Source organism: Pedococcus sp. P2_D9 (assembly GCF_056404275.1).
On the sequence record NZ_JBFUEI010000015.1, the window covers coordinates 1 to 57,671 of the forward strand.

The following is a 57,671-nucleotide window of genomic DNA, read 5'->3' on the forward strand; positions in this document are numbered from 1 at the left end:
CGGCGGAGGCGACCCCGCGGCGCAGCACCTCCAACAGGGCGTCCATCCGCCGCTGCCCCGACGGGCGCCGGTCCGGCTCACCCTGCGCCGGCCGGGGCGCCGACAGTCCCTGCACGGCGGCCTCGATGACCGCCTTCGCCTCGGCGTCGACCGCCATCGCGCACTCGAACAGCCCGGTGCCGTCCGCGGACGGCTGCGACAACGACCGCTGCTCATGGGCGCGGTCCTGCTCACCCTGGAACTCACCCTCGGCCCCGTACTCCGCCACCAGGCGCTCCCGCAGCCCGCGCACGTCCCTGGGACGCCCCCACGACGCCACCTCGACCAGCCCGGCCAGCACCGGCCCGTCAGCCCCGGCGGCCAGGCGAGGCGCGAGCCGCTCGAACTCCTCCACCACCACCACCGCCGTCACCAGCGGCACCCGCGCCTCACGCACGGCGGCGGTCAACCCGGCATACCGGTCGTCGTGGGCGGCCTCGGCCACCCGCACCACCCGCGCCGACCCACCCGCCCGCAGGGACGGCGACCGCTCCAGGAGCCAGGCGTGCGCCCCGGTCCGGCCCGACCCGGCCTCACCCCGGTCGACCGCCTCGGCCAGCACCTCCACCCGGGCCGCGTCGGCCCGCACCCCCAGCTGGTCGAGCAGCGACGCGAACCCACCCAGCTCGACCCCGCCCGCCGCCCACAGCTCACCCTCGACCCCGGTCAGGGCACGGCACGCCAGCTCCACCGCCGCGCGCCGCTCCTCGAACGACATCCCCCCACCCATGAAACCAACCTAACAACCAGGTCCGACAGTCCAACGATCACGAAAACCGTTGCAACGCAACCAGATACGGCACCAGATACGGCGCCGATACGGCACCCGTCGTCCACAGCCGAAGCCCCAAGGCAACCAGGCGTGCCGGGTCAGGTGAGTTCGCGGAGCAGGTCAGCGAGGCGCTGGGCCAGAGGGGACGCCGCCGCCCCGCCCGACTCGCACGCGTCGTAGACCAGGACGGTCAGCTGGTCCATGACCACCGCTGGTCCGAGGTCCGGAACCGGGCCAGCGGCGCCGGCGAGGTCGGCGAGCAGCAGCCGCACCCGCGGCATACCCGACAACGCGCGGTCCAGCGGCAGCTGCTGCCACCGCCGGACCACGCGTTGAAGTTGTGCCGAAACCTCCTGCGGGACAGGTGATTTCGGGGCCACGCTAGTTGCTGCGCAGACGCCCGAGCAGGCGCAGGATCTCGAGGTAGAGCCACACGATCGTGACGATGAGGCCGTGCGCCAGCAGCCACGAGTACTTCTCGGGAGCTCCAGCGGCAATGGCCCGGTCGATCGAGTCGAAGTCGACCGCGAGCATCGCCGCGGCCAGCCCGATGGCGAACAGCGAGATGCCGATGCCCAACGCGCCGGTGCCACCGATCCCGAAGGCGTGGTTGCCGATCCAGGCGTAGGCGAGGTTGATCAGCGAGAAGATCGCATAGCCGATCACGGCCATGGTGACGATGCGGCGGAACTTCGCGGTGACCTTGATGAGCCCCGTCTTGTAGGCCAGCAGGGTGCCGGCGAAGACGGACAGGGTCGCGATGACCGCCTGGGCCACGATTCCGCGGAAGATGTCTGTCTGCTCGGGCGGGTCGAAGGCCAGGCTGTAGTAGTTGCTGATCGCACCGACGAACAGGCCCTCGACCACGGCGTAGGTGACGATGAGCGGCACGCTGATCGTCTTCTTGAACGCGATGACCAGACCGAGGACGAGCGTCACGGCGATGCCGCCCAGCATGAGGCCGATGCCGTAGCGGGGGGTCAGCTGCCAGCCGACGACAGCCATGACGAGCACGATCGCGAACAGGCCGGTCGTCTTCATGACGACGTCGTCGATGGTGAGGCGCTTGGTCTGGACGGGGCCGGCGGCGGGCTGGTTGTAGAGGTCCTGCAGCTGCTGGCTCGTCATGCCGTCCGTCGCGGCCATGCCGGCCGGAGCCTGCTGGGCGGGTGCTCCACCGCGGCCGAACCCGGCGTAGCCCTGACGGGATTCCTTCTCGATCCGGTCGAACACCGGGTTGCTGGCCATGCGTGTCTCCTTGGAGGCGTAGGGCGGTCCTGCGGTCGGCCGCTCACCCCAGAGTACGTGCGGGGACACCCTGGAAGTTCCCATCCACAGGGTCGAGGCCAGCGCCGTGGTCCCATTTCCGCCATTTGGGTGACCTGTCCACCATTTGGGTGACGTGCCCTGATCCTTCTGAGGGACGTGGTGTGGCCGGGAGAGTGCAAATACTGGATCGTCCCCCTTTGAGAGCAGGTGAGAGCCATGTCCTTCGACGACGAGCCGGCACCGTACACCCCGGGCCGAGTCATCCTCCTGGTCCTCGCCTGCGTTCTCGCGCTGGTCCTGCCCTTGATCGCGATGCGCCAGGTCTTCGGCGGCGACGACGGAGCCAGCCCTCGCCCCCCGGCTCCCACCACGGGGTATGCCGCGCCCCTCGGGGCCACCACCCCCGCCACCTCCAGCCCGTCGCCTGCCACGCCCAGCCAGACGCCGGCGGCCGTGTCGACCGCAGCGGTGGGGCTGGCGGCGGCCGCTGAGACGTGCCGGCTGGCCAACCTGCGCCAACAGGCTCCGCTGAGCGCGGCAGAGGTGTCCCTGGCCCAGTTCGACAAGCACATCGACGCCATGAACCTGCTGGTCGCGGGCAAGATCTCCCTCTCGGTGGCGACGACCTTCTGGGACGAGACCCGCGTCAAGGCGACCCAGAACGCCAAGGCCTTCCGCCAAGCCGACAAGGAGCTCGCAGCGAACGCGGCCGTCTGTCCCGCGCTCGATCCGACCGTTGCCAACGCCGCGCCCTACGGGGAGGTCGTCGCGATCAAGAGCTGCGGCAGTGCCATCACGGCCCGCAGCAAGGCACTCGCCAAGGCGCGCTCCGCCGTGTCCACGTGGGAACACCACGTGCACGACATGGAGATGTTGCGCATGGGTCACCTCACCCCTGCCCAGGCGACAGCCGCGTGGCGCAAGAACTGGAAGACCGGCGAGAAGCAGCTCGCCGCCTTTGACAAGGCCGCGGCGCAGGCCACCAGGATCCCGTGCTCCCTGGACTGACGGGTCTGGACTGACGGGACCGACGGGGTTGGGCTGACGGGCGCGAGCCGCCGACGGTGCCCCCGACGGGGATCGAACCCGCACCTGTGGCGATTTTAAGTCGCCTGCCTCTGCCAGTTGGGCCACGGGGGCGGGCCAAGTATGCCGCGCGCGCGCCGCCGTCGTTCCATGGTTCATCCGTGCCACGCTGGGGCCCCGACCAGAAGGGGGCGGCCGTGTTTCCGACACTCGGGGACCTGCTCGGGTTCGAGCTCGACGTCGACACGCACGCTGTCTTCGTCGCGCTCGGGGTGCTCACGGCCATGGGCATCTTCGCGCTCGAGGCGCGACGGCGTGGCGCGACGGACGAGCGGCTTCTCGTGGTGGTCACCGGCGGGCTGGTCGGCGGTGCCGTCTTCATGCGCCTCGGCACCTGGCTGCAGCACGTCGACCTGCGAGAGAACGCCTCGCTGGCCGAGCAGTGGGCCTACGGCAACCGCAGCATCCTGGGCGGCCTGGTCGGCGCCTGGGCCGGCGTCCACGTCGCCAAGCGCCTGTGCGGCTACCAGCCGCGCACCGGTGACCTGTTCGCCCCCGCCGTGGCCCTGGGCATGGCCGTGGGACGGATCGGCTGCCTGCTCACGGAGCTGCCCGGGACTCCGACCGGCACGTCCTGGGGGATCACCCTCGACCAGGCCGCGGCGGCGCGCACGGGCGGGCCGGCCGGCATACCCCTGCACCCGTCCTTCGTCTACGAGATCGTCTTCCACGCCGCCGCGTTCGCAGCGATCTGGTGGTGGCTGCGCCACCGGCCGGTGCCGAGCGGCGAGCTGCTGGTCTGGTACCTCGCCGCCTATGGCATCGCCCGCTTCCTGCTCGAGTACGTCCGGGGCAACGAGGTCGTCTGGCTCGGGCTGACCCGACCCCAGCTGTTCCTGGCGGTGACGGTGCCGTTGGTGCTCGCCCGCATCGTGGTGCAGGCGCGTCGTGGCGCCTTCCGGGGCCTGCGGCACGAGACAGTGGTCGCGTGAGCACCCGCACCGGTCCCGGTATGCCGTTGCGTGGCGACCGCATCCACCGTTACGTCAACGCCTTCTGCCCGCTGTGCCACGAGGAGCGACCAGACCGTCCGCTGGCCGAGGTGGTCCGGCTGTCGGGGTGGCTCGTGGAACGGGACGGCCGGATCTGGCTGGAACGCGGCTGCGCCTCGCACGGCCTGGTGCGCACTCTGTACGACGAGTCACCGGAGATCCTGACCTACCTGGAGCAGTGGACCGCGCCGACCAAGGTGCACACGCCGGATGTCGTGGGCAACTTCGCGCCGGTGCCTGCGGCCTATGCCGACGGTTTGCCGGAGATGCAGACCCAACACACCTGCATCCTGCTCGAGGACCTGCTCGACCACTGCAACCTCAAGTGCCCGACCTGCTTCGCCGCGTCGGCGCCAGCCCTGGCCTCGGTGGTGCCGCTGGCCCAGGTGCTGGCCTCGATCGACGCGCGCCTCTCCCGTGAGAACGGTCGAATCGACGTCCTCATGCTCAGCGGGGGCGAACCGACGCTGTACCCCTGGCTGGCCGAGCTGCTCGACGCCGTCGCGGCCCGACCGATCGTGCGAGTGCTGGTCAACACCAACGGCCTGACCATCGCCAGGGACGACGCCATGCTCGACCTGCTGCGGCGCCACCGCGAGCGGGTCGAGGTCTACCTGCAGTACGACGGCGAGTCGGCCCAGGCGTCCACCCACCACCGGGGCGCGGACCTGCGCCGGTTCAAGGAACAGGCGATCGACCGCCTCTCCGGCGCTGGCGTCTTCACCACCCTGACGATGACCGCGGCGCTGGGGGTGAACGACGACGAGATCGGGTTCGTGGTCAAGCGTGCCCTCGACACGCCGCACGTCGGCGGGGTGACGATCCAGCCGGTCTTCGGCTCCGGGCGCAGTGCCGGAATCGACGCGCACGACCGGCTCACGCACACCGGGGTGCTGGCCCGGCTGGAAGGACAGACCGCGGGCGTGGTGACCTGGCGCGACCTGACCGCGCTGCCCTGCTCACACCCGCACTGCTGCTCGGTGGGCTACCTGTTGCGCGACGACTCGGGCACGTGGCGCTCGCTCGTCTCCCTCGTCGGTCACGAACGCCTCAAGCAGTGGCTCGACCTCGAGCCCGACGTGCTCGCCAACCGGATCGCCGACGACGCGCTGCCGGTCTCCTTGCGGACGGCGGTGAAGCAGTCCCTGCTCGACCTGCTCTCGGAGCAGTCATCGCTGTCCCACCCGTCGATGGCTGACATCTGGCGCGACGTCTGCAGCGGCTGTGACCTCGGGATCGGCACCCTCGCGACGCTGGCCGCGGGACGGCTCCCGGGCCAGCGCGAGAAGCTCCGGGCGCTGCTCGGCGAACGCGTTCTCCGCATCACGGTGAAGCCGTTCATGGACATGAACACGATGATCGAGGAGCGGCTCACCCAGTGCTGCGTCCACGTCGCGACGGTGAGTGACGAGGGCGGGCACCAGTGCGCGCCGTTCTGCGCCGTCCAGGCGTGGCGTCCCCTGTCGCAGCAACGGATCTCGACGGCGGCGGGGCTGCCGATGGCTCAGGGGGCCAGGTCATGACCAGCGGACCTGACCCGCGCCAGGTCTCGCCACCCCACGCCGACCAGTCGGCCGCCGAGCCCGCGCCGCCGTACGACCCGTTGCGGCTGTGTGTCTTCGCGACGGTCGCGCTGCTCGGCTGGGTGCTGGGGCCCGTGGCGCTGCTCGGCTTCGCGGTGCTGGCCATCGTCGGCTATGCCCGCGCCCGGCGCGACGGGCTGCTGCGCTCCAAGTGCAAGCTCGGCGACACCCGCCTCGTCCTGGCCTACCTGGTCTTGCTGGCTGTAGCCGCCTGCACCGGCGTCTACCTGTGGATCGTGTGAGAGGGACCGGTCATGTCAGAGCAACCACCAGAGAACCCGTACGGACAGCAACCTCCGGCCAACCCGTACGGCCGGCCGCGTGGGGGTGCTCCCGGCGGCCAGCCCGCGGGCCTGCCGCCGGGCCTGCCGCCGGGGCAACCGCCCGCCCACCCTCCGGGTGGGGCGTGGAAGCCACCGCGCCGCGGCCGGTCCAACGTCTTCAAGTTCTGGATGGGCGTGCTCCTGTGCCTGCCCGTGCTGTTCGTCGCCGGCGCGCTCCAGGCGGTCCCGCGCGCCGTCGGCGATGCCCTGTCGCTGCCCCCGGAGGTGGGTCAGTTCTCCACGCTCGGGCTCGACCTCGGGCTGTTCGCGGCGTTCATCGCGGGCCTGGTGGTGGAGAAGACCCGCTTCATCGTGCTGGGAGTTGTCGCTGGGATCGCGGTGCTGTTCGTGCTCGCCGCCGGGGCCTGCGTCCTGCTGCTCGTCGGTCTCTCGAACGGCAACTGACGCACCTGCACCGGCCAGCCGCGCGCACCCTGCGGCCCGCCGCGTGCGCGTGCCGCGCCGAGCTCCTGCAGGCTGACGTCAGGCGCGCGACGCAGCCCTGTCCGCGGACCGTTCGACCAGCCTCCGGGCGCCGCCTGCCTGTGCCTGGATGAGCGCCCGGGTCAGCCCTGGCACGTAGCGCAGCCCTCGCCAGGTCACGTGGGCCATCGCCCCCACGGGGATGACCGCCTTGTTAGCCGCAAGCCCGTCGACGGCTCGGGTCGCCGTGCCCTCGGCGGTCAGGAACCTGGGCTGGAGCAGGCGGACCCGCGAGCGCACGCTGCTGCCGCCAAAGCTGGCGGGCGCCTCGTAGAGGTCGTCGAGCATCGGGGTGTCGACGAAGCCGGGGCACAGCACGCTCACCCGCACGCCCTGGCTCGCGGCCTCCGCGCGCAGGGCCGTCGACAGGCCGACGACGGCGTGCTTCGTGGTCGTGTAGGGCAGCATCGCCGGCGCCGGGATGAGCCCTGCCAGTGACGCGGTGTTGAGGATGTGTCCGCTCCCCTGCGCACGCATGACCTCGTATGCCGCCGTGACCCCGTTGATCACGCCTCGCAGGTTGACGTCCAGCGCCTTGGTCCAGTGCCGTTCGTCGAGCTCCTCGAGGAGCCCACCGATGGCGACTCCGGCGTTGTTGACCATCACGTCGAGCCGTCCGTGGTCCGTGACCACCTGCTGCACGAGTGCCCTGACGGCCGCCCCGTCGACGACGTCGAGCGTGGCAGCACTGGCCCGGGCGCCGAGCTCGGTCGCGGTGCGGGCGGCTGCCTCGCCGTTGACGTCGGCGATCACCACGTGACTGCCCCTGGCGATCAGCTCGGCCGCGATGGCCCGGCCGATCCCCGAGGCCCCACCCGTGACGATGGAGACCTTCGGCGCGAAGGTGTGGCGCTCAGATCGCTTGTGCATCAACGGAATCCCTTGACTGTTGGGCGGGTGGCTGCTCGGAGGGCGGCTGTTCGACGGGCGGCTCGTCGGAGCGCGGCGGCGTGGGGGGACGGTCGCCGACTCGGGCGAAGTGAGAACCATCGACGGAGCGGGTGCGCCACCAGTAGCCGACGGTGGTCCCCGGCCACAGGCTGGTGTTGTTGCCGAACCGGTCGAGGTACCAGCTGCGGCACCCTGTCGCCCACACCGTGTGCCGGGACCGGGACAGCATCTCGCGGGTGAAGGCATCCTGCGCCTGTTGGGTCGTGACGCGCGCACCACGACGCCCCTGCTCGATCGCCTTCAGGACGTAGCCGGTCGCGAACTCGATCATCGTCACGACGCTGTTGTGGCCCAACCCGGTGTTGGGCCCGAGCAGGAGGTAGAGCTCGGGGAAACCGGCGACGGTGATGCCGAGGTGGGTGTGCATCCCCCCGCTCCACGCCTCGCTCAGCGTGCGACCGTCCAGCCCCCGGATGTCGATGCGGTCCGTGCTGCCGCTCACGTCGAAGCCAGTGCCCAGGACCAGGACATCCACCTCGTGACGACCCTCGGAGGTGACCACGGCACGCGGCTCGACGCGCGTGATCGCCTCGGTGACGAGGCTGACGTCGTCGCGGGCGAAGGTCGGCCAGTAGTCGTTGGACAGCAGGATCCGTTTGCAGCCGATCGTGTAGTCGGGGGTCAGCCGCGCCCGGGTCGCCGGGTCAGGCACTGCACGGGCGAGCTCGCGCAGCGCAAGGCGCTGGACGAGCCTGGCCAGGCCCGGCAGCCGCACGAACATCGGCGCCCGCGCCTCCAGCGCCCAGTAGGTGCGCCAGCGCACCAGTCGCTGCACCGCGGGCCAGCGGGCGAACAACCGCTGGCGTCGAGGGCTCCACTCCTGGTCGTGCTTGGTCAGCGTCCAGGCGGCCGTGCGCTGGAAGACGGTGGTGTGTGCGGCGCGCGGCGCCACCTCGGGGATCAGCTGCACGGCGCTCGCACCGGTGCCGACGACAGCCACCCGCTTGCCATCGAGCTCGGCCTGCGCCGGCCACTGCGCCGTGTGCATGACCTCGCCCTCGAAGGCGTCGAGCCCCTCGATGTCGGGCAGCTTGGGCTCATGCAGGGCACCGACCCCGAGGACCAGCGCGTCGCACGTCCACTGCCTTCCGTCGGCAGCGGTGAGCGTCCACCGCCTCGCGTCCTCGTCGAACTCGGCCGCCCGCAGGTCGGCACCGAACTCGATCCGGTCGCGGACGGCATACCGATCGGCGACGTCGCGCAGGTAGCCCCAGATCTCCGGCGCGGTCGCGAAGTCCCTGGACCACGAAGGGAACTGGGCGAACGAGAAGGAGTAGAGCCGCGAGGGGACGTCGCAGGCACACCCGGGATAGCGGTTGTCGCGCCAGGTGCCGCCGACGTCGTCCGCCTTCTCGAGGACGACGTAGTCGTGGTCGGCGCGCTGAGCCAGCCGGATCGCCATACCGAGCCCGGAGAAGCCGGTCCCTATGATGGCCACTCGGTGGTGAGGGGTCGCCATGCGGCCAACTTACCATCAGTAAGTTTGAGCCCTCCCGGGGTACAGTTCGCGAGTGATGAAGACCTCGGCCGCCCCCCGGGCACCGCGCGTGCGGATGCCCCGCGCCCAGCGCGAGGAGCAGATCCTTCGGGTCGCCGAGGAGGTCTTCGCCGAGCGCGGTTTCCAGGCAACCACCATGGAGGACATCGCGGAGCGCGTCGGCGTCACCAAGCCGCTGATCTACGAGTACTTCGGCTCCAAGGAGGGCCTGCTCTCGGCGTGCATCACCAATGCCAGGACCCAGCTGCGGGTGGCCACCGAGGCGGCCTGGCTGGGGGTCGGTGACGAGGCGCCCCTCGAGGTGGTGTTGCGGGCGGGAGTCGCCGCCTTCTTCGCGTTCATCGACGAGCACGCCACGGCCTTCGTCCTCATCCAGCAGGAGGGCGTGGTGGCCACGCAGGCCAGCCCGCTCATCGAGAGCATCCGCGAACAGCAGTCGGCCGCGACCATGGCCACCTTCCGCGCCGCACCCGCCCTGGCCGGCGTCCCCGACCACCTGCTCGAGGGCTACGTCGAGGTGATCATCGGTGCGTGCGAACGGGTGGCCGTGTGGCGCATCCGCCGCCCCGACGTGTCCGCGCAGGACGCCACCGAGATCGTCGTGTCGACGGTCTGGAGCGGCCTCTCCGACTTGTTGCCGGCAGGTCGTCAAAAGAGGCCCGAAACCCCCGCCCGGTGACCACGAGGACGCAACAAGTCGAGGTTCACTCTGCGACGGAGAGGGCGATCCCGTCGAGGATGTCGTGCTCGGAGGTGATGACACGATCCAGGCCGAGGCCGGCCAACCTGCCCACCACCTCGTGCCAGATCAGCGCCCCGGCACCGATGACGTCGACCCGTCCGGGGTGCATGAAGCCCAGGGCCGCCCGCTCCGCGCGCGTCATGTGCAGGAGCGACTCGCAGGCGGCGAGGACCTCGGTGGACGTCAGCTCGCTGAGGTGGATCCGCTCGGGGTCGTAGGTCTCGAGTCCCAGGGCATGGGCCGTGATGGTGGTGACGGTCCCGGCCAGACCGACCAGCGCGCTCACCCCGCTGAACTCGACACGCTCGGCTGCCAGGTCGATCGCGGCGTTGATGTCGCTGACGGCTGCGGCGATCTCGGCATCCGTGGGTGGGTCGGACCGCAGGTGCCGCTCGGTCATCCGGACGCACCCGATGTTGACCGAGCGCGCGGCCTCGACAGCGTCCTCGCCGCGGACGAACTCGGTGGAGCCACCTCCGAGGTCCACCACGAGATAGGGACCGGGTATGCCGTGTGCCTTCAGCTCGCCCGTCGATCCCCCGAACGACAGGGCGGCCTCCTCGTCACCGGAGATGACCTCGGGCGCGATTCCGTAGTGGGAGAAGGACTCTCGGACACCGGCAACGAACTCGTCGGCGTTGGACGCGTCCCGGGACGCGGACGTGGCCACGAAGCGAACCCGCTCCGCGCCAAGCTCGCGGCACTGAGCGGCATACTCGCCGGCCATCGCCAGGGTCCGCTCCATGGCGACCGGGTCGATGCGCCCGGTGCGGTCCACGCCATAGCCGAGGCGCACCACCTCCATGCGGCGCAGGACGTCGACGAGGGTCCTCGTGACCGGGTCGACATCGGCGACGAGCAGCCTGATCGAGTTCGTGCCGCAGTCGATCGCCGCGACCCTCGTCACCGCACTCACGCCCCGTCCGCAGGCAGCCCCGCGCGGACCGCGGCAAGCTCCTCGTCGGGCACGCACGAGCCAGACGCCCACCAGTGGTCGAGCATGGCGAGGGCTTCGTCGCCGAGCGGGTTCACGCCCGGCCCGACCGCGAGGGAGTGCGCGATGAGGACGTGCAGGCACTTGACCCTGGTCGGCATGCCGCCCGCCGAGATCCCCTCGATCTCGGCGACCTGTCCGAGCTCGGAGCGCCGCGCGAGGTAGTCGTCGTGGGCTGCGGCATAGGCGGCGGCCAGGTCGGCGTCCTCGGCGAGCCGGTCGGTCATCTCCTTCATGACCCCGACGGACTCGAGGGTCGAGATGGCTCCGGTCAGCTTGGGGCAGGTGGCGTAGAAGGTCGTCGGGAACGGGGTGCCATCCGGCAGGCGCGGCTCGGTCTTGAGGACGTCGGGTGCGCCGCAGGGACAGCGATGTGCGACGGCGGCGACGCCTCGAGGCACCCTGCCGAGCTGGGCCTGCACGGCGTCCAGGTCAGCCAGGGTCGGCTGGTCGCTCACTTGGCCGAGCTGGTCGAGCTGGTCGTGCCGTTCGCGCCTGCGCCCGACGACGCTCCGGGCCCGGCGGTGCCGTTCGCGGCCGGCCCGGCGTCGGCTACCTGGACGGACTCCCACAGCCGGCCGTACCAGGGGTTGTCGTTCGAAGCGGCCGAGGCCTTCGCGACCCCCGGCAGCGCCTTGGTCGAGGGCTTGCCGTCGATCACGGTGTAGGACTTCTCACCGACCTTGACGAACTTCAGCCGCTCCCGCGCCTGCTGCATGACGTACTCGTCGTCGTTCCAGCGGGCCTGTTCCTTCTGCAGGTCGCTGACCCCCTGGCGCTGCTCGGTGACCTGTCCGCGAAGGGCGTCGATCTCGCCCTGCTGCCGAAGGTAGGAGCGCAGCGTCGGGACGAGGGTGACCGCGAGGAGGACGAAGATCGACGCGAGCACGACCACTCGCAGGACGCCCCGCGAGCTGCGTCGCTCGGGAGACACCGGGCTCCCTGCCACCTTGCGCGCGGCCCCCGAGGCGGTCGCCCGTGACCGGCCCGGTCCGGCGCCCGGTCGGGCCGAGGTGGACCGTGGCGCACCCTGACGGGCGGCCCGGGGCGACCCCGCGCGCGCCGGGGCAGGCCGGCGGACGGGCTTGCCCTTCCCGCTCGTGCCGTGTCCCGAGTCAGCCATCGTGAGTTCCCCTGGTGTCGTGCCTGGTGTCTTGCCGGGTGTTTTGCCTGGTGTGCCTGGCCGCCGGCCGTCAGGCCTGGGCCACGAACCTCGGGAAGGCGCCGGCACCGGCATACACAGCGGCGTCGTCGAGCTCCTCCTCGATGCGCAGCAGCTGGTTGTACTTGGCGACCCGCTCGGACCGTGCCGGCGCGCCGGTCTTGATCTGGCCACAGTTGGTGGCAACCGCGAGGTCGGCGATGGTGACGTCCTCGGTCTCGCCGGAGCGGTGGCTCATCATGCAGCGATAGCCGTTGCGGTGGGCCAGGTCGACGGCGTCGAGGGTCTCGGTGAGCGAGCCGATCTGGTTGACCTTGACCAGCAGGGCGTTGGCCGTGCCCGACTCGATGCCACGCTGCAGGCGCACCGGGTTGGTCACGAACAGGTCGTCGCCGACGAGCTGGACGCGGTCGCCGAGGCGGTCGGTCATGGCCTTCCAGCCGTCCCAGTCGTCCTCGTCGAGCGGGTCCTCGATGGACACCAGGGGGTAGGAGTCGACCAGGCCGGCGTAGTAGTCGACCATCTCGGCAGAAGACTTCGCGGCACCCTCGAACTGGTAGGTGCCGTCCTCGTTGTGGAACTCGCTCGCCGCGACGTCGAGGGCGAGGGCGATCTGGGTGCCCGCCTCGTAGCCCGCCTTCTCGATCGCCTCGAGGATGAGGTCGAGGGCGGCCCTGTTGGAGTCGAGGTTGGGCGCGAAGCCACCCTCGTCGCCCAGGCCCGTGGCCAGGCCGCGCTCCTTGAGCACGCCCTTGAGCGAGTGGTAGACCTCTGCACCCCAGCGCAGCGCCTCACGGAACGACTCGGCGCCGATCGGGGCGATCATGAACTCCTGGACGTCGACGTTGGAGTCGGCATGGCTGCCACCGTTGAGGATGTTCATCATCGGGACGGGCAGGACGTGCGCGTTCGGGCCACCGAGGTAGCGGAACAGCGGGAGCCCGGCGGACTCGGCGGCGGCCTTGGCCACGGCGAGCGACACCCCGAGAATGGCGTTGGCGCCGAGCTTGCCCTTGTTGTCGGTGCCGTCGAGACCGAGCATGACGCCGTCGATGAGCCGCTGCTCGCTGGCCTCGTAGCCGACGAGCTTGGGGTTGATGTCGTCGAGGACGGCATCGACGGCCTTCTGGACCCCCTTGCCCAGGTAGCGGTTCTTGTCGCCGTCACGACGCTCGACGGCCTCGAACGCGCCGGTCGAGGCGCCCGACGGAACAGCCGCGCGTGCGAGGGTGCCGTCGTCGAGGGCCACCTCGACCTCGACCGTGGGGTTGCCGCGCGAGTCGAGGATCTCGCGGGCGCCTACTGCGTCAATCGTGGCCACAGACTTCTCCATCGTGGTGCCGGATGAGTACCCGATGAGGCTACCCGCCCCCGGCCCACCCATCGACGACCGACCCGCACCGTGGACGCACGCCGTGGAGCCGGCCCCACGGCATACCTCCGGCTTGTCCCGCCTTTATCGGGTTTAGGGACTTGGGTCGGCTTCACCCGGGAACGGTTAGCGGGTGAAGCCGGCGTTTGTCCCTAGACCCGATAAAGGTGGGAGGAGTGGTTCAGGTCAGGCGAGGCGCTGGTATGCCGCCGCGAGCGCGGCTCCCAGCCGGGCGTTGTTCCGCACCAGCGCGATGTTGGTCTCCAGGCTGGCGCCACCCGACAGCTCGACGATGCGGCCGAGGAGGAACGGGGTGATGTCCTTGCCGTGGATGCCGCGCTCGTCGCACTCCGCGAGCGCCTGGTCGATGAGCACACCGATCTCGGCAGCCGGGATCTCGTCCTCGGCGGGGACCGGGTTGGTGACGGCGATTCCTCCGGCGAGGCCCAGCGACCACTTGGCCTGCATCATCGCCGCGAGGTCCTGCGCCGAGTCGACCCGCATCGGGGCAGGGTGGCCGCTCTCGCGCGAGTAGAAGGAGGGGAACTCGTCGGAGCCGACGACGACGACCGGCACACCGAGGGTCTCGAGCGACTCGAGGGTCAGGCCGATGTCGAGGATCGACTTCACGCCCGCGCTGACCACCGCGACGTCGGTCTGGCCGAGCTCCGTGAGGTCGGCCGAGATGTCGAAGCTCGTCGCGGCTCCGCGGTGCACTCCCCCGAGGCCGCCTGTCACGAAGACGCGGATGCCCGCGAGGGCGGCAAGCCGCATCGTGCTGGCCACCGTGGTGGCGCCGTGGGCCTTGCGGGCCACGACATAGGGAAGGTCGCGGATGCTCACCTTGGCGACATCGGGGTGGGTGGCGAGGGTCTCGAGCTCGTCGCGCGTCAGGCCGATGCGCGGTATGCCGTCGAGGACCGCGATCGTCGCAGGCACCGCTCCGCCGTCGCGGATGATCTGCTCGACCTCGAGGGCCATCTCCACGTTGCGGGGGTAGGGCATGCCGTGGCTGATGATCGTGCTCTCGAGCGCGACGACCGGCCGGCCGTTCGCGAGGGCCTCGGCCACCTCGGTGGTGAGCTGGAGCGAGGGGTGGGGGGCGTTCATCGGTTCTCCTTGGACTTGCGGCGCAGCGCCTTTCTGAGCTCTGCGTCGATGAGGCGGGCGGTGAGGTCGGGACGGACGGTCTCGGGGCTGGCAACGGTGAGCGCGGCCGCCATCTGCCCGAACCGGGCCGCGTCGGCTGGCGCGTCACCGCGCATCAGGGCGTGCACGAAGGCCGCTGTCATCGAGTCGCCCGCGCCGGTGACATCCACGGGCTTCACGGGCGGCGCGGGAAGGGTGACGACGGTCGCGCGCCCGGTGTCACCCAGGCTGCTGAGCAGGCTGCCGCGCACGCCGCGGCGCACCCAGACGTTGGTGACGCCGACGTCGTGCAGCCGTCGTGCAGCACGCGTGATGTCGGCGCGGGTCTGCGGCACGGCCTCCCCCACGATGGCGGACAGCTCGTCGAGGTTGGGCGTGAGCGCCAACAGGGGGCGCTGCGGTGACAGCAGGTGCGCCAGCGGCCGGGCCTTGGCCACGCTGACGGGGTCCATCACCACCGGGACCTTCACCGCCGCAGCGAAGTCGAGCAGCCAGGCGGCGGGCGCCTCCGGGATGTTGCCGTCCAGCACCAGGAGGTCGGCATGGCTGAGCAGGTCGCGAGAGCGCATCAGCTGACGGACGGTCAACCGGTCGGTGGCCCTCATGTTCGACACCGCGACCACCAGCTCGCCAGAGGCGTCGAGCACGGCGAGGTAGCTGCCGGTGGGGTCGTCCGAGGCGATCATGTGGTCGACCACCACGCCGGCGGCACGGGTGGCCGCGACGATCTCGTCGCCGAAGGCGTCGTGGCCGACCGGGGCCACGAGGTGCGTCGGGCTGCCCAGCCGGGCGAGGTTCTCCGCGATGTTGCGCCCCACGCCCCCGGGGGTGCTGATGGCCGCTCCGGGGTTGGAGGTGCGCAGCTCGATGGCGTGGCTGGAGTGGGCCTTGATGTCCATGTTGGCGCCGCCCACCACCACCACGGAGTGTGCCTCCGGGCGAACCACGTAACCCCGCCCGAGGATGGCTCCCTTGCGGGTGAGGTTGGACAGGTGCACGGAGACGGCTGCCTTCGTCGAACCCGTCCGCTCCGCGATGGCTGCCGCGTCCAGGAGGGGCTCAGCCCGCAGCAGGTCGACGATGTCCCGCTCGCGTTCGGTAAGGGTCATGCTTGGAATGTTAAAGGATCCTTGGTTCTCCAAGCAAATGTCTTCCAGCGCCTGGTCGGAGAGCAGACCCCTCGAGAGAGCACGTGGTCCACCACCAGGTGGGCCGACACGCAGGTGGCCCGGCATCTCAAGGATGCCGGGCCACAGGGACCTGTGGTGGCGACTCAGGCGGGGTGTGCCAGGTGACCGTGGCTGCGGCGCGAGAACGCGGCAGCACCGGCACCGGCCAGGGCAAGACCGGCAAGCAGGCCGGCGCCCAGCTGCAGGTACTCGACGGTGCCGCCGTCGCCTCGGGTCGGCCCGGAGCTGGTGTCCACGAGGGTGGTACCCCCCTCGTAGCAGGAGGTGGAGCAGTACTGCTCTGTCGGATCGCCGTTTCCGGGGACCTCGCGGGCGCTGGCCGGACCGGCCATCGAGAGGGCGATGAGTCCGGTGGCTCCGAGGATGGAGGCCGACCGGCGAATGCTGGTGGTGTGCGACATGGTCCTGATCCTTTGCTTGAGCTGGTGCTTCGTTGCCGGACGGGTTGTCCACGACCTTTGTCGCACCGACCGGTACCGGGGCAGCGCCGACCGGGTATCAGCCGGGTATCAGGACCGTTGACTGGGTACCAGCGGAGGGTCACATTCGACGTGTGCGCATCGCGGTGCTCGGCCCCCTCGAGGTCGACGGAGGACGGATCCTGCTGGCCCCCCGGGACCAGGTGGTCCTCGAGGCCCTGGCCGCCCGCCCCGGTGAGACCGTGCGGGCCGAAGCCCTTGCGGAGGCCCTGTGGGGCGAACACCTCCCGCCCTCGTGGCCCAAGGTGGTCCAGGGATGCGTCTCCCGCCTGCGCAAGGCGCTAGGGCCCCCGGCGATCACGACGTCCGGCGCGGGCTACCGGCTGGTCCTGCACCGGGACGACTTCGACCACCTCTGCTTCGAGGACCTGCTGCTGCGTGCCGGCCAGCTGCTCGCCACCGGCGAGCCGGAGCGTGCCCGGTACGCCAGCGGGCAGGCGCTCGGCCTGTGGCGAGGGGACCCGCTGGAACGGCTCACCGAGTGGGAGTCGGGCCGGATCGAGTCGGAGCGGCTCGGCGAGCGCCGCCGCGACGGGGAGGACCTCTATGCCGAGTCCGCGATCCGGGCTGGGCGCCACCAGGAGGTGCTCGCAGAGCTGCACCGCATGGTCGCCCAGCAGCCCACCCGCGAACGGCGGTGGGGGCTGCTCGCCCTCGCGCAGTACCAGGCTGGCCGACAGGCGGAGGCCCTCGGCACCCTGCAACGCGCCCGCGCCACCCTCGTCAACGAGTTCGGCCTCGACCCCGGACCACAGCTCGCCGAGCTCGAGAAGGCGATCCTGCGTCAGGACCCGGCGCTCGTTGCAGCCGATGCCGTACCAGCGACAGCCGCGGTCTGTCCCTACCTCGGACTGGTCGCCTACGACGTCGGTGACGCCCCGGCATACTTCGGCCGCGAAGCGGATGTGGTGGCCTGTCTGCAACGGCTCGACGAGGTGGGCGTCCTGGCCGTGGTGGGGCCGTCCGGATGTGGCAAGTCGTCCCTGATCCGGGCCGGCGTGGCCTCGGCCCTGGTACGCGACGGCCACGCCCTCACGATCGTCACGCCCGGAGCCCACCCGGAGGAGGTCCTGGCCCTGGCACCGCCCGGGGCAGGCGCCGTGTTCGTCGTCGACCAGTGCGAGGAGGCGCTGGCCCTGGACGAGACGGCCGCCGAGCGGGAGGCCTTCTTCGCCGGGCTGGTCGCCTTCTCCGGACGGGGGCGACTCGTCATCTCCCTGCGCGCCGACCGTCTCGGCGAGCTCGCCGCCCACCCCGAGTTCGCCCACCTCGCGGAGAAGGGCCTGTACCTGCTCGGTGGCATGGGCCCGGCCGCGCTGCGGAGCGCCATCGAGGGCCCCGCGGCGCAGGCCGGGCTCCGGCTCGAGCCGGGGCTGGTCGACCTGCTGGTGCGCGAGGCCGAGGGGTCGCCCGGGGCCCTGCCGCTGCTCTCGCACGTACTGCGCCAGACGTGGCGGCGCCGCGAGGGCGACACCCTGACCGTGCAGGGGTATGCCGCGACCGGAGGCGTGCGCGAAGCCGTCGCCCAGTCCGCCGAGCGGCTCTACCGCGACCTGACCCCGACCCAGCAGGGCATGCTCCGCGACCTGATGGTGCGGTTGGTCTCGTCGGACGACGCCGGCGAACCGGTCCGCACCAGAGTTTCCCGACGGATCGCTGCCTCGGACGACGAGCACACGGCCGTGGTCGAGGCGCTGGTAGGAGCTCGGCTGCTGAGCAGCGACGGCGACACGGTGGAGATCGCGCACGAGTCGCTGGCGGTGGCGTGGCCGCGGCTGCGGTCGTGGCTGGACGACGACGTCGACGGACTACGGATCATGCGACACCTCACCGTCGCCGCCGAGAGCTGGGACGAGCTCGGGCGACCCGACAGCGAGCTCTACCGCGGGGTCCGGCAGGCGCGGGCCGCCGAGTGGCGACGCGGCCACGACCCGGAGCTGACTCCCGCGGAGCGAGCCTTCCTCGACGCCTCGGCCGAGCTGGCCGAGACCGAACAGCGCGCCACGGAGGAACAGGTCCGCCGGGAACGCCGCTCCAACCAGCGGCTTCGCGCCGGCCTCGCAGCGGTCGCCGTGCTGCTCGCGGTGGCGATCGTCGCGGGCGCGCTGGCGAAGACCGCCGCAGACAAGGCCGACCAGGAGAGTGTGCGAGCCGAGCAGCAGTCGCGGGTGGCAGACGCGCGGCGCCTGGGCTCCGAGGCGTTGCGAAACTCCGCACCAGACCTCGCTCTGCTGCTCGCGGTGGCCGGGGCCCGACTCCATGACTCCCCCGACACACGGAGCAACCTCGCCGCCGTCCTCGAGCGCGCGCCCGAGCTGATCGGCGTCAGCAAGGTTCTCCACCCGATTGCCCTGACGGTGCGACCCGACGGACGAGCCGTGGCCGTCACGGGCTGGGACATCGGAGTGACCCTCGTGAGCACCGAGACCCGCAAGGAGGTGGCACGCAACCACGACATTCCCCTCTATGGCGTGCGTTTCAACCCGAACGGCACCCAGCTCGCCGCCGCGGTCAACGTGAGCATGCCGAGTGGTGAACGCCGAGTCGACCCCCTACCCCTCCGGATGCTCGACCCCCGGACCGCGGCCCTGGCCCCCACGCAGCTGGGCGGCATGCCCAAGGGACGAGTGGTGCATGAGCAGCTCGCCTTCAGCAACAGCGGCCGCTGGCTCGTGGCCGGCTTCATCCACCCGACCCAGCTGGACGAAGAGACGTCGCTCAGGGTGTGGGACACCCACAATCTCGCGCATGCGGCGGCGGCGTTCACCGTCCCGTTCATCGTCGGCCGCCTCACTGTCAGCGACGACGGCACGAGGGTCTACGCCTCGGCGGGCGACCGGGTCCTCACCCTCGACGTGGCCGCGGGTCGCGAGATCAGATCTGCGCCGGGCGACGGCGACGTCGCCCTCAGCCCCGACGGTTCGACCCTGGCCGTCGTCCGGGGACGCCAGATCGCGTTGCTCGACCCCACCCGGCTGACGCTGAAGTCGGTGATGGAGGAGGAATCCGGCATCGGCGAGCTCGCGTTCTCGCCGACGGGCGAGCAGCTCGGCTACGAGGTCGGCGACGACACCCTGGTCGTGCGATCACTCGCAAACCCCGACGCGCCCGGCGTGCGGCTCAGCCCGAAGAGAGGCCCGGGCGGGATCGGCTTCAGCCCCGACGGGCGGACGCTGTACAGCAGGGGCGATGACCGGCTGCTGATGTGGGACCTCGTGGGCGACCGCCGCTTCGTGCGCTCCGTCCTCGTCGAACCGCAGCGGCACTCGGACAGAGTCGGCACCATGGTCTCCCCCGACGGGCGGACCGTGGCAAACCTCATCGGCGGTGAACCTGAGTCGTTCGCCGTCCAGTTCCTCGACGTCAAGTCCGGCACCCGGACCCCGCTGTCCGCCTTCCGAGAGAGCAGCACCTATACCGCCGAGCTCTCCTGGCGGCCGGACAGCCGGGTGCTCGCCAGCGTCCAGAACGACCAGTGGGTCGACCTGTGGGACGCAGTCACCGGGCGGGCTGCGGGCCAGCACCGCGTGCCCGACCGCTACGGAGTCGTCGAGTCGGTGAAGTTCAGCGGCGACGGCACCCGACTGGTGGTGGGAACACACCACGGCTGGGTCTACACCGTTGACGCCGCCACCCTGGAGATCGTCGGCAAGCCTGTGCAGGTGAAGGCTGACGTTCCCGTGCGTGGCATCGCCGCGAACGCCGAGGGCGCTCGGGCGCTCGTGTGGATCGACCGCAAGCTCAGGCTGCTGGACCTCCTGCAGGGGCGAGTGCTCGAGATCGCCGATCCTGGCCTTGACGTCCATGAATGGGAATGGGTCCCCGACGGCAAGACCGTCGTCGTGGTCGGCAGCGACCCGTCCCGGGACGGCCAGGGCACGGTCGCCTTCCTGGATCCGAAGAGCCTCTCGACGAGGTCCAGGACAACGGGACCCAATATTGCCGCCGGGGGGGCCATCCAGTTCTCCCCCGATGGAGAGCGGTTCACGACGTCCGGGTCAGGCCGGGTGGGGCTCTGGGACGTGCGGACGCGTGACTCCCTCGGTTTCGTGCCCACCGAGGGTGAAATCCACGCAGGGTTCGCCCACGGGACCTCCGAGATACTCATCGCCTCGGTGGACGGGGAGGTCTCGATCTGGGACCCCCGGCCCGAGGCAGCGCGAGAGGCGGCGTGCCGCATTGCCGGGCGGGACCTGACGGAGCATGAGCGGCGCAGTTACCTCCCCGGCCGCGAACGCGTGAAGGTCTGTTGATCCCGCTCGCGACGTAGGGCTGGGGCGATGAGCGACGTGCGCCCGGCTCAGCGGTTTCGGCGCCCCGAGCCTGGCGGTATCACGGCGGTAACGCGGCGGTTGACGGCGGACCAGCATGGGTCGACCGTCAGGGGTATGGGTATCGGCGTCCTCGGCCCACTGGAGCTCGACGGAGCGGAGTCCGCTCTCGGGCTGCGAGACCGCGTCGTGCTGCAGGCACTCGCTGTGCGCCACGGACTGCCGGTCAGCGCCGACACCCTCGCCGAGGCGCTGTGGGGCGAGAGCCCTCCGAGCTCCTGGACCAAGATCGTCCAGGGATGCGTCGTCCGACTGCGCAAGGCACTGGGCGCTGACACCATCGAGACCTCGACCCAGGGCTACCGGCTCCAGGTCCACCGTGACCACCTCGACCACGTCCGCTTCGAACACCTCCTGGACCGCGGCCGTCAGCTGACGGGCGCCCGCGAACCCGACCGCGCGGCATACCTGTTGCGTGAGGCGCTCGAGCTCTGGCGAGGCGAGCCCTTCGCCGAGCTGGTCGAGTGGGCGCCGGGTCGGGCGGAAGCCGAGCGGCTCGTCGAGCTGCGGCACGACGCCGAGGACCTGCTCACCGAAGCCCAGCTGCTTGCCGGGAGGCACGGCGACGTCCTGGGTGAGCTGCACCGCATGGTCACCCAGCAACCCACCCGTGAGCGGAGGTGGGGCCTCCTCGCCCTCGCGCAGTACCAAGCCGGCCGCCAGGCGGAGGCCCTTGCGACGCTCCAACGCGCCCGCGCCACCCTCGTCAACGAGTTCGGACTCGACCCGGGACCACAGCTCGCCGAGCTCGAGAAGGCGATCCTGCGCCAGGACCCCGCACTGGTCACCCAGGGCGCCGCACCCGTGACGGAGGCAGTATGTCCCTACCTCGGACTGGTCGCCTACGACGTCGATGACGCCCCGGCATACTTCGGCCGCGAGGCGGACGTGGTGGCCTGTCTGCAACGGCTCGACGCGGTCGGGGTCTTGGCCGTGGTGGGGCCGTCCGGATGTGGCAAGTCCTCGCTGATCCGGGCAGGGGTCGCCGCGGCGCTGGCGCGCGACGGCCACAACCTGAAGATCGTCACGCCCGGAGCCCACCCGGAGGAGGTGCTGGCCCAGGCGCCGTCGCGGGCCGGTGCGGTGTTCGTGGTCGATCAGTGCGAGGAAGCCCTGAGCCTGCCGGAGGCCTCCCCGGAGCGCGAGGCGTTCTTCGCGGGACTGGTCCAGTTCGCTGCCCGTGGTCGGCTCGTCCTCTCGCTGCGCGCGGACCGGCTCGGGGAGCTCGCTGTGCATCCCGAGTTCGCGCACCTGGCGGAGAAGGGGCTCTACCTGTTGGGCGGCATGGGAGCTGTCGAGCTGCGCAGCGCGATCGACGGTCCTGCCGCGCAGGCGGGGCTGAGGCTGGAGCCGGGGCTGGTGGACCTGCTCGTGCGCGAGGTCGAGGGGTCACCGGGGGCACTGCCCCTCCTGTCTCACGTGTTGCGCCAGACGTGGCGGCGCCGCGAGGGCGACACCTTGACCGTGCAGGGGTATGCCGCGACCGGAGGTGTGCGCGAAGCCGTCGCCCAGTCCGCCGAACGGCTCTACCGCGAGCTGTCCGTGAGTCAGCAGGGCATGCTCCGCGACCTGATGGTGCGGCTGGTCTCGTCGGACGACGCCGGCGAACCCGTGCGCACCCGGGTTTCGCGACGGATCGCGGCCTCGGACGACGAGCACACCGCGGTGGTCGAGGCGCTGGTGGGCGCTCGACTGCTCAGCAGCGACGGAGACACCGTCGAGATCGCCCACGAGTCCTTGGCCGTCGCGTGGCCGCGGCTGCGGTCGTGGCTGGACGACGACGTCGACGGACTGCGGATCATGCGCCACCTCACCGTGGCCGCCGAGAGCTGGGACCAGCTGGCACGACCTGACAGCGAGCTCTACCGCGGGGTCCGGCAGGCCCGCGCAGCGGAATGGCGACGAGGCCACGACCCGGAGCTGACACCTCCGGAGCGGGCCTTCCTCGACGCCTCGGCCGAGCTGGCCGAGACCGAGCAGCGCGCCACCGAGGAGCAGGTCCGCCGGGAACGCCGCTCCAACCAGCGGCTTCGCGCCGGCCTCGCAGCAGTCGCGGCACTGCTCGCGGTGGCGATCGTCGCCGGCGCACTGGCCAAGACCGCCGCAGACCGGGCCGACCAGCAGTCGACCGTGGCCGACGCACGACGTCTCGGCGCCGAGGCGCTCCGTGCGCCCAACATGGACGTGGCGCTGCTCCTGGCGGTCGCCGCGACCCGGCTCGACGACTCCCCCGACACGCGAACCAACCTCAGCGCCGTGCTGGACCGCTCGCCCGACCTCATCGGCACAGCGGGGGTGCTCTCGCCGAATGCGGTATCGGTGCGGCCGGACGGGCGGACCGTGGCAGTCGGCGGGAACACCACCGGAGTCACCGTCTTCGACGCCGTCACTCGAGCCGAGGTCGCTCGCAACCACGACCTGCCCGCCCGGGCGGTCCGCTTCAACCCCGACGGCTCCCAGCTGGTGGCCTCGGTCAACCCCTGGACGAAAACAGGGGAGCGTCGCGTCGACCCGGTCCCCCTGCGGATGCTCGACCCCGAGACGGCCGCGCTGTCCGACACCCAGCTGGGCGGCATGCCCATCGGACGGGTGGTCCACGGCAGCTTCGGCTTCAGTCACAACGGTCGCTGGCTGGCAGCAGGGTTCATCCACCCGGTTGAGACGGACGAGGACACCTGGTTCCGGGTGTGGGATACCCGGGCCCTCGATCGCCCGGTGGCGGCCTTCACCGCCCACCTGTTGACCCAGGCCGGACTCGCCGTGAGCGACGACGGCAGGCGCCTGTTCTCGAACGCCTATGACAACAGCATCCATGCGTTCGACGTGAAGACCGGCCGGGAGTTCGGCGCCATGTCAGCCAACGGTGCGTTCGCCCTCAGCCCCGACGGCTCGACTCTCGCCGTGGCCCGTGACAACCAGCTGGCCCTGCTCGACCCCAAGTCGCTGAAGGTGCGGTCCGCGATCGACGAGGGTGGCCAGGTGGACAGCGTCGTGTACTCGCCCAAGGGGGACCTGCTCAGCTACATGGTCGGCGAGACTCTCGTGGTGTCACCGGTAGGCGTTGCTGAAGGAACGCACGTCCGGTGGGATGGGGTGGGGGGCCCTGCGGAGTTCAGCCCGGACGGACGGACCATCTGGACCACGCGGGGCGAGCTGCTGATGGCCTACGACCTCGTGGGCGATCGCCGCTTCGTGCGCTCTGTGTCCGTCCAACCGCATCCCGCCTCGGCACGGCTCGAGTACCCAGCGGTGTCTCCCGACGGGCAGAAGGTTGGGTACCTCGTCTCCGACGGCGAGGAGTCGTTCGGCGTGCAGTTCCTCGACGTGTTGTCGGGGACCTGGACTCCGCCATCGGCGTTGAGACCGAGCAATGCGTACTTCTCCGACCTCGCGTGGCGGACGGACAGCGCGGTCTTGGCCAGCGACTGGAACGACAAGTGGGTCGACCTGTGGGACGGGGTCACCGGGAAGGCTGCGGGGAGGCACCGGGTGCCCGACCGCTTCGGAGTCGCCGACTCGGTCAGGATCAGCGGCGACGGCACACGACTGGTGGTGGGAACGCACAAGGGCTGGGTGTACTCCGCCGACGCCACCACGCTGCAGATCCTCGGCAAGCCCGTTCAGGTGAAGGCCGACCTGCCCACCTATGGCCTCGCCACGAACAGTGACGGCACGCAGGCGCTGGTGCGGGTCGACAACGAGGTGCGGTTGTTGGATCTCATGCAGGGGCGGGTGACCAAGACTGCGGAGCTCGACTTCTTCCCCGAGTTCTGGGCGTGGACGCCCGATCAGACGGACATCGTCGTCGTCGGGAGCCTCCAGTCCATGGGCGGCGGTGCCATCGTGCTCCTGGGCCCGAGCGACCTGTCCATCAGGGTCAAGAAGTCCGGGCCGAACCTGATCTGGGGCGGGATCCATTTCTCACCAGAGGGAGATCGGTTCATGACCACGGGGCTGGACCGCGCCGGCCTCTGGGACGTGGCGACGGCGAGCCTGTTGGGCTCGGTCGGTATCGAGGGCACCAGCTACGCAGGGTTTGCCCACGGCACCTCGGAGGTGCTCATCGCCTCGCCGGACGGAAAGGTCTCCCTCTGGGACCCACGGCCCGAGACCGCGGTCAAGGCCGCCTGCCGGATCGCGGGGCGCGACCTGACCGACGAGGAATGGCGCACCTACCTGCCCGACCGCGAACGCGTGAAGGTCTGCTGAGACAGTGGGAATCGGCGTCCTGGGTCCACTGGAGCTCGACGGAGCGGAGTCCGCTCTCGGGCTGCGAGACCGCGTCGTGCTGCAAGCCCTCGCCGTGCGTCACGGCCGACCGGTGAGTGCTGACACCCTCGCCGAGGCGCTGTGGGCCGACGACCCTCCGACCTCGTGGACCAAGGTCGTCCAGGGCTGCGTCGTCCGACTGCGCAAGGCGCTCGGCGCCGACACCATCGAGACCTCGACGCAGGGCTACCGGCTCCAGGTCCACCGTGACCACCTCGACCACCTGCGATTCGAACACCTCCTGGACCGGGCGCGTCAGCTGACGGCTGGCGGCGAACCGGACCGAGCGGCATACCTGCTGCGTGAGGCGCTCGAGCTCTGGCGAGGCGAGCCGTTCGCCGAGCTGGTCGAGTGGGCGCCCGGGCGCGCGGAGGCCGAGCGGCTGGTCGAGCTCCGGCACGACGCCGAGGACCTGCTCACCGAGGCGCAGCTGCGTGCCGGACACCACCGCGAGGCCATCGCGCCGGCGCTGCGCCTCGTCCACGAGCAGCCGATGCGCGAGCGCCGCTGGGGCCTCCTCGCGTTGGCGCAGTACCAGGGGGGCCGCCAGGGCGACGCCCTGCAGACCCTGCAGCAGGCCCGCCGGGTGCTGGTCGACGAGCTCGGACTGGACCCCGGTGACGACCTCGTCGCGCTCGAGCGGGCCATCCTCAACCAGGACCCCTCCCTCGCCGTCGCGGCAGCCATCCCCGAGGCGACGTCCGAGTGCCCCTACCTCGGGCTCGTGGCCTACGACGTCAGCGACGCCGCAGCCTTCTTCGGCCGGGAGGAGGTGACCGCAGCCTGTCTGCGCCGCCTCGACCAGGCGGGCGTTCTCGCCGTGGTGGGACCTTCTGGGTCTGGCAAGTCGTCGCTCGCCCGGGCCGGCGTGGCCGCCGCCCTGGAAGGCGACGGCCGGGTCGTGCACGTGCTCACGCCGGGCATCCACCCGATGAAGGCCCTGAGCGGCGTCCCCACCCGTCCCGGCACGGTGCTCGTCGTGGACCAGTGCGAGGAGGCCCTCGCCGTCGACGAGGCCTCGCCGGAGCGAGTCGAGTTCTTCGCGGCCCTGGTCGAGTTCGCCCAGCGCCACTCGCTGGTGGTCACGTTGCGCGCGGACCGGCTGGGTGAGCTGTCTCCCCACGGCGACTTCGCACGGCTCGTCGAGTCTGGCCTCTACCTGCTGGGCCCGATGACCGAGCCCGACCTGCGACGGGCCATCGAGGGCCCCGCCGCCCAGGCGGGACTGCGGCTCGAACCGGGGCTGGTCGACCTGCTCGTGCGCGAGGTCGTGGGGCAGCCCGCCGCCCTCCCGCTCCTGTCCCACGTGCTTCGCCAGACGTGGCGCCACCGCGAGGGCGGCACCCTCACGGTCGAGGGGTATGCCGCGACGGGTGGCCTTCGCGAGGCGGTGGCGCAGTCCGCAGAGGGGGTCTTCCGCGCACTGGACCCGGAGCGCCAGGCGATGCTCCGGGACCTGATGCTGAGGCTGGTGACACCTGACGAGGGCGGTGACCCGGTGCGCACCCGGGTTCCTCGTCGCTCGGTGACTGGGGACGAGCAACACCTGATGCTGGTGGAGCAGCTGGTCGGAGCTCGGCTGTTGGCCACGGACGGTGACACCGTGGAGATCGCCCACGAGTCCCTCGCGGCGGCGTGGCCGCGCCTGCGGTTGTGGCTGGACGAGGACGTCGACGGGTTGCGCACGCTACGCCACCTCACGGTCGCCGCCGAGAGCTGGGATGAGCTCGGTCGCCCCGACAGCGAGCTGTACCGAGGCGTCCGCCAGGCGCGCGCGGCTGAATGGCACCAGCGGGCCAGTGCCACGCTGACGGACATCGAACGTGACTTCCTGCACGACTCTGCTGCGCTGGCCGAGAAGGAGCAACGGGCCACCGAAGCGCAGGTTCGGCGGGAGCGGCAGCTCAACCAGCGGCTCCGCCTCGGACTGGCGGCTGTCGCGGCCCTGCTGGCCGTCGCGATCGTCGCCGGGGCTGTGGCGTTCACCGCCCGGGACAAAGCCGACCGCCAAGCCGCGGCGGCGTCCGCGAAGGCGCGTGCCGCGGACGCCCGTCGTCTCGGTGCGGAGGCACTGCGGTCCGACGAGGTCGACCGGTCGCTGCTCCTCGCAGCGGCGGGGGTCTCGCTGGACGACTCCGTGGACACGCGGACGAACCTGCTGGCCACCCTCGACCGCGCCCCGGCGCTCACCGGAAGCGCTCGAAGCGCCGGCCGGATCTTCCACCTGGCGGTCAACACCGCAACGGACCAGGTGGCGGTCATGGCCGCTGACGGCACCGGACTCGAGCTCTACGACGGACCGACCCTGCGCCGGGTCTCGCTGCCGGAGAAGCTCGTCGGCGGATCGGTCGTCGCCCGACCGGATGGACAGGGCTACGCGGTGACGATCTCGGGCGACCTGGTCGAGGACGGGAAGGAGCCGCCCGTCCTGCTGCTGGACCGAACCGGCGCCCGGTCCGCGGTCCAGCTGGGGGGCATCCCCGCCCGGTACCAGGTCCTCGACATGGGCTTCCCCCGCCGCTGGTACCTCGGCTACTCCCCCACCAGTCGATGGTTCGCGGTGTCCCTCGTGCGCATGCCGGAGGACGGACGCACCCTCACCTTCGTCTGGGACCTCAAGTCCCCCAGCCGGCCGGTGGCACGGCTCGAGCTCGGGTGGGTGGGCAGCGCGGCGACCATCAGCCCGGACGGGCGCACCTTGTTCTCGGGCGCCTACGGCCTGGACCTCGTGCCCGGTGGAAAGGGCCGCCTCCTCGTCACCGACCTCCCCAGCGGGACGACGCGCCGGGCCCTGGCCCCGGCCGACCTCGCGGTCCGTCAGCTGGACGACGTGCTGGCGCAGAGCCCGGACGGCCGGACCCTGGCGGTGGGTGCCGGTGTCGAGGTGGTCCTGGTGGACACCGCCACCCTGAAGGCGCGAGCTCACCTCTCCGGACAGGGCGCGACCCAGGCCCTGGCCTTCTCGCCGGACGGCACCCACCTGGCGGCGAGCGGCGACCGCCTGACGGTGTGGGACCTGAGTGGTGACGATCCGGTGGAGGTGCTTGCCCAGGACGGGGACGCCGACGACCCTGCGTTCAGCCGCGACGGGAAGACCCTCTACACCAAGACCATCGGGGGACTCATCCAGGCGTGGGACCTCGCCGGCAGCCGCCGCTTCCTCCGGGCGGGGCCCAGTGAGCATCTGGACTGGCCCGACTACTGGGGCCGGTTCTCCCCTGACCGGTCCAAGGTCGCCTACGTGCGAAACGGACCTCGGTTCCGCGTCCGTGACGTCACGACCGGCAAGCTCGGTCCGGAGGTCGCCCCCGCCATGGCGCAGGGGGGCTACATGGACATCGCCTGGCACCCCGACAGCACCATCCTCAACATGACCTCCGGTGACCCGTCGGTCCGGACCTGGGACAGCACCACAGGCCGTCAGCTCGCCGAACGACGGCTTGCACCCGCTCCGTCCGACGAAGCTGCCGCCGTCGCCTTCTTCAGCCTCGACGGGAAGTACCTGCTCGTCGGCAGCAGTGCGGGGCGGCTCCACGTGCTCGACGCCCACACGCTCGTCCCCACCCGAAAACCGATCCAGGTGTACAAGAAGGCGAAAGGCGAGCCTGATCCGCAAGCCGTCGAGAACTTCGTCCCGAGCGGGGACCACCACACGGCATACCTCAACGACGCCATCGTGGACTATGTCGCCGGGACGGTCCGTCCGATGCCGGACCTCGGCTTCCCGGTGGTGGACCTGTATCCCTCGCCCGACGGAAAGCGCTTGATCGTGGGCACCGGCCCGACCGGGACCGGGTTGCTCGACGCCACGACGATGACGTGGATCTCCCGACCGAGCGCGGCCCAGGCCGGGCTGGTGGGTTACCTGACTTCGTGGAGCGAGGACGGGGCGCTGGTCGCCAGTGTCAACGACGGCCACCTGAGCTACTGGGACGGACGGAAGGGCACCTTCCTCGGCACGGCGAGCGTGCCGTCGCCAGGGGCCCCGGCCTTCTCCGCGGACGACAGACGACTCCAATTCGCGGGCGACGACGGCTCCCTCCTCAGCTGGGACCTCGACCCCCGCTCGTGGGTCGCGGCAGCCTGCCGGCTCGCAGGACGCGCCCTGACCGAGCAGGAGTGGCACAACTACCTGCCGGAACGCTCGTTCCAGCCGGTCTGCGCCTCCTGACCAAGCAGAATGCCAGTGTGGCGCTCGCCGTCTGCCTCCTCTTCGACCCGGACACCGACCGGGCGATCCGACAGCTCTGGACGGCGCTGGAGGACGCCGGGATCGGCACGTTGCTGAGCCACACCCACCAGCGCCACGTGCCACACCTTTCGTATGCCGTGCTCCGCACCTTCGACGTCGAGGCGGTGGCCGGGGTTGTCGGAGGTCTTGCCGGTGGCCCGGCCCTCGACCTGCGGTTCGACGCCGTGGGGCTGTTCACCCGTGGGCGAGGCGCACTGTTGACGCCGGCCACCCGGGCGCTGCTCGACCGCCACCAGGCCGTGGTCACGGCCGTCAACGGCACCGGGGCGGATCTGCACTGGCACTACCGGCCGGGGCGATGGATTCCCCACTGCAGCCTCACCACCGGGACCAGCCAGGAGCTTCTGCCCACCGCCGCTGTCCGCGCCTTCGACGTGCTGCCCCTGGTCGGGCGGGCGGAGTCGGCAGCGCTGATCGACAGCGGCACCGGCCAGCGCTGGCCACTCGCCACCCTCCCCTGACCCCTTGCCGGTGTCGCCCTCGTGCTCCGCCGGTGTCAACCCGGTGTCAGGCCTGTTGACGCCACCGTTGGGGAGGGTCACTGTCGGGACATGCGCATCGCGCTGCTCGGATCCTTGCAGGTCAACGACGGTCGGACGACTCTCGGTCCGCGCGACCGCGTCATCCTCCAAGCCCTGGCCACCCGACCCGGCACCGAGCTCAGTGCCGAGGCTCTCGCGGAGACGCTGTGGGGCGAGGACCTGCCCGGGACCTGGCAGAAGGTCGTGCAGGGCTGCATCGTCAGGCTTCGCAAGTCCCTCGGCGCGGAGGCGATCCAGACTTCACCGCGTGGCTACCGCTTGGTCCTGCACCAGGACGAGGTGGACCACCTCCACTTCGAGCACCTCCTCTCTCGGGCTCGCGAGCTGCTGGCGAACGGGGAGCCCGAGCGGGCCCTCTACGTGTCGGGACAGGCCCGGGAGCTCTGGCGCGGGGAGCCGCTCGTCGACCTCGCGGACTGGGGCCCCGGCAGGGTCGAGGCCGAGCGGCTCGTCGAGCTCTGGCGCGACGCCGAGGATCTCCACGCGGAAGCGGGCCTGAGGTCCGGTCGCTACCAGGACGTCCTCGGAGACGCCCTGCGCATGGTCGCCGAGCAGCCGACCCGCGAACGGCGCTGGGGCCTCCTGGCCCTCGCGCAGTACCAGGCGGGCCGACAGGGGGATGCCCTCCAGACACTGCACCGCGCCAAGGCAACCCTCGTCAACGAGCTGGGCCTCGACCCCGGCCCAGAGCTCGCCCAGCTGGAGCAGGCGATCCTGCGCCAGGACCCTTCGCTGGCCGCCGAGACGGTCCTGCCGCCAACCAGTGCCGAGTGCCCCTACCTGGGCCTGGTTGCCTACGACGTCGCCGACGCCCCGGCGTTCTTCGGTCGCGAAGCCGACATCTCCGCCTGCCTGCGGCGCCTTGACGAGGGCCACGTCCTCGCCGTGGTCGGGCCTTCTGGATGTGGCAAGTCATCCTTGGCCCGTGCCGGCGTCGCCGCCGCGCTGGAGCGGGACGGACGCAGGGTCAGGGTGTTCTCTCCCGGCATTCACCCCACCGACTCACTGGCCGCCACGAACCCCCGCGCGACCGACGTCCTCGTCGTCGACCAGTGCGAGGAGGCTCTCGCGCTCGACCCCGACTCGAGCGAGCGCACGGAGTTCTTCGACCAGCTCGTCGCCTTCGCCACGCGAGGGCGCGGCGTCCTGGTCATCTCGATCCGGGCGGACCGGCTCGGCGAGCTCTCCGCTCACCCGGAGTTCGCCCGACTCGTCGAACGCGGGTTGTACCTGCTCGGTGGCATGACCCAGCCCGACCTGCGGCTCGCGATCGAGGGGCCAGCAGCGCAGGCGGGACTGCGGCTCGAGCCCGGCCTCGTCGACCTGCTCGTCCGCGAGGTCCAGGACGAACCGGCTGCCCTCCCGCTGCTGTCCCACGTCCTGCGCCAGACCTGGAAACGACGCGAGGGCCAGACGCTGACCGTCGCCGGCTACACCGCCACGGGCGGTATCCGGGAGGCGGTCTCCCAGTCGGCCGAGGGCCTCTTCCGCGACCTCACGCCCGGGCAGCAGGGAGTGCTCCGCGACCTCATGGTGCGGCTCGTCGCCCCCGACGACCTCGGCGAACCGGTGCGACAGCGGGTCCCACGCCGTTCGGTCGCCACCGACGAAGACCACACCCTGCTGATCGAGCGGCTGGTTGGCGCCCGCCTGCTCAGCACCGACGGCGAGACAGTGGAGATCGCCCACGAGGCGTTGGCCATGGCGTGGCCGCGGCTGCGGTCGTGGCTGGACGACGACGTCGACGGACTGCGCATCATGCGCCACCTCTCGGTCGCGGCAACCAGCTGGGACGACCTCGGCCGCCCCGACAGCGAGCTCTACCGGGGCGTGCGCCAGGCGCGAGCAGTCGAGTGGCGCGACGGTGCCAACCCGTCCCTCACCACCGCAGAGCAGGACTTCCTGACGGCGGGGGCCGCTCTTGCCGACACCGAACAGCGTGCGACCGAGGAACAGGTGCGACGCGAACGCCGCTCCAACCAGCGTCTCCGCGCCGGGCTGGCTGCCGTCGCCGCCTTGCTGGCCGTCGCCATCGTGGCCGGGGCGCTGGCCAAGACCGCCGCGGACCGGGCGGACCAACAGGCCCTCGTGGCCGACGCCCGACGCCTCGGGGCCGAGGCGCTGCGGACCGACGACCTCGACCGCTCCCTGCTGCTCGCCGCCGCGGCGGTCACGCTCGACGACACGGTGGACACCCGGAACGCGCTGTTGGCGACCCTGGACCGGGCCCCGGCGCTGATCGGCAGCGTGCGCAGCAGAGGTCGCGTCTTCAGCATGGACGTCAACAACTCCACCGGCCAGGTCGCGACCGCCGCGTCCGACGACGTGGGGCTCGAGCTGCGCGACGGCCGGACCCTGGACCCGGTCTCCACCCCGGCGAAGATCCTCGGGGTCGCGGTGGCCGCCAGCCCGGACGACGGTCGCTACGCCGTGTCGATGTGGACGGACCTGGTCGAGAGCGGCGGCGAGCCCCCCGTCGTCCTCCTCGAGAAGTCCGGAGCTCGGTCTGCCACGCAGCTCGGCGGCTTCCCGCCCGGGTACCACGCGTTCCAGAACCTGGGGTTCAGCCCCAACGGCCGCTGGCTGGTGGTCTCCATGTCGCACCTGCACGGCGAGAAGGGAGACGTCACCGCAGTGTGGGACCTGCGCTCGCCGGCCCAACCCGTGGCAACCCTGCAGCTGGGCGACGGGGTAGTCCCGAATGTCAGTCCCGACGGCCGCACCCTCTACTCGACCAACCCGGGCGGCGGACGGCTGGTGGTGACCGAGCTCCCGAGCGGCCGGACGCGACGGGTGATCGAGGCCCGTGATCTCGGCGTGCGCCAGCTCGAGGAGTCGCTGGTGCTGAGCCCGAACGGTCGGCTGCTGGCCGTCGGTGCCGGGGTGGAGACCGTCCTGGTGGACACTGCCACGCTCCGGCCGCAGACCTACCTGTCCGGACAGGGCCCGCGGAGCGGAGTGGCCTTCTCCCGCGACGGCACGCGGGTGGCGGCCGCGGGAGACCGGCTGGTGGTCTGGGCGCTCGAAGGGCACGGTGCCCGCGAGATCCTCGCCCAGGACAGCCCCGTCGGCAGCCCACGGTTCAGCCTCGACGGGCGGACCCTGTACACCAGCACGTTCGCCGGGCTGGTCCAGGCCTGGGACCTCGAGGGGGACCGGCGGTTCCTCGCCTCGAGCGCCGGGGAGTCCCCGGGCATGGGCGAACCCCTTGTCCGCGTCTCCCCCGATGGCGACAAGGTGGGCTATGTCGAGGGGGGCCCAGCGCTCCGGATCCGCGACGTCGCCACGGGGAAGCTGGGTCCGTTGATGCGGCCCGAGATGCGCCAGCGGAGCTACATCGACCTCGCCTGGCACCGCGACAACAAGACCCTGAACATCACCACCGGTGATCCCGTGGTCCGCACGTTCGACGCCGCCACCGGCCGGGTGCTTGCCGCACACCAGCTTGCGTCGACGGACTCGAGCGAGGGCGCCGCGATCGCCTTCTTCAGCCCCGACGGGAAGTACCTGCTCGTCGGCAGCACCACCGGGAGGCTGCACGTCCTGGACGCCCACACCCTGGCGCCGGCACGTGAGCCAATCCAGGTGCGCGAGCACAAGCCGGGCCCGCCGGAGGGCCTGGCCCTGTCAGGGTTCATGCCCAGTGGCGACCTCCACAGCGTCTACACCAACGACCTCATCGTGGACTACGTCACCGGAAAGGTCTGGCCGATGCCCGACCTCGGCGCCACCGTGCAGCTCGCGGTCCCCTCGCCGGATGGCAGCCGCCTGCTCGTGGACCTGGGCGACGCCGGTGTCGGCCTGCTCGACGCCGCCTCCTTGACATGGATCTCCCGTCCCAACGCCGCGCAGGCGCACCTGGTCGGCTACTTCACCAAGTTCAGCGACGACGGCACCCTCGTTGCGAGCGTGGCCGAGGGCAAGCTGAGCCACTGGGACGCCCGCACCGGGGCGTACCTCGGCTCCGCGACGGTGAATGAGGATGGCGACCCTGCCTTCACGAAGGACAACAGCCACATCCTCTTCGCCGGAAGCAGCGGGACCGTGCTCACCTGGACCATCGCCCCCCAGTCCTGGTTGGCCACGGCCTGCCGACTGGCCGGGCGTCCGCTCACCGAGCAGGAGTGGCGCAACTACCTGCCGGACCGCCCGTTCGTGCCGGTCTGCTCGTCCTGACCGAGGTCGCGCAGCGCCTGCCGCAGGACCTCCTCGGCCGAGACACCCTGAGCCCGCGCCTCGGCGACAAGGGCGAGCAGCCGTGCCGCCAGGTCCCCCTCGGGGTCACCCACCGCGGACAGGTCGCCTCCGGTCCGCTCCCAGCGAGCCAGCACCTTGTCGGCGGCGAGCAGGCTGGGCAACGACCTGGGTATGCCGTGGAGCAGCCCTTGGTGCCCGTCCTCACCGCCACCGTGCGGCGCCTTCTGCGCGCGCTCCGCGGCCTTGATCTGCTCCCACGCCTGCTCCACCTCGGCGGGGGTGGAGGCGTCGCCGTCGGCAAAGACGTGGGGGTGCCGGCGGACCAGCTTCTCGATGATCGCGCCGGCGACGTCGTCGACGTCGAAGGGCTCGGTGTCGTGCTCCTGGGCCACGCGAGCCTGGAAGACCACCTGGAGCAGCACGTCGCCGAGCTCCTCGCGGATGTGGTCACGGTCACCGGACTCGATCGCCTCGGCCGCTTCGTGGCTCTCCTCGATGAGGTACTTCACCAGCGACTCGTGGGTCTGCTCGGCGTCCCAGGGGCAGCCGCCGGGCGACCGGAGCCGGTCCATGACGGCCACGAGGTCGAGCAACCGCGAGCCGGGAACGTCCCACGACGCCACGAGCACCTCCACCTCCGGCGGCGCACCCAGCCGGGACACCTCCGAGGCGATCGCGTCGGTGAGCCCCGGGTCCCCGTGGGCCGAGGACACCCAGACGACGTCGGCCGGCTGTGCAGCGGCATCCATGAGGGTGCGCGCCAGCTCGGGCGGGGCGACGTCACCGAGGTGACGCACCGGCATACCCGCCTCTGACACGGCGTCGGCCAGTGGTTCGCTCTTGTCGCGCGCGAGGATCTGGTCCGCGGCGTCCAGTGCCTGCCACGCGGCTCGGGTGAAGAGGCCGGCTGCGATCCGCGGACTGCCGACCAGCAGGGTCAGCCGACCTGGCACCTGACCCGGCACCTCACCCGGCACCTGGTCTCAGCCCGCGGGGGTGGTGGCGGGTGCCGGCTGCGTCGGCTCGGCCTTGATCCAGTTGGGCTGGCTGACGTCGAAGCGGACGTTCTTGGCGTCGAAGGTGCCGTAGCGCGGGTTGAGCGTCACCTTCGCCTTGGAGGCGAGCTCGACGACCTTGCCCTGCTCCACGCTGGTCAGCTGCTGGGACGACAGGCTCGACTTCACGAGCTCGAGGGTGGCCGGCACCGGGTCCACGATGTTGGCGATGGCGGCCTTGGCCGCGGAGTCGGACAGGCCCTTGCCGGACTCCTCGGCGACCTGGTTGATGAAGGAGGCCATCACCAGGCTCGAGAGAGCGCTGGCCGTGTTGAGCGACGAGTCGGGGTAGGCCTTGGTGATCTGGGTGGTGGCCTCCTGGACCTCCTGCTCGCTGATCCGGTGTCCGTTGACGACCGCGGCGGTGTCGGCGGTCGCACAGCCGGACACGGCCAGCACCCCGACGACGACTGCCGTCACGATCGACCCACGCAGCGCACTCAATGCCTTCACGGACTACATCCTTCACTCGGTACAACGTGTGGTGGCTCAGCGGGCCGAAACCGTGTCCTGACCGGTGGCGACCCGGGCGGCGTCTGCGACGCTGCCCAGCAGCACGCCTCGGATGAGGTCACTGGCCCACTGCAAGACTGCCGTGTCGCGCAGCGGTTGGCCACCCACCCGAGCCGTCATCGGCTTCGGCACCAGAATGGTATGCAGCGCGTCCTTGACGAGCGACTTCGGGTAGAGCCGCTGCAGCCGCAGCTGCGCCGACTCGGGGAGGTCGACCGGCCCGAACCGGACGAAGTTGCCCTGCACCGAGATGTCCGCGACCCCTGCCTGCCGGGCCACCGTGCGCAGCCGAGCCACCTCCATGAGGTTGCGGACCGGCTCGGGCAGCGGGCCATAGCGGTCGACCAGCTCGGCCTCGATGTCGGCGAGCGCCTGTTCGTCGAGGACGCTGGCCAGCTTCTTGTAGGCCTCGAGGCGCAACCGCTCCCCAGGGACGTACTCGTGGGGAAGGTGGGCATCGACCGGGAGCTCGATCTTGATCTCGCCGGGCGCCGTCTCGCCGTCACCCCGGAAGTCGGCCACCGCTTCTCCGACGAGGCGTACGTAGAGGTCGAAGCCCACGCCGGCGATGTGCCCGGACTGCTCCCCGCCGAGCAGGTTGCCGGCGCCGCGGATCTCGAGGTCCTTCATGGCGATCTGGATGCCGGCACCGAGGTCGGTGTGGCTGGCCATGGTCTGCAGCCGGTCGTGGGCCGTCTCGGTCATCGGCTTCTCGGGTGGGTAGAGGAAGTAGCAGTAGGCCCGCTCGCGGCCTCGCCCGACCCGGCCGCGGAGCTGGTGCAGCTGGGAGAGGCCGAGGACGTCGGAGCGCTCGACGATGAGCGTGTTGGCGTTGGAGATGTCGAGGCCGGTCTCGACGATCGTCGTGCAGACCAGCACGTCGAACTTCTTGTCCCAGAAGTCGAGGACGACCTGCTCCAGCCTGTGCTCGCCCATCTTGCCGTGGGCGGTCGCCACGCGGGCCTCCGGCACGAGCTCGCGGATGCGGCTGGCGGCGCGCTCGATCGTCGACACCTTGTTGTGGACGAGGAAGACCTGCCCCTCGCGGAGCAGCTCGCGCCGGATGGCGGCCACGATCTGCTTCTCGTCGTAGGCACCGACATAGGTCAGGACCGGGTGCCGCTCCTCAGGAGGCGTGGCCAGCGTCGACATCTCGCGTATGCCGGTCACGGCCATCTCGAGCGTGCGCGGGATGGGGGTGGCCGACATGGCGAGCACGTCGACGGCGGTCCGCAGGGTCTTGAGCTGTTCCTTGTGCTCGACGCCGAAGCGCTGTTCCTCGTCGATGACAACGAGCCCGAGGTCCTTGTACTGGATCGTGCCGCCGAGCAGCCGGTGCGTTCCGATGACGAGGTCGACGCTGCCGTTGGCGAGGCCGGCGATCGTCTCGCGGGCCTCCTTGTCGCTCTGGAAGCGCGACAACGGGCGCACGACCACAGGGAACTGCTGATAGCGCTCGGTGAAGGTCTGCAGGTGCTGCTGGACCAGCAGCGTGGTCGGCACGAGCACGGCCACCTGCTTGCCGTCCTGGATCGCCTTGAACGCGGCGCGCACGGCGATCTCGGTCTTGCCGTAGCCGACGTCTCCGCAGATGAGGCGGTCCATCGGCACGGTGCGCTCCATGTCGGACTTGACCTCGTCGATCGAGCTGAGCTGGTCGGGGGTCTCGACGTAGGAGAACGCGTCCTCGAGCTCACGCTGCCAGGGGGTGTCCGGCGCGAAGGCATGGCCCTTGGTGGCCATCCGGGCCGAGTAGAGCTGGATCAGCTCGGCCGCGATCTGCTTGACGTACTTGCGCGCCCGGCCCTTGGTCTTGGCCCAGTCGCTGCCGCCCATCTTGTTGAGCGTGGGCATCTCGCCACCCACGTAGCGGGTGACCTGGTCGAGCTGGTCGGTGGGCACGAAGAGCCGGTCGCCCGGTTGACCCCGCTTGCCCGGGGCGTACTCGATGAGGAGGTACTCCCGGGTGGCGGCACCGATGGTGCGCTGTACCATCTCGACGAACTTGCCGACACCGTGCTGCTCGTGGACGACGTAGTCGCCCGGCTTGAGCTGGAGCGGGTCCACCTGGTTGCGCCGACGCGAGGGCATCTTGCGCATGTCCTTGGTGGAGCCACCCTGCCCCGGCGTGCCGGTGAGGTCGGTCTCGGTGATGAGGGCGAACTTGCTTGCAGGAGAGAGGAACCCGCTGCCGACGCTGCCCGTGGTCAGGTGAACCACGCCGTCGGAGAGGTCGGTCAGGTCGGCGTCGAGCCGCGCGGCGACGGACTCGTCGGCCAGCACCTCGGCGACGCGGCGGGCCAGCCCCGGCCCCTCCGTGACGACCACGACCCGCCAGCCGTCGGCGACCCAGTGCTGGAGGTCGGCGACGGCATCCGGGGTGCTGCCGCGGTACCGCGGCGCCTCCTCCAGGCCGGTGTTCACCACCACCGAGTCGCCCACGGCGAGCTCCTCGTCGGCGACGAACGGGCCGAGGTCCCACCACGGCATACCCGAGCCCTGGGCGTGGGCGCGGAGGTCGGCGAGGCTCCAGAACGACGCGGTGCCCAGGATCCCCTGCAGGTCGATCGGCACGGTGTTGCCGACGGCGGCGTTGGCCCAGCCGGCCTCGAGGAACTCCTGGCTCGTGGCCACGAGGTCGTGGGCGCGGGTGCGCACGCGTTCGGGGTCGCACAGGACCACGGCGGTGCCGTCGCGCAGGGTGTCGAGGACGCTCTCCATCCCGTCGACCAGGGCTGGGGCGAGGGACTCCATGCCCTCGACGGCGATGCCCTCGGCGAGCTTGGCGAGCAGGTCGACCGCTCCGGGCAGCTGGTCCATCAGGGCGGCGGCTCGAGCGCGCACCGAGTCGGTCAGCAGCACCTCGCGACAGGGCGGGGCCCACAGCCCGTGCTCGGCGACCTCGAGGCTGCGCTGGTCGGCGACCTTGAACCAGCGGATCTCCTCGACCGTGTCGCCCCAGAACTCGACCCGCACCGGGTGGTCCTCGGTGGGCGGGAAGACGTCGAGGATGCCGCCTCGCACCGCGAACTCCCCGCGCCGCTCCACGAGGTCGGTGCGCGTGTATGCCGCGGCCGCGAGGTGCTCGACGACCTCCTCGAGGGGCGCGTCGTCGCCGGCCTTGAGGGCGACCGGGGCGAGGTCACCCAGGCCCTGCGAAACCGGTTGCAGCACGGCCCGCACCGGGGCCACGACGACGTCGAGCGGGCCGTAGGTCGGGTCGGAGGAGTCGGGGTGCTTGAGCCGGCGCAGCACGGCCAGCCGCTTGCCGACGGTGTCGCTGCGCGGGCTGAGCCGCTCGTGGGGCAGGGTCTCCCAGGCCGGGAACTCGGCCACGCGGTCGTGGTCGAGGAAGCACCCGAGCGCCGCGACCAGGTCCTCGGCCTCGCGCGTCGTCGCCGTCACCGCGAGGATCGGCCGACCACTGTCGCGGGCCAGCGCGGCGATGAGGGCCGGCCTGGCACCGGCCGTGACGGCCAGGTCGGCGACCGGCTCTCCCGCGCGGGCGACCGCGAGAGCCCGACCGACGGCGGCATCGGCACCGAGGAGGTCGAGCAGCGGGGCGAGGGTCATGACGAGGCTCCTGGAGACAGCTTGGCGGGGGCGCAGCGGCCGCGTGGACAGCACGAAAGCCCCACATCAAACGACGTGCGGGTGGACGACGAATGGGGAGTGTCCACCACTCTAACCGCCGCCACCGACGGCCTCATCCACCGACGACGACGCCTGGAACACTGGGGCGTCTACAGCATTCGCAGGTGTCAGGGGTCCCTGCGCGCTGGTTATGGTCGACGAGACCGTGGTGGGAGCCGCCGGGGCGCGGCGAGCGCGGCTGCCGGGGCACGAGGGAGGTTTTGCTGATGCGCAGGACTGCTTGGCTCCCGGTGGTTGGCGCCCTCGTCGTCGCCACGCTCACCGGCTGCACCGACTCCGGCTCGTCCACCGGGTCCGGAGCGACCGGTGCGCCGGCAGCTGCGTCAACGCAGGCGACAGCAGGCTCGGCCGCCCCCAGCGCGAAGGCGCCCGCCACCGGGAAGGCGTCCGCCACCAGTGCCCGGATCGTCAGGGACCCACGGGCGGCGATGCCTGTCATCACGCCCGGAAGGGTGGGCACGATCGGCTACGGCGCGCCCTCCGCGAAGGACAAGCAGCGGTTCGCTGCGGTCAGCAAGGCCTCGGCCCACGTGATCACCTCCTCGGCCATCCACTCGCTGACGGTCGCCGGCCGCGACGTGGGCGCTGTCGCGGTGTACACGACCAAGCGCGGAGTCGCGAAGAGCACGACCTTCCAGGACCAGTACGTCGTGCAGCTGCTCAACGCGGTCACCGCGTCGAAGTCGGCGCCGCGGTTCGTGAGGACGAAGGACGGGGTCATGGCCCTCACCACGGGTGCGCCCGCTGTGGCGGCCTGGTTCAAGGACGACCAGCTGACCCTCGTCTACAGGGACGGCACTTCACCGAACCTGGCCGCGCTGGCCCAAGGAGTGAGGTCAGCCCCACTCAAGCAGTGAGCCCGTTCGCCGCCCTGCAGGTTCAGCGGGGAGCCAGGGCCTGGCTGGAGCATCGGTGGGGACCTCACCGCATCGAGCTGCCGACGTCCTGTCCATAGGGCTGTGCTCGCCACACGTCCCAGGTCGCGGTGTTGCCCTGCGCGAGCACCATGAACGACCACGGGCCCACATAGGTGTTGTCGAACCACTTGTTGTTCTGCGAGAAGGTGATTGCGCGCTGGACGACATCGCCGAGGTATGACGACCAGTCAGGGGAGCTGCCGGAGTTGGAGAACAACCCCTGGTAGCCGCAGGTGTTCTCGACCGTGCAGGCGGCGCCGAGCCGGCTCGGGTCGAACGAGAAGGAGTTGTCATGGACCTGGACGTTCTGCGTCTTCCACCGACAGTCGCTGCGGTAGGGCTGGCGGCTCACCACGTCCTTCTTCGCACACTGCCCCACCGTCGCCTCCGGGTTCACCAGCGTCCCGTAGTCGCTGCTCGTGTTGCTGGGTGATCCGGCGAACCGATCAGCGTTCTCCCAGAGGACGACCCCACCCCAGTTGTCGATGAAGGTGTTGCGGGCGATGACGAACGAGGCACCCACGGTGGGCTCGACGCGGGAGTCCTGCCCCGCCTCGGAGAGGTAGACCGCCCCGGCCGGGAAGCCAGGGTTGGCCGGCCCCTTGACCAGTGCATTGCGGATGAACGTGTTCGCGATGATCTCGGCGTTGTAGCTGATCTCGTACCAGAGCGCTTCGCCGTCGTTCTCCGAGAAGTAGTTGCCCTGGAAGCGGAAGCCGACATTGTCGGTGTCCGCCCACAGTCCCACGCCCCGGTTGTCATGGACGTAGTTGTTGGTCACGACGGCACCTCGTGTGTCCCAGAACTTCCCCCCGGCGGTGCAGCCACAGCCGGGTTGGCTCTCCTCCCAGTCGTCGGTGTTGTTGCCCGTGATCTCGTTGCGGTCGACCACGAGGTTCCGGACACCGTCGGGTCGATAGGCGTTGAACCCGGACTGACCGTTGCCTCGGATGCAGCTCAGCTCGAGGACGTTGTCAGTGCCCAGGAGCAACCCCGCCCCTGCATTGCCCTGCACCGTCACGTGCGAGAACACCCACCCGGTGGCGAAGTCGTGGTTGACCACGCCCTCGTTGAAGTTCTCCCCCGCGGAGCCGAACCCCTGGATCGTCAGGTAGGAGACGTGGACCCCCGCCTCCTGTCCACCAAAGGCATATTGGTTGAGGTGGCGACCGTCGATGATGGCCCCCGGCGCTCCCACGTAGCGGTTGCCAGCCTTCGGGTGGACCTGGTTGTACTGCCCGTCACCGAGATGGTGGGTGCCTGCGGCCAACCAGAACGTCGTACCGGGGTCGTTGCTGTCGGTCACGGACTCGAGGTCGTCGGCCAGCCCGACGACCACCGCACCCTGGGGCGCTGCGGCCGGGCCGCGCAGGAGCTCGGAGTCGCACACCGCAACAGGCGGGCGGGCAGGTGCCTGCGTGGGCGCCACAGGCGCGGCTCCTCCCGGGGGCCCGACGCCTGCCGGCTGGGTGGTCGACCCGTTGGCCGGCCGTGGCCCGACCCCGGCTCGGACGTCGCGCGGATGGCTGGCGGAGAGTGATCCCACCAGCAGGACGCCGACCGCCATGAGGACGAGTCTCGACCCTGTCACCGCGAATCCTGCGAATCCCGCGGAGACCCAGGCCGGACGCCGGGACGCGGACGCAGCAGGAGGACCGAGCTCAAAGCGGAGCTCACGGCGAGCCCGACGAGGATGCCGCCGACCACGTCGGTCAACCAGTGCAGGCCGACGAAGAGCAGCGGGACGGTCACCACCATGGCGACCAACAGCAGGACTGCCCACTCCCAGAGGCGAATTCGCACCCGGAAGAGCATCAGCAGGCCGAAGATGCAGACCGTGATGGCCGCAGCGTGCCCAGAGGGGAAGCTGCCCCCACCGCCTCCGAAGGCTCCCCCGGTGTCTGCTCGCTGGACGACCACCTTCGTCACGATGGTGATCAGGGCCGTCACGGCTGACAACACGGCGACGACCGTCAACGGGCGCCAGGAGCGCCGGCGAACCGCGAAGAGGACAGCCACGACAGCGAGAGTGGAGAAGACGACGCGCGGCTCCAGTCCGTCGACGAGGTCTGCATTGATCCGCTGGGTACGTCCCCAGACCCCGCCCGGCCGGAAGAACCAGTAGACGCTGGAGTCGACTCCGCGAGTTCGCGCAGTCGTCACGAGTGCCGCGAGCGCCAGGTAGGCCAGTGCCGCCCCCATGGCGAGCGCCGATGACACGGCCGCCGCAGATGACACCGACGTCGCGGCGCCACTCGCCGAGCGGCTTCCCCCCTGTGTCATCCGGAGACCTCCCCACCTGGACCTCGAACCGGCAGGTTCCAGGGTGCGCGGGGTCCGTGTCACCTGACGATCGAGTACGTGAAGTCTACCCGCCACGGCAGCAGACTTCGCTGGATGCGGGTGGCGGCAGACCCGGCGTTCGGAGAGAATCGCAGACCGGGCGCCCGGCCCGGAACACCACACCACTCAAGGGGACTCGTGCAGCCAGCTCCAGTGCCGGAACCCACGATCGTCCTGGCGACCCTCCTGCGTGAGGCGGGCGGCTCCGGCGTCCAGAGCCACGTTGCGACCGTTCGCTCGTACGCACGGTCCAGCGGGCGTGCCGCCACCGTGGTGACACCGTTCTCCCAGAGGTCCCTGACCCGCATGCCGGTGTTCGGGGCGCGGCTGGTCCTGGGTCGGATGAGCGGGCCGCTGGGCGTGTGGTGGTACCGGCATTGGCACGAGACCTACCTCCGGGGCGCGCTCTCAGCGCGCCTCGCCGAGACCGTCGGACCAGCTGTCGTGTATGCCCAGTGCCCGGTGTCCGCCAGTGCGGCGATGCGGGTGCGCAGCGACGAACCCGTAGTCATGGCAGTCCATTTCAACATCTCGCAGGCTGACGAGTGGGCGGACAAGGGCGAGATCCCCACAGCTGGTCGGACCTACTCGTCGATCCGGTCGTTCGAGGCGGACGTCCTGCCTCGTCTCGACGGTGTCGTCTACGTATCGCAGTTCATGCGATCCCTGCTGGAGGAGCGGCTGCCTGCGCTGCGCGCGGTCCCAGGCGTCGTCATACCCAATGCCGTCGACATCGTGGACCGGCCACCGGTCACCCCGATCGCGGACCTCGTCACGGTCGGAGCACTGGAGCCGCGCAAGAACCAGGGCTACCTCCTCGAGGTCCTGGCGGCCGCCGCCGAACGTGGCCATCGCTACACGCTCACGGTCATCGGCGACGGTCCGGACCGTGCCGCCCTGGAGAAGAGAGCTGCACTCCTCGGCCTCACCACCCAGGTGAGCTTCGTCGGCTACCAACCCGATCCCCGGCCCATGATCGCGGGTCACCAGGTGTACTGCCACGCCTCGCGCATGGACAACCTCCCGATTGCCCTCATCGAAGCCATGGCCGAGGGCCTACCGGTCCTTGCAGCAGCGGTCGGGGGCATTCCAGAGCTCGTGCGAGCCGGGATCGACGGCGAAATGTGGCCGCTGGACGACGCCGGGGCTGCTGCTGACCAGCTCATCGCCATGATGTCGGACAGCGAGAGACGGAGCACGATGGCCTCCGCCGCCCAGGCACGCGCCAAGAGTGACTTCTCGAGCGAGGTGCAGGGCCCCAGGCTGCTCGACTTCCTCAGCGGAGCCGCGGTGCGCGACTGACCGGCCGCGGCACCGAGGCGACGTCGACCGGGCGACGCGTCAGCGCCCCTTCGAAGCCACTCTCGGGGGCGCGGTGACAGGGTTGGCGATGGCGAAGTCGTAGATCTCGAGCAGACGCTCGAGGCTGCTCTCCGGCTGGAAGCGGCGCTCGTAGGTCGCGCGTCCTTGCCGGCCCATGGCGACGAATCGCTGCGGATCCCGGTCGATCTGGGCGAAGGTCCCCGCCAGCGAACCAGCATCGCCGGCTCGGAACAGGACGCCGTCGAGCCCATGCGTGATGAGCTCCGGGAAGGGCCCCATTGCCGGGGCGATCGGTGTGACCCCCGCCGCCATCGCCTCGACGGCCACCAGCCCGAAGGTCTCCTCCGACTGTGAGGTCACCACACTCGCCACCGACCGGGCCAGCATGTCGCCGACCTGCTCGCGCGCCACCAGGCCGGCCAGCTCCACGGTCGGGTGCCTGGCGCCCCAGGCCTGCACCTCCGCCTCCAGCGGGCCTCCGCCGACCACCGTCAGTCGCAGTGCGGAGTGGGGGTTGTCGGCCCGGAAGGCGTCCCACGCCCTCATGAGGAGGGGTACGCCCTTGGCCGCGTCCAGCCGGCCGACGTAGGTCACCACGTGCTCGCGCTCCTTCATGCGAAGCTCGCCGCCGACGACGAAGTTGTGCTTCACGAAGACCCGCTCCGGGGGGAGGGCGAGGTCCTCCATCAGGTTCTTCTGCGACTCCGAGATGAAGACATAGGCAGCAACGAGACGCTGCCACGCCGGGCGATGGATCAGGTTGGCGGCGACGATCGGAAGCGTTGCCAGACGCGACCCTCGGTAGCAGCCGTGCAGGAGGGCTGGACCGCCGCGCCCGGCTGAGCAGTCATGGCACGGTTCGCCGTCGCGGAAGAAGCCACCCCCTGCACAGAGGAGCCGGTAATTGTGGATCGTTGCGACGACAGGCACCCCGGCATCCCGGCACGCATACAGGACCGAGGAGCTGATCAGGGGAAAGGTGTTGTGGACGTGCACGACATCAGGTCGCGTCGCCACGATGTGGGCCGCCAGGTCGCGCTTGACCTCGCCGTTCCACAGGGTCGTGGCGGGGAGTGCTGCCTTGCGCGGCAGCGACCACCCGGCGATGTCGTCGCTGTGCCGTTCGAAGAGCTCGACGTCGTGGCCGGCGGCGCGGAGCGCGGCTCCCTCCTGGTCGACGACGATGTTCTCCCCACTGGGAGCCGCTGACCGGTACCGACCGTGGATGACCAGGATCCTCATGTGGCCCCTCGACGTGGAGGACGAACGACCAGCGACGCCGCAACCACGAGGTCGAGCAGGTATGCCGAGGCGTCACCCAGGCCGGTCTCGGTGATCGACGACAGGACGCAATAGGTGAGCAGGAACAGGGCGATGGCGCGCCGCGGACCCCGCGGGTGGGTGACGGCCATCGCCAACAGCACGCACAGGAAGGTGAGGACCAGGACCACCCCGAACCATCCGAGGTCGAGATACGTGGCCACCCAGCTGCTGTCCACGGACAGACCGGTGAAGGACTTGTCCGACAGGCCCGATCCGAAGAGCTCCTGGATGCGTGGGCGGCTGGTGTTCGACACTGCGCTCCACACGGTGGCCCGACCGGTCAGGTCCGTTGCCTGCTCCGCCGACTGGCCGCGGGCAGCCCAGCGCAGGACCTGCGGGGCAAAGAGGGTGGCGCCGACGATCACGGCGACGAGCGTGGTCACCGACGTCCGCCGGACGCGTGCGTGCCCGAGGAAGAGACTGCCTGCGGCCACGATGAGCCCCGTGATGGCACCGAGCAGGGCAGTGCGCGTGTGCGTACCCAGGAGACACGCCGTCGAGAGCACCACGGCCACGAAGGCATGCCTCCCACCGATGGTGCGGCACAGCCACAGCACGACCGACGTGCCGAGCAGCACTGCTGCATAGTGCGCCACGGCGGTCGGCCACATGGGCCAGATCACTCCGGACAGGCGACCTTCGAAGGCGAATGCCTTCCCGGGTGCGATGAGCGCTCCAAGGGCGACGGGGATCAGGGCTCCCCACAGGCAGAGGCGGTGGACGCGCAGGAGCAGCAGGTCCCGGGCGCCCCACCAAGGGGACAACAGCCACAGGCAGGTCACGAAGCCGATCAGGCGGATCGCACGATAGGTCGACCCCAGGAAGAAGACGCTGTGGATGCTGACGACGAGCGCCATGACCGCCATGACGGACAGGAGCACCAGGAAGAGTTGCGGCCGGATGACGATCCGGGGATTCACCAACAGCGCCAAGATCACGGCGAGGATGAGGGAGCCTTGCGCAAGGGCCTGAGTGAGTGGGCCGGGGATCGGCACGATCGTCGACACACCCGTCGGGGTGAGAACGTTGCAGAACAGGGCCCCCCACGCCAGGAACAGGAGTCTCGGCACTTCCGAGGCGCGGGTCCGCAGGGACGAGGTCGGCCGGAGCTCATCCGTGCGAGGCCATGGCCTGACCCAGCGGCCCGCCGTTGCGGTAGTGCTCACCGCTGGCTCCCTGCCATGGACCCCGAGTCATGGGAGCCCTTGAGGCCGAGGCTGTCGTCGGTGTCGTCGGACCCGACCATCATGGCGAAGGGGAGCTCGAGACCGGCCGCCCGGACCAGCTCCGCCGTGGTCTGCAACAGCTCCGGGGAGGACTGGCCGGCGGTGACGAGCGGCACTGCCCGCCCGACCCATGACGCGAGGCTCTCGGCATCGATCCCCGGGTCGACGTCGGCCAGGACGAGGACGACGTCCGCCGCTGCCCACGCGTCACCCGGGAACTCGTCGCCACGAAGGGCTGCCGACTCGCCGCGAGCCGCGCGCAGAGGCCCGCGTGCCAGCCCGACCGCCCCGGTGGGACGGAACACCGTAGGCGAACCAAGCGCCCGAGCTGCTTCGGAGGCCTCCCTCGACGCCATGCGGGAGGCGCGCCTGGCAAACCGCCTGGACGACAGGTGGGCGACCAGCGCTCCGGACGGGCTGAGGTCGACCAGCAACACACCCCTTCCGAGGGCATTGAGCTGGAGTGCCAGCGCAGCCATCACCTCGGCGGCCACGCCCGCGTTGCCGATGGCGACCATGGCCACCACCTGTTGCCGGTCGTCGACCCACCCGGCTCGGACCGGAGCGGCAGGCAACGCCGCGAGGGTGGTGTCACTGCGGTCCGGCAGCGCTGAGGCCAAGCCGTGGACGAGCGTCGCAAGGTCACGAGCGTGCCACGGCCCTGAGATCCACCGCAGGGGCGCGAAGCGGCGTTCCGTGGGTCCCCGCGAGGCCACGCTGTACCGAACCGGGGCGCCGAGGGCGAGCGCGACGTCCTGGCGGCGTCGCACCCTGGTGGACGTGAGAGCCCGGAACAGCACGAAACCGACTCCCAGGGCGGTTCCCGCGATGAGACCTGACGCCACGTTGAGGACCAGCAGCCTCTTGAGGGACCGTCTCTCGACCGTTGCGGGGTCGATCACGTGCGTGGACGCGATGGCGGCGTCCGCGCTTAGCGAGGCATCCTCCAACGCCGACTGCAGCTCGACGATCTGCGAGTTCAGCTGGGTGCGACGGGTCAGGATGTCGGAAGCCTGGCTCTGCCCGTCCGCGCCTTTCAGGAGCTCCTCGTTGTACGAGGCCGTGAGGGTGGTGACCTGGGCTCGGAGGGTGTCGATCCGGGACTTGTACCCGTCGATCAGGCCACGACTGAGGGACTTCAGCTGCTGGGCACGGAATGTGAGGTACTGCTCGGTCAGGGCATCAGCCCGGGTCACCGCCGACCCGTCGTCCGGTGCCGAGACCGAGATGGTGAGCACCTCGGGGGTGACCGGTTCGGCAGTGATGGTCGACTGAAAGGCCTCCGGCGACATGTCCAGCGACAGTGCCTTGACGGTGCGGGAGGCCACCTCTCGGGTGTTGAGCAGGCTGAGGTCTGTCGCCATGGCCGACTGCGCGTCGAGGTTCGCGGGGTGGGCCATCAACACCATCACGGTGCCCTTGCTGGCCGGGGGTACCAGCACGATCACGGCGAGGCCGAGCGCAGCCCCGAGCACGGCGAGGAAGCTCCAGGTGCGCCAGGCGCGGCGGAGGGAGTTGCGCAGGTAGTGCCAGGTGCCGAGAAGCGGTCGCGGCGCGCCGGTGATCTCGAAGTCGCGGTCCTCATCCTCGATGCGCCAGGAGACGTCGATCATCGCAGCCTCCGGCGAGTCCTCAGGGCGGTCGCCTCGGCCGTGGCCGCGGTGCCGGTCATGAGCGACGGGAGTGGCACCTGGGCTGCGCGTTCCGAGGGCAGGAGGCGTCCCGTGGTGCGGTCCAGGGGGTCAGGGTCGACGACGACGATTCGAGCGATGGAGTTGCCCGAGTCGTCAGCGGCGAGCGCAACCCTGGCGAGGTCCTCCGCCGTGGCTGATCCTGCTGTCACCGCGAGCAGGATCACGGCCTTGCCCACCCCCAGGCGCAGCTCAGGACGCTGACGGTCGGCCACGGCGATGTGCACGACGAGGTCCGCGGAACGCTGGGCGTGTCCGCTGCCGTCGACCGACAGCCTGGGACGCGGTTGCTCATCGTGCGCGAGGCCCGCGCACGCAACCCGGAGCGCATTCGCCGACTCATGCATCTGTGCGGTGAGCAGCTGGGTCTGGAGACCGGACGATGCCGCGAAGGACGCGAGCTGTGGACCGACCGCCAGGGCCTTGACGTCTCCGGACAGCGTCAGGAAGACGACTCCCGTCGGCCCGGTGTCATCGTCGGACTCGGGTGCGAGGCTTCCCGGGTGGCCCGGCGTCACGAGGCGCACCAGCTGGCGCAGGGTCCACGTCTCGACGTTGTGCGGCGCGTAGCTCTTGAGCAGTCCGGTCCACCCCGCGACGGAGCGCGGGGCATGGCTCTCGATGGACGCCACGACAGGGATTCCGACGGCATCGGCGATCTGGTCCCGGGAACGAACGGCCCGCTCGCGACGGGATCGCAGCACGAGGATGAGCAGGACCAGGAGGGCACCAGCTGCGGCACCCCCCACCCCGAAGAGGGCAGCGCTGACAAAGGGCGACGTGGTCACGGCCGGCGAGGCTGCTTCGATCAGGGTGGCAACGGCACCGGGCTGGGCAAGGGACTGGTTCGCGGTCTCCTGCTGGAGCTTGTCGACCTGGAGCACCAAGCTGCCCTGTTGCGCTGTCAGCTGCGCGCGCGCGGCCGCGTCCGCCTTGCCCGCAGGCGAGGCCGGGGACTCGCCGGCAAGTCGCACATCGGTCTTCTTGATCTCGGAGTTCACCGCCGCGAGGCTGGCCTGCAGCGCGGCGACTCGGGTGGAGAGGGCGCCTCTGGCCTGTGCCTGCACCGTGTTCGCCGCGGCCTTGAGGTAGTCGAGCTCCGCCTGGGCGACGGCGCCGGACAGTGCCCGCGCCTGCTCAGGAGTGGTCCCGGTTGCCGTGATGCTCATCAGGTCCGTCGTCGCGGCCTTGACGGTCACCCGCTTGGCCACCTGGGTCGCGGTCAGTGCGGGGGTGACTGCCTGTCCGGCAGGCCCGAGCACCGCTTCACTCTGGGCGATCTGCACCTGGGTGTCGATGCCGTGGGCGGGGAGTGCGACGGTCGACCCCTGCGCGGCCACGGGGAGGAGAACCTTGCTCGTGCTGCTGTACTCCGGAGGACGCATCGACAGGGCGACACCTCCGTCGACCGCCCCGATGGCGGCGGCGAGCGCGAGGATCCACGCGCGACGGCGGGCGATCGCCCAGGTCGCTCTCAGGTCGAGGGCTTGTTCGCTCACGACTCCTCCTCACCGGGCGACGAGAAGGAGGCGGCCCGCACCGCCGCCGCACTCTCGGTGAGATCGAGACCGGTCTGCAGGGTGAGTGCGCCCGTCCACGAGCCGGAGCCCACCAGCGTGGTGGTCGGCACCTTCTCCCCGAAGCGGGGGGAGTACCACCCCAGGACCGGGTCCACCTCACCGCGGTGGCTCGACCACGTCAGCGACTGAGGCAGGCGGAGCAGGGCGCGGCCAGGACCCGACTCCCCCGTCCAGGACAGCTGCGCCCCTCCGTCAGTGAGCCGCGCCTGGACCTCCGGTCCAAGGTGCCACGCCAGGCGCAGGGTATGCCGCGCGGACGCGGACCCCGTCAGGGTGTCCGTGACGCGGAGCGCGCGCTCGACCGGGTCCAGCGTCACCGTACGTTCGTGACGAAGTCGAGGATCAAGTCGCGCATAGCCGGCGTGGTGAGCCGTCCACGCCTGCACCGGGCCGTCCGGCTCGAAGTGGTCGACCACGGCGTCGGTCTGGCTGCTCCAGAGAAATGGCCCGCCTTCGACGGACTGGCTGACGCCGTCCACCTCGATGGTGTTGTGCGCGGCAGTGGAGCGGAAGTACTGCCGCCAGACGGGGTCTCCGTGGTAGCAGAACGTCCCGGGATCGACGAGCAGCTCGACACCGTCGCAGCGGACCTCGACCGACAAGGCGTCCGCGTGGGCATGCGCCGCGATGGACAGGAATCCGTGTGGGCCTCCATCACAGCGACACCAGATCTCGGGCCCCTGGCCGGCGGGGGTGCGGAGCACGTAGAGGCCCGCGTCGCGAAAGGCGAGCGGGGCGCTCGCGGCCCGCTCAGGCAGCTGGGTGCTCTCGGCGCCCGCGGCCGTCGACGTGCCGGCGGCAACGGCGCGGAGCACGGTGCTCTGGACACCGGCCACCGTCGGCGGCCACCAGCCAAGAGGCCCGACGACGGCACCACCCGCTGCAAGCAGGCTTGCCCACGGATCGACGTTCGGGCCGTCGACCACCAGGGCGCGACCCTCGTCACCATCGCCCTGTCGAGGTGGGCGACCACTCGCGTCGAGCATGGCGGCCGCAGCGTCCAGGGACGACACCAGCAACGACGTGGTCGAGAGGCTCAGAGGGTGGCCCGCACGACCCGCCTCGGCCAGCGACACCAGGCCCAGCTCGGTCACGAAGCGGTGATAGTCGGAGGCCTGCTCTCGGTTCAGCCCACTGGAAAAGGTGTTGGCGGCCAACGAGTTCTCCAGCTCGACCGTCGCGCGAGTGCGCCACTCGTCGCTCTCGCTGAACCAGGGGAAGGCACAGGCCGCGACCAGCTGCCCGGCCGCCTCGGCAACCAAGTGGTTGTTGGCCGACGACCCAGTGCTTCGGAAGGCGGCGAGAAACTCCTGGTGCCACCTGAGCTGCTGGAGGGCGTCGGCGTTGTCCTCGAACAGGCCGGCTGCCCCCGGCCAGCCGTCCAGCAGCCGTCGCACCCATGCCCAGCTGATGAGCCGGACCCCGATCTCGATACCGCTGGTCCAGTGCACCCCGGAGAGGAAGGGGTTGGCGGCCCACCACGACCTGAGCTGCCGAGCCACGGTGTCGGCGTACCGCTCGTCGCCGGTCAGCCACCAGGCGGCCGCGAGGACCGTCAGGTGGTGGTGTCGCGACAGCTCCCACACCGACTTGATGTTTCCCGTCACGCCTTCGTCGCGGTGGTCGATGCGGAAGGCCAGCACGTCCTGGGGAGCGCGGCGACCCGTCACCGGGTCGTGGAACCAGTCGGGGTCGAGGATGTCGCGACGGCTGGTGCCCAGCACGGCATACTCACCTCGCAGCAGCCGATCGGCCGCGGTGACCACCGCGTCCCGAGCCGCTGCCGGCACCTGTCCCCTCACATCCGGCTCCAGCGCACTGGCAAACCGACGATCAGGCAGGAGTCCCGCGACGGTCCCGGGCGCTGCGCCCAGCTCCACCCGTCGGCGCGCCCACAGGGCCTGGCGTCCCCGGTCAGCGACTCGCTGCAGCACCTCGTCTGGCGTCATTCCGCGCAGCCGACGCAGGTACCACTGCGCGGACCTGCTCATGGTGACACTGCCTCGTGGGACACAAGGCTCTGGCCGACGGCGATCGTCGCCCGGGTGGTCGCAACCAGCGACTCCAGCGAGATGGGCATCGGGCGACCTGCGACCACCGCGTCGACGAAGGCGGCCACCTCGGCGCGCTGTCCCTTGTCCTGACCGGCATACGAGCGCTTCACGTCCTTGCCCGCGCGGCTCCAGAGGGTGGCGCGGGAGTAGTTGTCGAGACGGGCGTTGCTGCCACCACCGGAGACGTCCAGCGTCTCCTTCGGGAACCGGCTGTCGCCGTCGGTCGCGTACGTGATGGTCGCGAGCGAGCCGTCGGCATACGTGAGCAGGACGTGCAGATCCGCGCCGTTGGAGGTCTGCTGCGCCATCACCCGCACCGGGTCGTGCCCGATCCAGGCGCTGAGGGTGTCGATGAAGTGCCCACCCTCACCGAGGAACCGTGAACCCTCGAGCTCCTCGTTGAGGTACCAGCTCGTGGCGTCGAGGGATCCCGCGTTGACGAGGTAGCGGGCACTCATGGGTCCGGTCGGACGGCCGAAGCGTCCGCGCAGATCGGTGAAGAGGGGCGCGAAGCGGCGGTTGAACCCCACCATGACGCGGTCGTTACCGGTCCTCTCCACGACCTCGAGGATGCGGTCCACCTGCTCGGGCGTCAGGGCCAGGGGCTTCTCGACGAAGACGGCCTTGCCCTGCTCGAGCGCCCGGCAGACGAAGTCGGCGTGCGAGTGGTGCCGCGTGACGACGAACACGGCGTCGATCGTGGGGTCCTCGAGCACCACACTGGCGTCGGTCGTCACCGCCTCGAACCCGAACTTGCGCTGCGCGTTCACCGCGGACAGCGAACGAGTCGTCGCCACGGTGGCCAGCGTCGCCGCCGGGTGCTTCGCGAGGTGGGGCAGCAACATGGAGCTGGCGTAGCTACCGGCACCGATGAAGCCCAGCCGCGCAGTGGCTCCCTCGAGCCGCGTCCTCGGAGCGGACGAGCGCGGAACGGTCACCGTGCGGGTGAACAGCTCACCCGTGGAACTGTCGGCATCGACCGCCGGCCGCGGGTACTCGAACAGGAAGCCGATGCCGCGCATCGACCCGGTGCGCATCTCCTCGTAGACCGATGGCGCGTCTGCGATGGGCCGCGTCCCGGACACGAGGGAGGCCACCTCGAGGGACTTGCCCGACAGGAGGTCGAGGAAGCACTGGAGGTTTCGACGCTCGGTCCACCGCACATAGCCGGCGGGGTAGTCGATGCCCTCGAGCTCGTACCGGTCGTCGTAGCGGCCGGGACCGTACGAGCGCGAGAACCGGACGTCGAGCTCCTTCTCGTAGTAGGCGTTCCACGGCAGGTCCAGCTTGGTCTTGCCGATGTCGACGACTCGGGCGCGATCCCGCGCGAGGCGGGCAGCCAGCTCCACGGGTCCGTTGCTGTCGCCGCCGGCGGCGAGGAACACGTGGTCGGCGCCGAGCCCGCCGGTAGCCGCCAGGATGGCCTGTTCGACGTGGGCCGCACCGTCGTCGTCGGGGGCTCCGCACGTCAGGGCGCCGGCGGCCTCCGCCATCCGGCACCGCTCCGGCACCGTGTCGACGCCGACCACCCGGACGCCGGAGGCCACCAGCAGCCGGACGACCAGCTGCCCGATGAGCCCGAGCCCGATGACGCACGCCATCTCCCCGAGCTGGGCCTCACTGCGCCGGACACCCTGCATCGCGATGGCACCCACGGTCGCGAACGCCGCGTGCTCCGGCTCGACCCCGGCGGGCACGGCGACGCACAGGTTGACGGGCACCCAGTTCACCTCGGCGTGGAGCGCGAACTCGTTGCCGGCCGCAGCGACCAGGTCCCCGACGGCGAACTCCTCGGCACCAGCCCCCACCTCCACGACGACGCCGCAGAGCGAGTAGCCGAGCGGGGTGTAGCTGTCCAGGGTGTTGATGGCCTTCTTGTACGTGGCAACCGGACCTTGCTGCGCCACCGAGTCGAGGACCTTCTTGACCTGGTCCGGCCTGGCCCGCGCCTTGCCGATCAGCGAGAGCCGGGCCTCGGTGACCTTCATCATCTCGGTCCCCGTGGAGATCAACGAGTACAGCGTCCGCACGAGCACCCCGCCGGGCTTGCACGCCGGAGCCGGCACGTCGAGCACCACGAGCTCACCGGAGCGATAGTTCTGGGCTACCTGCTTCATGTCCTCTTCCACATCCCTGCGTTCTGATCGGGCCCCTGCCCGTGGCCTCCCCGAAAGGCGGGAGATAACCCCCTGCTCACCCCGCACTCACCCCTGCCGACCGCACGTTGCGGTACCACTGCTCCAGGCACAGCAGCTGCCAGATCTGCTTGGACTCGTCCCGACGCCCGCTGCGCTGGTCGTCCACGAGTCTCGACAGCGGTTCGCGACGCAGGAACCCGGTCTGGACCAGCTCGCCCCCGAGCAGCACGTCATCGACCAGCTCGCGCAGGTCGTTCGTCACCCAGGCCCGCAGCGGGACCCCGAAGCTGGCCTTCGGACGGTCGATGATCTCGTCGGGCAGCCAGGCCCGGGCGGCGTCCTTGAGCGCCGCCTTCTGCACCCGTCCGCGGATCTTGTCCGACGCGGGCAGCGCGAACGCCGCGGCGAACACGACGGGATCGACGAACGGCACGCGCACCTCCGTGGAGGCGGCCATGCTCGCGCGATCCGTGTAGGTGAGGTTCAGCCCGACCATGAACATCCGCGAGTCGGCCAGGCACATGCGGCTGACCTGGTCGGCGAGGTCGTTGTCCTCGTAGACGGCGCGGTGGTGGTCGATCACCCCGTCGACCTGGCCCGCCAGGCTCGGGTCGAGCAGGTCCACCAGCTCGTCGCGGTCGTACATCGTGTAGCTGCGGCGGAAGGCCTCCTCCTCCGGCAGCTCTGCGAAGGTCAGGAACCGCTGGGCCCAACGGACGGTCCGTATGCCGCGCTGCCCGACGGCGACGGGCATGGCCCGGACCGCGGGGGCGATGACTCCCGTGCGCAGGGTGCGTGGCACCCGGCGGTAACGCGCAGTCATCAGCGTGGCCAGGTGCTTGCGGTAGCCGCCGAAGAGCTCGTCGGCCCCCATGCCGGAAAGCAGCACCTTGACCCCGGCGGAGCGGGCGGCATCGCACATGAGGAGCGTGTTGATGGCTGCGGGATCCCCGATCGGCTCGTCGAGGATGTCCACCATGCGCGGCAACAGGTCCACGATGTCGGGGCTGATCTCGATCTCGTGCAACCGGATCCCCAGGTGCGAGGCGAGCATGCGGGCGTAGCGCGCGTCATCGGGCATGGCCTCGAGCCGCTGGTCCTCCGGCCGGAAGGCGATCGTGTACGCCTCGATCGCCGCATCCGCCTGGTGGGCCAGCGCGGTGATGATGCTCGAGTCCAGCCCCCCACTCAGGAACGAGGCGACTGGGGCATCCGAGATCAGGTGGGCCTCGACGGAGGTCTTGAGCACTTCGCGCAGGTCCGTTGTCGGCCCGGTGGCGGCGGCACGGGCAGCTTCCTCGGCGGTGTTCCAGAACTCGCCGGAGCTCATCGAACCGTCCTTGTGGTAGGTCCGCCACGTCCCTGGAGGGAGCTTGTGGACGCCCTCGACCGCGTCGTACTCCTGCGGCAGCCAGTAGTAGAGCGCCGACGCCACCATGCCCGCCGCATTGACCCGCAGCTCCGGGCCGACGGCCGCGATGATCGCCTTGAGCTCCGAGGCGAAGACGATTCCCGCACCCCTGGGCATGACATAGAGGGGCTTGATGCCGAGCGGGTCCCGGACGAGGCTGAGGTCCCCGGTGCGCTCGTCATGGATCGCGAACGCGTACATCCCGCGGAAACGGCGCAGTGCGCCCGGGCCCCACGCGCGCCAGGCCTCGAGGACGACCTCGGTGTCGGACCGGGTCGCGAAGCGCACCCCGCGGGACTCGAGCTCACGGCGGATCTCGAGGAAGTTGTAGAGCTCACCGTTGTAGCTCAGGGTCAGGCCGCCCCTGGCGAACGGCTGGTCGGCCGCGGCGGAGAGGTCGATGATCGACAGCCGTCGGTGGCCGAGCACGACGGAGCTCTCCGGGTCGACCAGCTCCACCACACCGCGGGCGTCGGGGCCGCGGTGGTCGATCCGGTCGACCATCGTCGAGACCACCACCTTGCCGTCAGGCTGCTGGTACGCGCCCGCCACCCCGCACATGACTAGGCCTTCGCGCGGAGGAGCTCGGTGGGTGGCTGGGGCTCGGAGGCGGAGGACGTCTGGCTGCGTGGGGCGGGCAGGCGACCGCTCAGCTCGTCGAAGACCGCGACGTACCCCACGCGCTGGTGCTCCCAGGCCAGGTGCTGCTCGACCCGTTCGCGGCCACGGCGGCCCATCACTTCGCGCTCCTCGGGGTTGTCGAGGAGCTCGACGATGGCGCGCGCGTAGCCCTCGACGTCTCCGGGCTCCACGTAGCGCGCGGCGTCCTGCGCCGACACCCTCGTCTCCCTGAGCTCGAAGGCGACGACCGGCAGGCCGAACGCCATGTACTCCATCGTCTTGTTCATCGTCGAGACATCGTTGAGCGGGTTCAGCGGATCCGGCGAGAGGCCCACCTCGGCAGTGGAGAAGACGGCTTTCACGGTCTCGTCGGGAACCCGGCCAGGCATGTCCACGTAGTCGGCGAGGCCGAGCCGGTCGCGCTGCGCGACGAGGTCGGGGTAGCAGTCACCCTTGCCCATCAAGGTGAAGGAGATGTCGTGCCGCCCGAAGGTGTTGACGATGACGTCGGCGGCCTCGAGGACGATGTCCACCCCGTCCTGGGGGCCCATCACACCGATGTACGCGACCAGGTGCTCCCGGCCCCGTCGCTGCCCCGGGTCAGGCTCCTGGCGCCGCAGGCGCTCCGGGTCCGGACCGGTCCGGACCACGGTCACGTGCTCGGGCGCCTTGTGGCCCCGCGACCTCGCGATCGCGGCATACGAGTCGTTGGTCGAGGTGACCCGGTCGGCTGCGCGGAACGTTTCCCGCTCGAGGCGGAGAAGACCTCGCAGGAAGGGCCGCGGACCGTCAGGAAACCGCGACTCGAAGAGCTCAGGGCAGAGGTCATGGTGGTCGAAGACGAATCGCGAGCCGTCCAGCAGGCGCAGCACCCTGGCCAGCGGCCAGAAGATGTCCGGCGGGTTGCAGGCCTGGACGACGCGGAAGGTGCCCCGCCTCCTGGCCTTGAACGCCAGCCAGGCGGTGGCCAGGAACGAGTAGGCGTACTCGATGAAGAACCCCACCGCGCCGCCGCCAGGGGCGTAGGGAGGGTAGGCCAGGATGCGTACGCCGTCGATGACCTGTTCACGGCCGGTGCCGTCACCGGTGGGGCAGATCACGCTGACGTCGTAGCCGGCCCGGACCAGGCTCTGGCACTCCAGCCACACCCGCCGGTCGAAGGGCACCGGAAGGTTCTGGACGATGATGAGCACCCGCGTCGGTGACGCGGGCGAGCCGTGGCGCCGCATCACCAGTTGACCCCCTCGTATGCCGGGAGCTGCTCGACCGCCTCGCCCAGCCTGCCGTTGAGGTCGATGACCACACGCGGGTCGGCCATGGTGAGCGCCTTCAAGGTCGCGGCATCGGACGACGAGACGATGACGACCTCCGCGTCCGCCAGGGCCTCCTCGGGCGTGGCGGCAAGGAGCCGGTTCACGTGGGCGAGCTTGCTCTGAAGGTGACGCAGGTTCGCGCCGATCAGCTTGTCGGGGTTGACGATCGGGTCGTAGATGCGGACGTCGAGGCCCTTGCCCACGAACCGCTCGGCCACCTCCAGGTTGGGGCTCTCGCGCAGGTCGTCGGTGTCCATCTTGAAGCTCAGGCCGAGCAGGCACACCCGGCGGTACCCGGTCTGGAGCACCCGGTCGACAACGGAGCGCACGAGGATCTCGTTGCTCGTCATGGTGGACCCCACGAGCGGGATCTCGACACCGGTGTGTCGGGCCATGCTCTGCAGGGCGCGCAGGTCCTTCGGCAGGCACGAGCCGCCGAAGGCGAAGCCGGGCCGCAGGTAGGTCGGCGCGATGTTGAGCTTGCGGTCCTCGCAGAAGATCTCCATGACCCTGCGGGCATCCACGCCGTAGGGGGCGAACACGCGACCCATCTCGTTGGCAAAGGTCACCTTGACCGCGTGGAAGGCGTTGCAGGCATATTTCAGTGCCTCGGCCGTCGCCACGTCGACGTGGTGGATCTCCTGGCCGAGGAAGGCGAAGAGCTCGGTGAGCGACGCCCGCGCCTGCTCGTCATCGGTTCCGACGACGACAAAGGGAGGTGCGAAGAAGTCAGCCATGCCGGAGCCCTCGCGCAGGAACTCGGGACACATGGCGGTGCGCACGGACCAGTTCGTGGGCACGCGGCCTTCCACGAACTCGGGAGCCACGACATTG

39 protein-coding genes and 1 tRNA gene (1 of these 40 running past the window's edge) are annotated in these 57,671 nt (G+C 70.6%); 13 read left to right on the forward strand and 27 right to left on the reverse strand.

The features are described from left to right. The 3 genes from AC1DXJ_RS18835 to AC1DXJ_RS18845 form a co-directional block, all read right to left on the reverse strand. A partial coding sequence (locus AC1DXJ_RS18835; RefSeq protein WP_477637659.1) for a DUF222 domain-containing protein occupies nt 1–769 on the reverse strand: 769 nt, incomplete at its 3' end. Nucleotides 770–909: 140 nt separating this feature from the next. Further along, nucleotides 910–1,140, reverse strand: coding sequence for a hypothetical protein (locus tag AC1DXJ_RS18840; RefSeq protein ID WP_477637660.1), 231 nt, complete (start codon nt 1,138–1,140; stop codon nt 910–912). A 52-nt stretch (nt 1,141–1,192) separates the two neighbouring features. Continuing rightward, the gene (locus tag AC1DXJ_RS18845) at nt 1,193–2,059 is read right to left on the reverse strand and encodes a Bax inhibitor-1/YccA family protein (protein ID WP_477614719.1); all 867 of its coding nucleotides are present in this window, start codon (nt 2,057–2,059) and stop codon (nt 1,193–1,195) included. 237 nt (nt 2,060–2,296) lie between these two features. On the opposite strand from AC1DXJ_RS18845, the gene AC1DXJ_RS18850 reads away from it, so the two are divergent. Beyond that, entirely contained in the window at nt 2,297–3,088 is a 792-nt protein-coding gene (locus AC1DXJ_RS18850; protein ID WP_477637661.1) for a hypothetical protein, read from the forward strand. A gap of 57 nt (nt 3,089–3,145) precedes the next feature. Here the strand turns inward: AC1DXJ_RS18850 and AC1DXJ_RS18855 are convergent. Further along, nucleotides 3,146–3,220: transfer RNA gene (locus AC1DXJ_RS18855), tRNA-Leu, on the reverse strand. 83 nt (nt 3,221–3,303) lie between these two features. Between AC1DXJ_RS18855 and AC1DXJ_RS18860 the strand changes: the two genes are divergently transcribed. Genes AC1DXJ_RS18860 through AC1DXJ_RS18875 form a run of 4 tightly spaced genes read left to right on the forward strand, consistent with a single transcriptional unit; the run spans nt 3,304 to nt 6,469 of the window. Further along, nucleotides 3,304–4,098, forward strand: a complete 795-nt coding sequence (locus AC1DXJ_RS18860) for a prolipoprotein diacylglyceryl transferase (RefSeq protein WP_477637662.1) — start codon at nt 3,304–3,306, stop codon at nt 4,096–4,098. Beyond that, a complete protein-coding gene (locus tag AC1DXJ_RS18865; protein WP_477614716.1) occupies nt 4,095–5,681 on the forward strand; it encodes a radical SAM protein in 1,587 nt (528 codons plus the stop codon). Before AC1DXJ_RS18860 ends, AC1DXJ_RS18865 begins: the two co-directional genes overlap by 4 nt. Continuing rightward, nucleotides 5,678–5,983 carry a hypothetical protein gene (locus AC1DXJ_RS18870; protein WP_477637663.1) on the forward strand — a complete coding sequence of 102 codons (306 nt, stop codon included), beginning with the start codon at nt 5,678–5,680 and terminating at the stop codon, nt 5,981–5,983. Before AC1DXJ_RS18865 ends, AC1DXJ_RS18870 begins: the two co-directional genes overlap by 4 nt. A 12-nt stretch (nt 5,984–5,995) precedes the next feature. After that, the gene (locus tag AC1DXJ_RS18875; protein ID WP_477637664.1) at nt 5,996–6,469 is read left to right on the forward strand and encodes a hypothetical protein; all 474 of its coding nucleotides are present in this window, start codon (nt 5,996–5,998) and stop codon (nt 6,467–6,469) included. 78 nt (nt 6,470–6,547) lie between these two features. Here the strand turns inward: AC1DXJ_RS18875 and AC1DXJ_RS18880 are convergent, their stop codons facing one another. Together AC1DXJ_RS18880 and AC1DXJ_RS18885 are read right to left on the reverse strand one after the other, a co-directional pair. After that, nucleotides 6,548–7,417 (reverse strand): SDR family NAD(P)-dependent oxidoreductase, encoded by an 870-nt coding sequence (locus tag AC1DXJ_RS18880; protein ID WP_477633074.1) that lies wholly within the window; start codon nt 7,415–7,417, stop codon nt 6,548–6,550. After that, nucleotides 7,401–8,957, reverse strand: a complete 1,557-nt coding sequence (locus AC1DXJ_RS18885) for a flavin-containing monooxygenase (RefSeq protein WP_477637665.1) — start codon at nt 8,955–8,957, stop codon at nt 7,401–7,403. The genes AC1DXJ_RS18880 and AC1DXJ_RS18885 overlap by 17 nt, the downstream gene beginning before the upstream one ends. A 55-nt stretch (nt 8,958–9,012) precedes the next feature. Here AC1DXJ_RS18885 and AC1DXJ_RS18890 point away from each other — a divergent pair, with 55 nt between their 5' ends. After that, nucleotides 9,013–9,675: a TetR/AcrR family transcriptional regulator gene (locus AC1DXJ_RS18890; protein ID WP_477637687.1), complete on the forward strand. Its 663-nt coding sequence runs from the start codon at nt 9,013–9,015 to the stop codon at nt 9,673–9,675. Between the two features lie 25 nt (nt 9,676–9,700). Here the strand turns inward: AC1DXJ_RS18890 and AC1DXJ_RS18895 are convergent, their stop codons facing one another. The 7 genes from AC1DXJ_RS18895 to AC1DXJ_RS18925 form a co-directional block, all read right to left on the reverse strand. Then, the gene (locus AC1DXJ_RS18895; protein ID WP_477637688.1) at nt 9,701–10,645 is read right to left on the reverse strand and encodes a Ppx/GppA phosphatase family protein; all 945 of its coding nucleotides are present in this window, start codon (nt 10,643–10,645) and stop codon (nt 9,701–9,703) included. Nucleotides 10,646–10,650: 5 nt separating this feature from the next. After that, a complete protein-coding gene (locus AC1DXJ_RS18900; RefSeq protein ID WP_477637666.1) occupies nt 10,651–11,190 on the reverse strand; it encodes a DUF501 domain-containing protein in 540 nt (179 codons plus the stop codon). Then, entirely contained in the window at nt 11,187–11,855 is a 669-nt protein-coding gene (locus AC1DXJ_RS18905) for an FtsB family cell division protein (RefSeq protein WP_477637667.1), read from the reverse strand. The genes AC1DXJ_RS18900 and AC1DXJ_RS18905 overlap by 4 nt, the downstream gene beginning before the upstream one ends. 70 nt (nt 11,856–11,925) lie before the next feature. Continuing rightward, nucleotides 11,926–13,215, reverse strand: a complete 1,290-nt coding sequence (gene eno, locus AC1DXJ_RS18910; protein ID WP_477614708.1) for a phosphopyruvate hydratase — start codon at nt 13,213–13,215, stop codon at nt 11,926–11,928. 237 nt (nt 13,216–13,452) lie between these two features. Then, nucleotides 13,453–14,376 carry a pseudouridine-5'-phosphate glycosidase gene (locus tag AC1DXJ_RS18915; protein ID WP_477633069.1) on the reverse strand — a complete coding sequence of 308 codons (924 nt, stop codon included), beginning with the start codon at nt 14,374–14,376 and terminating at the stop codon, nt 13,453–13,455. After that, nucleotides 14,373–15,524: a PfkB family carbohydrate kinase gene (locus tag AC1DXJ_RS18920; protein ID WP_477614706.1), complete on the reverse strand. Its 1,152-nt coding sequence runs from the start codon at nt 15,522–15,524 to the stop codon at nt 14,373–14,375. Before AC1DXJ_RS18920 ends, AC1DXJ_RS18915 begins: the two co-directional genes overlap by 4 nt. Nucleotides 15,525–15,688: 164 nt before the next feature. Continuing rightward, the gene (locus AC1DXJ_RS18925; RefSeq protein WP_477614705.1) at nt 15,689–16,006 is read right to left on the reverse strand and encodes a hypothetical protein; all 318 of its coding nucleotides are present in this window, start codon (nt 16,004–16,006) and stop codon (nt 15,689–15,691) included. Nucleotides 16,007–16,158: 152 nt separating this feature from the next. On the opposite strand from AC1DXJ_RS18925, the gene AC1DXJ_RS18930 reads away from it, so the two are divergent. From AC1DXJ_RS18930 to AC1DXJ_RS18950, 5 genes are all read left to right on the forward strand, one after another. Next, a complete protein-coding gene (locus AC1DXJ_RS18930) occupies nt 16,159–20,337 on the forward strand; it encodes an nSTAND1 domain-containing NTPase (RefSeq protein WP_477637668.1) in 4,179 nt (1,392 codons plus the stop codon). A 135-nt stretch (nt 20,338–20,472) separates the two neighbouring features. After that, the gene (locus tag AC1DXJ_RS18935) at nt 20,473–24,624 is read left to right on the forward strand and encodes an nSTAND1 domain-containing NTPase (protein WP_477637669.1); all 4,152 of its coding nucleotides are present in this window, start codon (nt 20,473–20,475) and stop codon (nt 24,622–24,624) included. Between the two features lie 4 nt (nt 24,625–24,628). After that, nucleotides 24,629–28,855, forward strand: coding sequence for an nSTAND1 domain-containing NTPase (locus tag AC1DXJ_RS18940; RefSeq protein WP_477637670.1), 4,227 nt, complete (start codon nt 24,629–24,631; stop codon nt 28,853–28,855). Between the two features lie 17 nt (nt 28,856–28,872). Then, the gene (locus AC1DXJ_RS18945; protein ID WP_477614701.1) at nt 28,873–29,397 is read left to right on the forward strand and encodes a 2'-5' RNA ligase family protein; all 525 of its coding nucleotides are present in this window, start codon (nt 28,873–28,875) and stop codon (nt 29,395–29,397) included. 90 nt (nt 29,398–29,487) lie between these two features. Further along, complete coding sequence (locus AC1DXJ_RS18950; protein ID WP_477614700.1) at nt 29,488–33,654, forward strand: nSTAND1 domain-containing NTPase; 4,167 nt, start codon at nt 29,488–29,490, stop codon at nt 33,652–33,654. Here the strand turns inward: AC1DXJ_RS18950 and AC1DXJ_RS18955 are convergent. Genes AC1DXJ_RS18955 through mfd form a run of 3 tightly spaced genes read right to left on the reverse strand, consistent with a single transcriptional unit; the run spans nt 33,612 to nt 38,816 of the window. After that, nucleotides 33,612–34,628 (reverse strand): MazG family protein, encoded by a 1,017-nt coding sequence (locus tag AC1DXJ_RS18955; protein WP_477614699.1) that lies wholly within the window; start codon nt 34,626–34,628, stop codon nt 33,612–33,614. The genes AC1DXJ_RS18950 and AC1DXJ_RS18955 overlap by 43 nt on opposite strands. Nucleotides 34,629–34,658: 30 nt before the next feature. After that, complete coding sequence (locus AC1DXJ_RS18960) at nt 34,659–35,183, reverse strand: SurA N-terminal domain-containing protein (protein WP_477614698.1); 525 nt, start codon at nt 35,181–35,183, stop codon at nt 34,659–34,661. Nucleotides 35,184–35,219: 36 nt separating this feature from the next. Then, complete coding sequence (gene mfd / locus AC1DXJ_RS18965) at nt 35,220–38,816, reverse strand: transcription-repair coupling factor (RefSeq protein WP_477637671.1); 3,597 nt, start codon at nt 38,814–38,816, stop codon at nt 35,220–35,222. Nucleotides 38,817–39,103: 287 nt separating this feature from the next. Between mfd and AC1DXJ_RS18970 the strand changes: the two genes are divergently transcribed. Next, entirely contained in the window at nt 39,104–39,754 is a 651-nt protein-coding gene (locus tag AC1DXJ_RS18970) for a hypothetical protein (RefSeq protein ID WP_477614696.1), read from the forward strand. Nucleotides 39,755–39,818: 64 nt separating this feature from the next. On the opposite strand, the gene AC1DXJ_RS18975 is transcribed toward AC1DXJ_RS18970, so the two are convergent. Both AC1DXJ_RS18975 and AC1DXJ_RS18980 read right to left on the reverse strand, forming a co-directional pair. Then, the gene (locus AC1DXJ_RS18975; RefSeq protein WP_477637672.1) at nt 39,819–41,405 is read right to left on the reverse strand and encodes a right-handed parallel beta-helix repeat-containing protein; all 1,587 of its coding nucleotides are present in this window, start codon (nt 41,403–41,405) and stop codon (nt 39,819–39,821) included. After that, nucleotides 41,402–42,097: a phosphatase PAP2 family protein gene (locus tag AC1DXJ_RS18980; protein WP_477637673.1), complete on the reverse strand. Its 696-nt coding sequence runs from the start codon at nt 42,095–42,097 to the stop codon at nt 41,402–41,404. Before AC1DXJ_RS18980 ends, AC1DXJ_RS18975 begins: the two co-directional genes overlap by 4 nt. A gap of 213 nt (nt 42,098–42,310) precedes the next feature. On the opposite strand from AC1DXJ_RS18980, the gene AC1DXJ_RS18985 reads away from it, so the two are divergent. Further along, nucleotides 42,311–43,459, forward strand: a complete 1,149-nt coding sequence (locus tag AC1DXJ_RS18985) for a glycosyltransferase family 4 protein (protein ID WP_477637674.1) — start codon at nt 42,311–42,313, stop codon at nt 43,457–43,459. 39 nt (nt 43,460–43,498) lie between these two features. Here the strand turns inward: AC1DXJ_RS18985 and AC1DXJ_RS18990 are convergent, their stop codons facing one another. The 9 genes from AC1DXJ_RS18990 to AC1DXJ_RS19030 form a co-directional block, all read right to left on the reverse strand. Next, the gene (locus AC1DXJ_RS18990) at nt 43,499–44,722 is read right to left on the reverse strand and encodes a glycosyltransferase (protein WP_477637675.1); all 1,224 of its coding nucleotides are present in this window, start codon (nt 44,720–44,722) and stop codon (nt 43,499–43,501) included. Further along, nucleotides 44,719–45,969, reverse strand: a complete 1,251-nt coding sequence (locus AC1DXJ_RS18995; protein ID WP_477637676.1) for an O-antigen ligase family protein — start codon at nt 45,967–45,969, stop codon at nt 44,719–44,721. The genes AC1DXJ_RS18990 and AC1DXJ_RS18995 overlap by 4 nt, the downstream gene beginning before the upstream one ends. Further along, on the reverse strand, nt 45,966–47,642 hold the full coding sequence (locus tag AC1DXJ_RS19000) for a GumC domain-containing protein (RefSeq protein ID WP_477637677.1): 1,677 nt from the start codon (nt 47,640–47,642) through the stop codon (nt 45,966–45,968). The genes AC1DXJ_RS18995 and AC1DXJ_RS19000 overlap by 4 nt, the downstream gene beginning before the upstream one ends. Next, nucleotides 47,639–49,219 carry a hypothetical protein gene (locus AC1DXJ_RS19005; RefSeq protein ID WP_477637678.1) on the reverse strand — a complete coding sequence of 527 codons (1,581 nt, stop codon included), beginning with the start codon at nt 49,217–49,219 and terminating at the stop codon, nt 47,639–47,641. The genes AC1DXJ_RS19000 and AC1DXJ_RS19005 overlap by 4 nt, the downstream gene beginning before the upstream one ends. Continuing rightward, entirely contained in the window at nt 49,216–51,291 is a 2,076-nt protein-coding gene (locus tag AC1DXJ_RS19010) for an alginate lyase family protein (RefSeq protein ID WP_477637679.1), read from the reverse strand. Before AC1DXJ_RS19010 ends, AC1DXJ_RS19005 begins: the two co-directional genes overlap by 4 nt. After that, nucleotides 51,288–53,471 carry a bi-domain-containing oxidoreductase gene (locus tag AC1DXJ_RS19015; protein WP_477637680.1) on the reverse strand — a complete coding sequence of 728 codons (2,184 nt, stop codon included), beginning with the start codon at nt 53,469–53,471 and terminating at the stop codon, nt 51,288–51,290. The genes AC1DXJ_RS19010 and AC1DXJ_RS19015 overlap by 4 nt, the downstream gene beginning before the upstream one ends. A gap of 76 nt (nt 53,472–53,547) precedes the next feature. Next, complete coding sequence (gene asnB / locus AC1DXJ_RS19020) at nt 53,548–55,464, reverse strand: asparagine synthase (glutamine-hydrolyzing) (RefSeq protein ID WP_477637681.1); 1,917 nt, start codon at nt 55,462–55,464, stop codon at nt 53,548–53,550. Between the two features lie 2 nt (nt 55,465–55,466). Beyond that, a complete protein-coding gene (locus AC1DXJ_RS19025) occupies nt 55,467–56,753 on the reverse strand; it encodes a glycosyltransferase family 4 protein (RefSeq protein ID WP_477624326.1) in 1,287 nt (428 codons plus the stop codon). Next, nucleotides 56,753–57,671, reverse strand: partial view of a nucleotide sugar dehydrogenase gene (locus AC1DXJ_RS19030; RefSeq protein WP_477637682.1) — the 3' portion only. The gene runs 404 nt beyond the window's last position; the window shows 919 of its 1,323 coding nt (coding positions 405–1,323); the start codon falls outside the window, past its right edge — the gene reads right to left on this strand; its stop codon occupies nt 56,753–56,755. The genes AC1DXJ_RS19025 and AC1DXJ_RS19030 overlap by 1 nt, the downstream gene beginning before the upstream one ends.

Coding starts and splice junctions, on each gene's coding strand:
- AC1DXJ_RS18845 (WP_477614719.1), bottom strand. CDS start 2,059: ATGGCCAGCAACCCGGTGTTCGACCGGATCGAGAAGGAATCCCGTCAG.
- AC1DXJ_RS18850 (WP_477637661.1), top strand. CDS start 2,297: ATGTCCTTCGACGACGAGCCGGCACCGTACACCCCGGGCCGAGTCATC.
- AC1DXJ_RS18870 (WP_477637663.1), top strand. CDS start 5,678: ATGACCAGCGGACCTGACCCGCGCCAGGTCTCGCCACCCCACGCCGAC.
- AC1DXJ_RS18875 (WP_477637664.1), top strand. CDS start 5,996: ATGTCAGAGCAACCACCAGAGAACCCGTACGGACAGCAACCTCCGGCC.
- AC1DXJ_RS18880 (WP_477633074.1), bottom strand. CDS start 7,417: ATGCACAAGCGATCTGAGCGCCACACCTTCGCGCCGAAGGTCTCCATC.
- AC1DXJ_RS18885 (WP_477637665.1), bottom strand. CDS start 8,957: ATGGCGACCCCTCACCACCGAGTGGCCATCATAGGGACCGGCTTCTCC.
- AC1DXJ_RS18890 (WP_477637687.1), top strand. CDS start 9,013: ATGAAGACCTCGGCCGCCCCCCGGGCACCGCGCGTGCGGATGCCCCGC.
- AC1DXJ_RS18905 (WP_477637667.1), bottom strand. CDS start 11,855: ATGGCTGACTCGGGACACGGCACGAGCGGGAAGGGCAAGCCCGTCCGC.
- AC1DXJ_RS18915 (WP_477633069.1), bottom strand. CDS start 14,376: ATGAACGCCCCCCACCCCTCGCTCCAGCTCACCACCGAGGTGGCCGAG.
- AC1DXJ_RS18920 (WP_477614706.1), bottom strand. CDS start 15,524: ATGACCCTTACCGAACGCGAGCGGGACATCGTCGACCTGCTGCGGGCT.
- AC1DXJ_RS18925 (WP_477614705.1), bottom strand. CDS start 16,006: ATGTCGCACACCACCAGCATTCGCCGGTCGGCCTCCATCCTCGGAGCC.
- AC1DXJ_RS18935 (WP_477637669.1), top strand. CDS start 20,473: ATGGGTATCGGCGTCCTCGGCCCACTGGAGCTCGACGGAGCGGAGTCC.
- AC1DXJ_RS18950 (WP_477614700.1), top strand. CDS start 29,488: ATGCGCATCGCGCTGCTCGGATCCTTGCAGGTCAACGACGGTCGGACG.
- mfd (WP_477637671.1), bottom strand. CDS start 38,816: ATGACCCTCGCCCCGCTGCTCGACCTCCTCGGTGCCGATGCCGCCGTC.
- AC1DXJ_RS18970 (WP_477614696.1), top strand. CDS start 39,104: ATGCGCAGGACTGCTTGGCTCCCGGTGGTTGGCGCCCTCGTCGTCGCC.
- AC1DXJ_RS18980 (WP_477637673.1), bottom strand. CDS start 42,097: ATGACACAGGGGGGAAGCCGCTCGGCGAGTGGCGCCGCGACGTCGGTG.
- AC1DXJ_RS18990 (WP_477637675.1), bottom strand. CDS start 44,722: ATGAGGATCCTGGTCATCCACGGTCGGTACCGGTCAGCGGCTCCCAGT.
- AC1DXJ_RS19000 (WP_477637677.1), bottom strand. CDS start 47,642: ATGATCGACGTCTCCTGGCGCATCGAGGATGAGGACCGCGACTTCGAG.
- AC1DXJ_RS19010 (WP_477637679.1), bottom strand. CDS start 51,291: ATGAGCAGGTCCGCGCAGTGGTACCTGCGTCGGCTGCGCGGAATGACG.
- AC1DXJ_RS19015 (WP_477637680.1), bottom strand. CDS start 53,471: ATGAAGCAGGTAGCCCAGAACTATCGCTCCGGTGAGCTCGTGGTGCTC.
- asnB (WP_477637681.1), bottom strand. CDS start 55,464: ATGTGCGGGGTGGCGGGCGCGTACCAGCAGCCTGACGGCAAGGTGGTG.
- AC1DXJ_RS19025 (WP_477624326.1), bottom strand. CDS start 56,753: ATGCGGCGCCACGGCTCGCCCGCGTCACCGACGCGGGTGCTCATCATC.